Here is a 57,671-nt window from a genome sequence, read left to right on the forward strand (position 1 = left end):
CGTGAGGCACTTCTGTGCAGCGCGGATTGGACGAGCGGTTCGAGGCTCCAGATATCGACATCATCATAACTAATAATCTGGCTGAGATTATAATCATCCGCACCTGACAAAGGCCAACGCGCACTGCTCTGCCGAGTTGGTGACCTCTTCGGAGGCACCCAGTGATGTCGTTGGTGGTGTGGACTCTCAAGCGTGAGGTAAGGGCAATTCGTGGATGCCTTGGCACATACAGGCGATGAAGGACGTGGCACGCTGCGATAAGCGTCGGTGAGCTGTGAGCAAGCTTTGACCCGACGATTTCCGAATGGGGGAAACCCACCTATCCCGATTAATTCTACTTGAGCAGCAATGCTGGGGTAGAGTTAATTAGGTTAGGTATCACTTAGCTGAATACATAGGCTTCGTGAAGCGAACCCGGCGAACTGAAACATCTCAGTAGCTGGAGGAAAAGACATCAACCGAGATTCCGTTAGTAGTGGCGAGCGAACGCGGACCAGGCCAGTGCCTGAATTTCAACTAGTAGAAGTCTCTGGAAAGTGACGCCATAGCGGGTGACAGCCCCGTATACGAAAGTGAGAATTCAGGACTCGAGTAGGGCGGAACACGTGAAATTCTGTCTGAACATGGGGGGACCACCCTCCAAGCCTAAATACTCGTATGTGACCGATAGCGAACTAGTACCGTGAGGGAAAGGTGAAAAGCACCCCGATGAGGGGAGTGAAACAGTACCTGAAACGGATTGCCTACAAGCAGTTGGAGGGCTTTTATGGCCTGACAGCGTACCTCTTGCATAATGGGTCTGTGACTTAATGTATCAAGCAAGCTTAAGCCGATAGGTGTAGGCGCAGCGAAAGCGAGTCTGAATAGGGCGCCAGAGTTTGATGTATTAGACCCGAAACCCGGCGATCTAGGCATGACCAGGATGAAGGTGCAGTAACATGCACTGGAGGTCCGAACCGATTAACGTTGAAAAGTTACCGGATGAGTTGTGTTTAGGGGTGAAAGGCCAATCAAGCCGGGAAATAGCTGGTTCTCCGCGAAAACTATTGAGGTAGTGCCTCGCACGAACACCTTAGGGGGGTAGAGCACTGGATGGGCTAGGGGGGTCGCGAGATCTACCAAACCTAACCAAACTCCGAATACCTAAGAGTGATATGCGGGAGACAGACGGCGGGTGCTAAGGTCCGTCGTCAAAAGGGAAACAGCCCTGACCTACAGCTAAGGCCCCCAAATCGTATCTAAGTGGGAAAGCATGTGGGACTTCCAAAACAACCAGGAGGTTGGCTTAGAAGCAGCCATCCTTTAAAGAAAGCGTAACAGCTCACTGGTCTAAACAAGAGGTCCTGCGGCGAAGATGTAACGGGGCTCAAGATACGTGCCGAAGCTTAGGGTGTGCCACTTATGTGGTACGCGGTAGCGGAGCGTTCCGTAAGCCTGTGAAGCGATCTGGTAATGGGTCGTGGAGGTATCGGAAGTGCGAATGCAGACATGAGTAGCGATAAAGAGGGTGAGATGCCCTCTCGCCGAAAGACCAAGGGTTCCTGCGCAAGGCTAATCCGCGCAGGGTGAGCCGGCCCCTAAGACGAGCCCGAAGGGGGTAGTCGATGGGAACCACGTTAATATTCGTGGGCCTGGTGGTGTGTGACGGATCATGTGTGTTGTCATCCCTTATCGGATTGGGATGGCTTCGAAATGGTTCCAGGAAATAGCCCCACCGTATAGACCGTACCCGAAACCGACACAGGTGGTCAGGTAGAGTATACCAAGGCGCTTGAGAGAAGTGTCCTGAAGGAACTCGGCAAATTGCCTCCGTACCTTCGGAAGAAGGAGGCCCCTCACTATGCGCAAGCACTTTGAGGGGGCACAGGCCAGGGGGTAGCGACTGTTTAGCAAAAACACAGGGCTCTGCTAAGTCGGCTTCAAGACGACGTATAGGGCCTGACGCCTGCCCGGTGCCTGAAGGTTAAGTGGAGGGGTGCAAGCTCTGAAATGAAGCCCAGGTAAACGGCGGCCGTAACTATAACGGTCCTAAGGTAGCGAAATTCCTTGTCGGGTAAGTTCCGACCTGCACGAATGGCGTAACGACTTCCCCACTGTCTCCAGGACATGCTCAGCGAAATTGAATTCTCCGTGAAGATGCGGAGTACCCGCGGTTAGACGGAAAGACCCCGTGCACCTTTACTGCAGCTTCAGAGTGGCATTAGGGAAGAAACTGTGTAGCATAGGTGGGAGGCTTTGAAGCATCGGCGCCAGCTGATGTGGAGCCATAGGTGAAATACCACCCTGTTTGTTTCTGATGTCTAACCTCGTTCCGTAAGCCGGAACAGGGACCCTCTGTGGCGGGTAGTTTGACTGGGGCGGTCGCCTCCTAAAGAGTAACGGAGGCGCGCAATGGTGGGCTCAGGACGGTCGGAAACCGTCTGTTAGAGTGCAATGGCATAAGCCCGCCTGACTGCGAGACTGACAAGTCGAGCAGAGACGAAAGTCGGTCATAGTGATCCGGTGGTCCCTCGTGGAAGGGCCATCGCTCAACGGATAAAAGGTACGCCGGGGATAACAGGCTGATAACCCCCAAGAGCTCATATCGACGGGGTTGTTTGGCACCTCGATGTCGGCTCATCACATCCTGGGGCTGGAGCAGGTCCCAAGGGTTTGGCTGTTCGCCAATTAAAGTGGTACGTGAGCTGGGTTCAGAACGTCGCGAGACAGTTTGGTCCCTATCTGCCGTGGGCGTCGAAATTTGAGAGGAGTTGACCCTAGTACGAGAGGACCGGGTTGAACATACCTCTGGTGTACCAGTCGTTCCGCCAGGAGCGCAGCTGGGTAGCTATGTATGGACGGGATAACCGCTGAAAGCATCTAAGCGGGAAGCCTCCCTCGAGATAAGATTTCATAGAGCCGTCGGAGACCACGACGTTGATAGATCGGATGTAGAAGTGCGGTAACGCATGGAGCTAACCGATACTAATTGCTCTATTCGCGCTTGAGAGTCTCACACCATCAATGACAACACTGGGCAACCAGCTAGCCATTCGATAGTGCGGATGATTAAGACGACGCCAGATTGCCAATCCCCTCGCCGTCGAGGGATTGGTCGAATACCACTACAAACCTTGCACGGTATCGATTTTAAAACCCTCAAGCTTCGCAGCAATGCGAAACTTTGAGGGACCCAGATATGAACGCAAACGCATGTCGCACCGGCTCCATTGCCTGGTGGCTATAGCGTCGGTGTCCCACCCGATCCCATTCCGAACTCGGCCGTGAAACCCGACTGCGCCAATGGTACTATCGCTCAAGCGATGGAAGAGTAGGTCGTCGCCAGGCATTGAAGCCCGTGCAACATGCAAACACACACCATATCCAAAACCCATTCACAATTTCTCATACACTCAGTTCCGCACAACGCGGACACTCGGGCCCCATCGAAGTACCACTTCGATGGGATCTCGGCGCGGGGTGGAGCAGCCCGGTAGCTCGTCAGGCTCATAACCTGAAGGTCACAGGTTCAAATCCTGTCCCCGCAACCAACTTGATTTGCAACACCTCCGAGGTAATGACCGCGGAGGCTTTTTGCGTTTCCACTCCGGCGTAGAGCGACACCATCGAAACAAGCTGCGCGACAACCGGTCCATCGCGTCGGCGTAGACGATGTCGACGCCGCCTGCGACAACGGCAGCCAGGAGTGCCTTCTTACCGGGGCGGGTGCGCGGTAGCCGCCGATGCCGCTGCGTCTATGAAGCAGCGCACCTCCAGCCAGCCTGCGCGCATGACCTCGCGCCGGCACATCATCAGCTGCGTCTCGATCGACTGCACGTCCTGTTTGTCCGCCGAATACCGCGCATATATCTCACACCGCTTCATCTTTCCTCCATTCGTGCTTCCTGCATTCGGAACGAAGGTCATCGTGATGGTCGCCTGCCCGTTTTCGGGGCGACCTGATTCTATTGAGATTTCTACCGCTGCGCCAGGTCGCGTGCCAGCAAACGCTCGAGATCGAGCGCGAGATCGTGGAGCGGGGGGGCTGCGACGGCAGCCAAGTCACTCGGGGCGTGCGGCGTCACCACGACTCCGGCCTTCCCACATGGTTGCCGGGATGCATCGAGACGCGGCCGTTGGCTGATCTGCCGCTGTTCCTATTGGTGGAAGCCGCCCGTCCGCTTTCGGGCACCGAACGGTGGTGAACAGACGTTCATTCAGTTAGATAGGCAGCTCGCTATGCGGTTAGTTCCTAGTGAAAAGCGGTCTGTCTGCATACGGGCGGTGATCGGCACAACAGACGTTCGTTCAGATGGTGGGCAGGGGCAGCAACGGACTCTTTTCTGGTCCAATGCGGACTGGCCAGCTTAAAGCACTGAACTCACCTTAATGGCCGTTCGGTCATCGATCGTGGCCGTCTGATTACTGTTCCTCTCAAGCCGTTCGAGGGTCTGTCGGTGGTTCCGAAAGCTGCTCTCGGTTCAACGTCCTCAGGCCATGACGCGCATCGCTCCGATCGCCGGGTCGGTGCGACCGGCGCGTCCGTCGTCAAGCTTGCCGGCGAAGCGGCGCAGGAAATGCGGATCGCTCTCTGTCGTGATGGTGAGATCGTACCAATGGTCGCTGCGCGCAACGGACCAGTGATCGGCGACGCTCTGGTGCGGCGGCACCACGATGCGGCGATGCCGTGCGCCGGTAGTGGCATAGGGCTCGGCGAGCGTCGTCTCGAACACCAGTGGGGTCGAACCGCGATTGCTCATGGTTAGCGTGACCATCGCGGCATCCGGTCGACCAGCGAGCGTCACCTCGGCCAGCGCGGCGTTCGGCGTCAGTGCGGTCGCATGGCGGTACAGCAGGCCGTTCGGGCCACGTACGCTCAGATCCAGCCGCGCCGGCGCCGCGCCCGCGTCGTGCCACTCCTCGTTGGCGATGCGATCCCCCGGCACCGACCGTGTAGTTCCAGGGCGCCTTCACATCGAGATTGTCATGGACAGTGAACGTCGCGCCCGCCGTGCCGCGATTGATCAGATCGATCCGCAGCTTGCCCGCGTCGGTCAGCCTCCCGCTGACATCCAGCCGATAAGGTAGCGCGCGTTGCGGACGCTGACCGGCCATCTGCTGCGTGGCGGCCTGGATCCGTGGGATCGCGTTCAACCGGCCAGCCGCCGATTGCGCGATGCGGGCGCGGAAGTCGTTCGTCGCCGGAAGCTTCAGCGCGGCGGTATCGGCGTGCCGCCGCGTGAAATCGAACGCCGAGGTGAGGTCGCCGCAGACCGAGCGTCGCCACGCGCTGATGTTCGGCTCGCGCACGCCGAAGCGCTGTTCCATGAAGCGCAGCGTCGACGTGTGGTCGAACAGTTCGGAGCAGACGAAGCCGCCGCGGCTCCACGGCGAGACGATGGTCGTCGGCGTACGGATTCCGAGGCCGATCGGGTGGGCGCCGGGATAGCGCAGATCGTCCTCGGCGGGATGATCGCCATAATCCTTGGTTTCGCCGTCGAGCGGCACCGTGCTGCGGCCGCGATAGCCGGCGACCGGTGGTACCGGCGGCGGCATGTGATCGTAGAAACCTCCGGCTTCGTCGTAATTGACGATGAACACGGTTTTGGCGAACACCTCGGGATGATCGACCAGCGCCTCGATCAGTGCGGCGCAGACATGCTCGCCCTTGGACGGCTCGGCCTGGGGGGTGCTCCGAAACGTCGGCGGCGGTGACGATCCACGAAACCTTCGGTAGCGTGCCGGCGGCAACGTCGCGGCGGAAGGCGGCGACGAGCTGTTCGCCGTCGGACCGGGTGCGATCGGGACCGTCGCGATGCTCGCTCACCCAGGACCTGCCGCGGCGGTAGAGTTGGGAATCCTTGGCGCAGTGGCGGAAGGCCGGGAAGACCGAGAGCAGGTTGTCGCCGAAATTGTCGTATTCCTGATAGACTTTCCAGGTGACGCCCGCCGCCTGGAGCCGCTCGGCATAGGTGGTCCAGTGATAGGCGTCGGCGCGCAGCGGCTTGTCCCGTGTCATGTCGGCGCTGGGCGTTTCGTCCTCGCCGTAGTTGCTCATCTCGGGATCGCCGCCGACCGTCCCGCCACCGTTGCACCCGGTGAAGGCGTGCAATCGATTGGGATAGGTCTGCGTCATCGTCGAGCTGTGATAGGCGTCGCACACGGTGAAGGCATCGGCGAGCGCATAGTAGAACGGCAAGTCGCCCGCGGTATAATGCAGCATCCGCTTGTGCAATTCGCCGGTCAGGCCCCAGCGATCGTAACGGCCGCGATGAAAGATGCCGACATTGTCCTGATGCGACTGGCCCGAGCCGTCGACCTTGAACGAACGGCTGATCTTCGAATCTCCGTGGAAGGGCAGCACATAGCCGTCGGGATGTTCCATCGACGGTTGCGCCCATACCGTGCGGCCGCCCGCGACCGGCAGCGGGCGCGGATCGCCGAAGCCGCGAACCCCGTTCAACATGCCGAAATAGTGATCGAACGATCGGTTTTCCTGCATGAACACGACGATATGCTCGACATCCTCGATCGAGCCGCGGGCGTTGTGCGGCGCGATCGCCAGCGCGCGGTCGATCAGGCCCGGAAACATCGACGCAGTTGCGGCGACGCCGGCCGTGCGCAGGAAATCGCGGCGGTTGGAGGAAGTCATGATCGGTCCTTAAATGCGGCGTCGCTGGCGATACGATCTTGTTGGTCTAGTCCAGTTGCGCTACAAAAACGGTGACAGGGCGAGGCGACGCGGCAGTTTGCGGCGCGCGCGCATGCGGAGTTTGCAATGTCTGACATCGTCGATCGTATCTTCGCCACGTTCGTGCGGCACGGCCAGGAAAGCTATGGCGAGGATGTCACCCAGCTCCAGCATGCGCTGCAGGCCGCCGAGCTGGCGCGGCTGGACAACGCGTCCGATGCGCTGATCGCGGCCGCGCTGTTGCACGATATCGGCCAGTTCGTCGGCGGCGCAGGCGACGCGGCGGAAGACCATGCGCGCGATGGGCAGCATGAGGAGCTCGGTGCGGCGTTGCTGGCAGAGCATTTTAGGCCGGATGTGACCGGAGCCGGTCCGGCTGCATGTCGCGGCCAAGCGCTACCTCGCGACCACGCGGGCCGGGTACATCGACGAACTGAGCGGCGCATCGCGCCTGAGCTTCGCGTTGCAGGGGTGGCGTGATGTCGGCGACCGAACTGGCAGCGTTCGAGCATAACCCGCATTTCGAGGCGGCGGTTCGCCTGCGGCTCTATGACGATGGCGGCAAACGCGTCGACTGGGACGTGCCGTCGCTGGAAAGCTATCGGCCGTTGCTCGTCGCGCTTGGCAGCCAGGTCCAGCGCCTCGCTTGACCGGGGCAGGGGCGCGCTGGCATCGTCGGCACGCAGCGAGAAGGCAGCGGATGGCGACGGCGAGCAAGACTGACGACTTCCTCTTCGCGCCGAGCGAAGAGGCTCCCGGCCCGCAATATCTCGCGTTGCGCAATCGTATCGCCGAGGGGATCGCGCGCGGTCGGCTGGCGCCCGGCGTGCGGCTGCCGTCCGAGCGGCAGCTTCAGCTCAACACCGGCGCGGCGCGCGGCACAATCCGCGAAGCGCTGGCGCAGCTGGAGGCCGAGGGGCTGGTCTATCGGCGCGATCGCAGCGGCTGGTACGTCTCCCCGCCCGCGGTGACCTACGATCCGACGCGCTGGGCCGGGTTCATGAGCTATGTGGCGGAGCAGGGGCGGGCGCCCGCCACCGAGACGCTCGCGAAGGAAACCGCGCCTGCCACGCCCTCTCTCGCCGACATCTTTCGCGTGTCGCCGGGCACGCCGCTTTACGACATCACGCGTCGACGCTCGATCGATGGGCGGACCGTGCTGATCGAGCGGATCATGGTCGATCCGGCGCTGGCGCCCGGGTTGCTGGCGCACCCGCTCGACGGGTCGCTGACGCGGATCCTGGCCGAGCAGTATGACCTGACGGTGGCGCGCAACCGCATCGACATGAAGCCGTGCGCGCTGACCGGTGCGACGGCGGATGCACTGGGCGTGAAGCCGGGTACGCCGGGCCTGCTGGTGGTGCGCAGCAGTTTCGACGCGGCGGGTCGGGTCGTCGAATACGATCAGGAATATTGGCGACACGACGCGATCCGCGTGCATGTCGATCTGGCCGTGCGCGAGCGCGTGGGGGCGAGCGTGGTGGAATAAGGTCGTTCGATGCGGCCTATGCAGCGGCGGCGTCGTCTGTAAGCAGCTGTTGCAAAACGCGTTTTTCGAGCACTAGCAGCGCGGCGGCACCGTTGGTACGTGCGACGAGCCCGTCGGCAAGCGGGGCGGCGCCGGCGTGCACCGCGCTGGCCAGGCGCAGGAACTCCGGTCGTGCGCGGCCGGCGGTGCCATGGAGCGCGCACAGCTGTCGCCAGTCGAACACGAAGCTTTCGAGAAGTCGGTCGAACCGTGTGGCGCGCGCTCTGGCGTCGGCGGTGTCTATGGCAACGGTGACTTCAGCGCGCAGGTCGTCGATCAGCAACTGCACCTCTGCGGCGGGCATCACCGGTGCGCGCTGGTCGCCTTCGGTCAGCAGCCTGGGCTTGCTCTGCGGGTTCCATGCGAGCGTTCGCCACTGTGCCCGGGGCGGAGGCTTTCCGCAGGCAAACTGCCAGAAGGCAGCGGTGCCGGTGGTGTCGGCGACGAGATGGACGCGCGCTTCGCTCGCCTGGTTCTCCACGCGATGCCGCCGCCAATTGTCGAAGATCCACGCTTCGCCGGCGGCCATGTGTACCGTGTCGCCGTCGCAGTGGAAGCGGACTTCCGGTCGCGTGAAGATCGGGACGTGGACGCGGACGCGCGTGTGCCAGTGATGATGTACATCGGCATGTTCGGGTACGCTTGCACCGGGGGCGAGGCGCATCAGCCGCGCGCGGCTCCACACCACGCCGAAACCGGCCAGCACCTGAAGCGCATAGGGCATCGCGTCGAGCCAGCGCGTCGGCAGCATCTGGCCGTGATGACCATCGTTTTCGGTGCCGTCGACCGTGATCAGGCGTGCGGCGCTGTTGCCCGGCACGCCGTCCGGATGAGCCGTCCAGGCCTCGACCGGCAGCGCGGCGACCTCGGCCTGCAGCCGCTCGACATCGAACAGCACGGGAAGCTGAAAAAAGGGTTGCGACAACCGCATGAGGTCAGCTCCTGTAGGTCGTCAGCGCATCGCCCAGCGCATCGCGCAGCGGGGCGAGCCAAGGCGCATAGTGGCGCCATTGCGCAAGACCCTCGCGACCGATCGGCTGGCGGACTTGTTCCGAACTGGGGGTACGAACGCTGCGCCGGGTTTCGTGGAACGTGAGGCAGGCAGGCTCGAAGGGCAGGGCGCAATGTGCGAGAAGACCTCGCACGCTGGCGTCGAGATGATCGACGACGTCTTCATACTGCACCCGCAGTACCCGCCCCGGCAACACCGCATCCCAGTGTCGCATCAGGTCGAGATACACGCGGTAGTGGTGCGCGATGTCGTCGCTGCCATAGCTGAATTCCTGGTTGGTCGTCCCGAACAGCTGTTTGAAATTGCTGAAACAGCACGCCATCGGATCGCGGCGCACGTCGATGATCGTCGCCCGCGGCAGGATCATGTGGATCAGGCCGACATGCCAGAAATTGTTCGGCATCTTGTCGATAAACACCGGCCGGCCAAGACCACGATAGGCCTTGGTCTCGGAGAGGAAGCGTTCGCCGAGCGCGCGTGCATCCGTGGCCGCTAAGTGCTGCAGAGACGCCGGATCGATAGGCAGGTCGCAGTCCGTATCGCTGCCGCATAGCTCGGCGACGTAGCGGCCGATCTCGGTCAGTTCCTGTGTGCCTTCGACGCTGGAGTGCGAGGCGAGAATCTGTTCGGTCAGCGTCGATCCCGATCGCGGCAACCCGACGATGAAGATCGGGGCAGGATCATGTGCTCCCCAATCGGCACGCTCCGCAAAGAATTGTGCGGTGAAGGTCTGCTGCAACCGATGCGCGCAGGCCTGCGCGACCTCGGGGCGATAGCGACCGGAAGCGCGCCGCAGGGAATTGCCGCGCGCGTAACTGTGCCATGATTCGGCGTATTCGGCTCGATCTTCGAGCGCCTTGCCCAGCGCGAAGCTCAGATAGATGCGGTCCATATCCTGCGCGTCCGGCTGCGCCAGGAGCGCGCGCATCTGGCTGATTTCGCCGTCGGTGAAGCGATAGGCCTTGAGGTTGGCGAGTCCGAACCATGCCACGCCATATTCGGGGCGTGCGGCCAATGCTGCGTGATAGTCGGCGATGGATTCCCGTTGCCGTCCTACGACCTTCAGCGCGTTCGCCCGCCACACGCGCAGATCGGCGGCTTCCGCATTCGACTGCGCTTCGTCGGTGAGCAGCCGCGCATAGACGTCGATCACCGGCGCATGGTCGCCAAGGCCGACACAGGCCGCCGCATAAAGTTTGAGATAGTCTCGATGGTTCGGATCGTGCGCTAGCAGGCGTTCGGCCTCCGCACGCGCTGGCAGATGCTTCTGCCGATGCAGGAGTATGGCAGCATGATCGAGCCGAGCGTCGTGATAGTCCGGCGCGCGTTCGAGCACCGATGCTAGCAGGGTCTCGGCTTCGGCCCACGCATCGCTGTCCTTGCAGATCCGCGCGAGCAAACGCAGCGCGCCGACATTGTCGCGATCCTCGCGCAGATAGTCGCGGATCACCGCCCCCGCCCGCGCCAGATCGCCGTCGGCGTACAGGCTGTTCGCCACCACCACCGCGACGGGCAACTGCTTCAGCGTCGCCAGGCTGCGCGCGGCAGCCGTCGCTTGGGCGGTGTCGCCCGCCATGCGGTACAGTTGCTCCAGCATGTCCCAGCTCGACGGCAGCGTCGGGTTGAGGCGCACCGCTTCGCGCAACGCCGCGAGGGCCGCCGGCAGGTCGCGGAGCAGGATCTGGCAATGGCCGCGCTCCTGATACAGGCGGCTGAAACGCGGATGCTCGATTTCGAGCCGTGCGAGCGTCATCAGAGCTTCGGGAACCCGGTTTTGCGCGCGGAACGCCGCCGCTTCTTGCAGCGCGGCCTCGCGGTCGATCGGGAGCGTCACCGCGCCACACCGCGGAGCAGGAATGGCGCCAGCCAGTCGGGGTCGGGTTGGTCGGCGTCGTAATATTCGAAGATCAGATGGACGCGCGCGGATCCGCCGGCATTGCTGACCCAGTGTGCGCCGAGATTGTCGACTTCCACGGCCACACCCTGCGCAAGGCGATGTTCTTCGCCGCCGAAGAAGGACGTCACCGCTTCATTGGTCAGCAGCGGCACATGGATCTTGTGCGGCCATTTCGCTGCCGGATTGGCGTCGATGTGCGGATGGATCACGCCGCCTGCCGGCATTCGCGCCAGCATCACCCGCGGGAACACGCCGCGCGCATAGCCATAGTCGCGTGTCGCCTGCGCCAGCACCGGCTCGATCACGGCACGCCACTGCGGCCAGGCGGCGCGATCGTGCGAACCGCGCCAATCGTGCGGGCTGTCGATGAAGCGGAAGACGATGTGGCGCGTGGCGTCCAGCGCCGCAAACTGGTTGGGCTTGGCGGCATTCTCCGCCTCCCACACCGCCTCGGGAATGGCCAGCACCGCTGCCCGCAACGCGCCGATATCGACCAGGCCCAGCTGGCGCACGCTCGTCGTCTTGCGCGGATTGGCGGCGGGGAGAGCGACGGTCATCGCAAACCCTCGAAAGTATAGCCAAACAGCTCCAGATCCTGCGCGTAGCGAGCGCTGACGCCGTCGATCAGCTGCCGATCGTAATAGCGATGATAGGCGTTGTGCCTGGTGCCGTTGACGCGGTCCAGCGCGCACGAGGCAATGCCGATGTGCGCGCAGATCCCATCGTATGAACCCTGCATGTCCTCGACGCGACCGACATGGTCCGTCAGTAGCGTCGTGCCGTCGTCGCCGACCAGCAGATTGGATTGCGGCTGGAACAGGATATGCCGTTCGGGCGGGTCGCCGAAGAGAAAATGATGCATCGCCTCGCGCGGCCGTTGCTCGAACACGTCGCCGCCGCCGCGCAGCATGAACGCGCAATAGGATACGAAGCGGTCGAACGGATTGCGCACGAAGGCGAACTTGAAATACGCGTCGAAAAGCGCATCGCCGAGATAGGGGCGCAACTCGCGCAGCGCGAAATGGCCGTGCTGGATCGCGGCTAACGCTGGCCACGGAAAGCGCTTGTTCACGAACAGACCGACCTGTTCGAGATCCTCCCTCCCCCATCTGCTCGCGCAGCGCCTGGCGCAGGGCATGCGTACCGGTCTTGGGCACGGCGGCAAAGATGAAGCGATGGCGGTGCGAAACGATCATCGCGCCGCATACGCAAGACAGGCGCCCCCCTCCGCAGAGAGGGGCGCGCGATCCAGCAAGGCGGCATCGTCAGAATTTGAAACCGAACCCGAGCAGGTAGGTCGTGCCGCTCTGCGTCTGATTGTACAGATAGCGGTTCTGGCCCCAGAATTGGGTTTCCTTCTGGTTGGTCAGGTTGATCGCGTTGAACGTGAGCTGCGCCGTGTCCGTGACGTTCAGATAGGCGGCCGCGTCGACATAGGTGGTAGGCTCGAAACCCCGCGTACCCGAGCTCATCACGCTGTCGCTGCGTGTCGAATAATAACGGCTGCGATGGTTCATCGACCCGCGCAGGCCCCAGAGCTTGTTCTCATAATAGAGCGTCGCGTTGTAGCTCGTCTTCGAGATGCCAGTGATCTTCTCGCCGGCATCGACATAGCTGAAATTCCGCTACCGCGCCGAGATGGTCGAACGGTGCCGGCAGGAACGAGAACTGGCTTTGCGCGGCCAGTTCGGCGCCCGTCACGGTATTCGTGCCTGCGACGTTGATCGGCGTCGAGAACTCGTCGATGATCGTGCTCGGGGTCGCGCCCGTGAGCACGCTGGGCGGCACCCCGGCATCGGCGAACGAGATGTTCTCGGCGGTCTGCGACCCGATGAAGTTGGTGATCCACTTCTTGTACACCGATGCCGACAACAGCCCCGCCTTGCCGAAATAATATTCCACGGCGGCGTCGAGCGTATTGTCCTTGTACGGCTTCAGGTTGGGATTGCCGCGCGACGCGGTGATCTTGCCACCGGCCTCGTCCTGCGACGCGGAACCTTGCGCCGCCAGCGAGCCCATGTCCGGGCGATTGAGGTTCTGCGAGGCGGCGAAGCGCAACAGGACCTCGGGGGTCAGCTCGAGCACTGCGTTCATCGCCGGCAGGACGCCGCTATATTGGCCCTTCACATCCGCGGTGCCGAGATAGGCGTAGTTGTCACCCTGGATCCAGCCGATGCTGCGGACGTCGGTGTCGTACCCGCGAACGCCGACATTGCCGCGCGCGGTCATCCCGAACAGCTGACCGTTCCAGTCGAGCTGGGCATACGCCGATTTGGTCTTTTCGGTGGTCGTGAAGACCTGCTCGATGTCCTGGATCATGCCGCCGCGGCCGCCGGGTGTCGCCTCTAGCCGGTGATATTCGTTGTACTTGGCGAAGGCCTTGTCGAAATCGCCGACCAGCCATGATCCCAAGCTGTTCTTGAACACGGTGGTGATGCCGGCGACCGGCGTCCCGCGCGTCACGGCGGTGGTGCCGTTGACGTTGCCGTCATAGAAATAGCTCGCGCCGTCCTGCTTGAAGCCATGATAGGCAACGCCCGCCCGCAGCGTGAAGGCGGGGGTTCAACTTGTAGCGCAGGTTCGCCACGCCCCTCCTTCAGCTCCGAATTATTGTAGAACGAGCGATAGTAGAAATTGTCCATCGCGTAGATCGACGGGTCGGTCAGATCGGTGTTGGGGTAGGAGAAGGCGGCGGACCGACCGTTCGTGCCGTAATCGGCGACCAGATTGCCCTTGGCACGCAGATAGAGCTTGTCGTCATACGGCGTGTCGTAGGTCGATTTTTCATAGCCGGCATGGCCGTCGATGGTGAGTCGGTCCGATGCGTCCCATTTGAACGTCAGCGCGGCCTGATTGAACGTGGATTTGTTCAGCTCGCGGCGATGTTCGCTGCCGAACGTCGCGCCGGTCGTGTCGGTCGAGGTGACGTAGTTGCTGCCGTCCCACGCCAGATTATTGATGGCCGATGCGGTCTGGAAGATCGCCGGATAGGGCTTCGCACCCGCACCGTCGAACGCGACCGAGTCGACGCCGTTGATCGGCCGCGTCGCGAGGTGGTATTCGTCGCGATGCGTGGTCAACTGGCCGCGCAGGCCGTCGAGCGTGAGCAGGAGGTTGTCCGCGGGACGCCACTGCACCGTGGCCGTGATGCCGAGCCGCTCCTGACGGCCGTTATAGGACGAAACGCGGTTGCCGTCCGCGAAATACAGGTCGCCGGAGAGGAACTTGGCTTGCTGGGCGGCGCTCAGACGCGAAATGTCGAGACCCTCGGCAACCATATCCTTCAGGTCGGACGCATCGGGCTGTGAATAGTTGTAGGTGTCGCGGCCCTGCTCGGTGGTGCGGCGCTTCGAATAGGCAGCGGATACCGCGATGCCGAAATTGTCGCCCCAATTCCTGCTGAGCAGGCCAGCTAAGCGCGGCTGCGCATCCTTGGTATATTGGTTGGTGCCGAGCTTGGCGGTTACCGCACCCCTGAGACCCTTGCCGGACTCCAGCGGCTTGGGCGTGAACAGGCCGACCGTCCCGCCCATGCCGCCCTCGGTCTGCGCGGATTCGTAGGTCTTCTCGACCTCGACGCGCTGGAACAGCTCGGAGGCGAAGATGTTGAAATCGAACGAGCGGTCGCGCGAGCGCTGGCCGCGACTGTCCTGCGCGGAATCGACGTTGCCGAGCACCTCCATGCCGTTAAGCTGGACGCGCGCGAAGTCCGAACCGAGCCCGCGTAGCGAAATGCGCCGGCCTTCGCCCGCTTCGCGCGTGATCTGCACGCCGGGCAGGCGCTGCAGCGACTCGGCCAGGTTGAGTTCGGGAAACTTCGCCATGTCCTCGGCGACGATCGCGTCCTTCTGGATGACCGCATCCTTCTTGATGCGGCGCGCGTCGCGCAGCGACCGCTGGTAGCCGGTGACGACGATTTCGTCCGCACTGCCGGCCGGCGTGTCCGCTGCCGTCTGCGCGAAGGCGGCGTGCGAATGCGTGGCGGCGATCACCGTGGCGACGGTGGCCAGCAAAAAGCTCTTCATGCTCAAGCGCCTGGCCCGAACAGGATGTGTATTCGTCATGTGATTGCCCCCACGGCTTATCTGGTCTGTACCAGTTATCAATCGCAGGCTGCGGTGACACGTCCGTGACAGTTCGCGGCCGAAACGAAAAATCCGTCGATGATCAGCCGATAAACGACTGCGGCGGTGACAGCGTGCGGCGGGATTAACGCGCAGCTTTACCGTGCAAAGAGGGGCGGAAGTCGCGCTCCACCTGAGGGCGGCGGAGGAAATCTACTCGACAAAAATACTGCGATATTTTTGTCGATGCCGGTGTGAGAAGGCCGACCTCATGCCTGCCTTTCCGGCAAGCGCCTCGAAACGTGACGGCCTATCACACCGATCGCGTATCAGCGCGATCGCCCGGCATGGGCAGTTCCGGTGTGACCGGATTTACCGAAAATGCGGGTCCGGCTGCCACGTCGTGACCATCGCCATCTTCCACGGCTACGGATTGTTCGCGATCGGTGCGAGAAAACGCCACGTCGGTGTATCTCTAGATCACAACCTGAGCCGCGACCGGTTTTCCGACATGGCGTGCCGCTCATGGCGGCTGTTCGGTTACGTTCGTGGTCCCGGAGTCGTGGAGCGTGCGCCATCGGTAACCTGCTTGGGCAGACGGCTGAACGCGACTAGCGTGCCTCGTTCGCCATCGCCCTCGCGATCGCCAGCGACTGGCGAATGAGCGGCATGCGCTTGCGCTCCGTCCGGACCGCGAGATAGCCCTTCACCTCGATCAGCGACGACCGCGTGTCGAGCGGCAGGACGCGGATCCGGCTGTCGGGCGGGCATTCCTTTTCGAACATCAGGCTCATGCCGATGCCGCGCGCGACGCCTTCGCGGATCATCTCGCGGGTATGGAATTCCATCGTCTGGCCAGGCGCGATCTCGGCATCCGCGAGCAGCCGGTTCATCGCCGCCAGCGTGGGCGATGTCGCCTCGCGGATCAGCACGATCTCCTGCGCCAGCCGCTCGACCGGAAACCACGTTAGGCCGTCGTCGGGCCAGGACGCGGGCACGATCGCCACCAGTCGATCGGCGTAGATCGGCGTGTAGGTATAGTCGGTCTCGATCGGCGGTTCGCAGATGATGCCGATATCGATCTGTGCCTTCAGCAGCAGTTCGTTGGTCTGCATGGCATTGGAGATCGTCACACGAAATCGGGCGGATGGGACCTCGGCCTTGAACGCGGCCATGAACTCGGCGGCATAGGGTGGTGAATCGGTTCCGAGCCGCAACAGCGCGCCGCTGTCGATATCGTCCTCGCCGAGCAGCGCGCCGATCTCGTCGGCGACGCCGAACAGCTGCGCAGCCTTGTCGAACAGCGCCCGGCCGGCGGTGGTCAGGGTGAGGGGAGGGCGGGTGCCCTCGATCAAGGTTACCTTGTAGCGGTCCTCGAGCGCCTTGAGTTGCTTCGACAAGGTTGGTTGCGAGATGTTGAGGCGCCGGGCCGCCTTGCTGACGCTACGCTCGCTGGCGACGGCGTAGAACGAGCGCAGGTGCAGGAAATTGACGCTCAAACAGGCCCCCTCGGGCGCATCGTGCTCCCGTCTATGATCACCATTCCCCGGATGCATTGGCGGTGCAGGGCCGGGCGGCGCTACTCTCCTGTGACGCAGAATTGTTACACGTTGGTCACAGGCGAGCACGAAGGCATGGACAAGGTATTCGACGTTGCGGTGATTGGCCGGGGATAGTCGGCCTTGCGCATGCACTGGCTGCCGCGCGTGCCGGCAAGAGCGTGATCGTGATCGACCGGACTGCGCGGGCGACGGGGGCCAGCATCCGCAATTTCGGGTTCGTCACCGTTACCGGGCAGGAGCGCCACGAGATGTGGCCGCTCGCTCGCCGGGCTCGCGATATCTGGGCCGAGGTTGCGCCGCGCGCGGGGATCGCGATCGAGCAGACCGGGCTGGCGCTGCCAGTACGTCGTCCGGCGGCCGCGGCGGTGCTGGAGGCGTTCCTCGATACCGAGATGGGGGAGGGGGTGCCGGTTGCTGACCGATGCGCAGCTTCGTGCCATCGACCCCGAGACCCCGTTTGCTCGCTGCGAGGCGGCGCTGGTCAGCCCGCACGAATTGCGGGTCGAGGCGCGCGACGCCGTGCCGCAGATTGCAGCGTGGCTGGAGCAGGCGATGGGCGTCACGTTCGCGCCGCCCGCTACCGTCATCGGCTGCGAAAGCGGGCGGGTGATCACCAGCGCTGGCCTTGTGCGCGCCGAGGCAATCTTCGTCTGTCCCGGCGACGATCTCACCGCGCTGTTCCCCGACGTGATGGCGGAGCATCAGGTGACTCGTTGCAAGCTCCAGATGCTGCGGCTGGCCGCGCCCGGTTACCGCATGGCTAGGCCAGTGATGAGCGATCTGGGGGTCGCTCGCTACGAAGGCTATGCAGCACTTCCCGAAGCGGCCGCGCTCGTCGCGCAGTTGCGCTTGGAGCAAGCCGATATGATCGATGCGGGCGTCCACCTGATCGCGGTCCAGTCCGCGGACGGCTCGCTCGTGATCGGTGACAGCCACGACTATGGCGATGCGCCCGATCCCTTTCATCACGACCGCATCGATGCGTTGATACTGGACGAGTTCGCTGCGGTACTGGGCGCTGCGCCGCCGGTGATCGAGCGGTGGGTCGGCGTCTATGCCGCGTCCCCCCGCCAGAACTGGTTCAGCCGCGAAGTGACCACGGATGTCCATGTCACGGCGGTGACATGCGGCGCGGGCATGTCGACCGCCTTCGCGATCGGTGAACGTGTGGTCGGCGCGGCGCTCAATAGCGCGATCAAGGAGATTGCATGATGTCGGATATCGTCGCGGTGCTGTTCGACTGGGCGGGGACGATGATCGATTTCGGATCGCGGGCCCCGGTGATGGCGATGGAGCAGGTGTTCGCCCGCGCGGGCGTGCCTGCCGACGAAGCCACCATCCGTCGCTACATGGGCATGGCCAAGCGCGAGCATGTCGTGTCGATCCTGTCCGAGGATGCGGTGGCGCAAAGGTGGCGGGACGCCAAGGGGGGCGACTGGACCGAGGCCGATGTCGATGGGCTGATGGCCGAGCTGGAACCCGCAATGCAGGCCAGCGCGTCGCTCTGTCGCGATCTGATCCCGGGAGCCGCGACCGCTGCGTCGGCGCTCCGTCACAAGGGTATCAGGATCGGATCGACCACGGGTTATACCCGCACGATGATGGCCGACGTCATCCCGGCCGCCGCCGAGCAGGGCTATGCGCCCGATGCGGTCGTCTGTGCCGGAGAGACCGCACAGGGCCGCCCCGCTCCGCTGATGCTGTGGCGGGCGATGGCGGAACTGTCGGCATGGCCCGCGCGGCACTGTGTCGCTGTCGACGATGCCCCGGTCGGGATCGTCGCCGGCCGCAATGCCGGTCTATGGACCATCGGTCTCGCCGGATCGGGCAATGGCGTCGGGATGACCCATGACGATTTCATGGTGTTTTCGCAGGCGGATCGGATCGCCCGGATGCAACCGGTGATCGCCGAGTTCACCGCAGCCGGTGCCGACTTCGTGATCGAGAGCGTCGCCGACCTGTGCCTGGCGATCGGCGCGATCGAGGATGGGCTGACCAAGGGCCGCCTGCCGGGCGCCGAGCCGACGCGGGCGCTGTTCGGCAAACCCGCATGATCGCGCTGGCGGCGGGGGACCGTGGCATGACGGCCAAGCGTCGGTCGCTGACCGACCTGTTGGCACGGGCGCATCCTGCGCTGTTCTCGCTCTATGGCGGGCTCGCCGCCTTCGCCGCCTATTTCTCGATGTACGCGTTCCGCAAACCCTTCACCGCGGCGACTTTCGCCGACGTGCCCGGCTGGGAGGGGATCGTCGATTTCAAGATCGCGATCGTCATCGCACAGGTCGCCGGGTACGCGGTGTCGAAGTTCATCGGCGTCAAGATCGTGTCGGAAATGGCGGCGACCCGGCGCGGCGTGGCGATCGTCGGCCTGATTGCGCTGTCCTGGATTGCGTTAGTGCTTTTCGCAGTGCTGCCGACCAACTGGAAGGTCGCCGCGCTGTTCCTGAACGGCCTGCCGCTCGGGATGATCTGGGGCCTTGTGTTCGGCTATGTCGAGGGACGCCGGACCAGCGAGGTCGTGGCCGCGGTTCTGTGCGCGAGCTTCATCGTCTCGTCCGGCATGGTGAAATCGGTCGGGCTGTGGCTGATGACCGTGATGCATGTCGGCGAGTTCTGGATGCCCGCGACGACGGGCCTCCTGTTCTTTCCGCTGCTGGTCGTCGCGGTGATCGGCCTCGCCCAATTGCCGCCCCCCGACGGTTGAAGAACAGGACGAGCGGATGGCGCGCCCGCCGATGCCGGCCGCGGCGCGGCGCGCGTTCCTGCGCGATTACGGTCCGGGCGTCGCTTTTCTGGTCATCGCGTATGTCTTGTTCACCGCGATCCGCGACTTTCGTGACAATTTCGCCGCCGAGATCTGGACCGATCTTGGGTATGCAGGCGTCTCGGGCGTGTTCACCGCCAGCGAGGTGCCGATCGCCGCCGTGACGCTCGTGATCCTGGCCAGCCTGGTCTTCATTCGCGACAATGTCCGCGCGTTGATGGTCGTCCATGCGATCATCCTCGCCGGCGCCGTGCTGATCGGGCTGTCGACGCTCGCCTTCCAATATGGCTGGCTGTCGCCGCTGCACTGGATGATCCTGTCGGGACTGGGGCTGTATCTCGGCTATACGCCGTTCAATGCGATGCTGTTCGATCGTCTGGTCGCAGCGACACGGCGCGCGGGGACGGCTGGTTTCCTGATCTATGTCGCCGATGCGTCAGGTTATGCGGGCAGCGTGGTCCTGACGTTGCTCCGCAACCTGCCCGGGGTCACGCTCGACTGGCTGCATTTCTTCATCTGGCTCGTCTATGCCGGCGCGATCATATGCCTCGTGATGGCGACGGCATCCGCGCTCTATTTCCGTAAGCGTCTCGGATCCGGCAAGTTTAATCAGCCGTAATAGCGACGTCCGGCAAGTTCCGGCTCCGCATGCTGACAGTATGCGGGGCCTTTTTTCGTCCTCATCACAGTCTTCCCGGTCTATCGCTGCGATGCACCCAATGAATTGGCCGGACCCGGCATTGGCATGTCATTCGACATTGCATAATCTCGGGGTCCGGAAACGCGGACACCTGCAATCAAGGGGTGACGTGATGACGAAATCGATGCTCAAATCCGCCGTCAGTATTGGTGTATTGATGCTGGCTACCGCGGCGCAGGCTCAGGTCGCACCGGCGCCCGAAGAGGGGACCGCAGAGATCGTCGTCACCGGCACGATCGTCAGCGGCGAGATGAGATCGATCGCGGCACAGCGTAACGCCGACAACATCGTCAACGTGCTGTCGTCGGACGGTATCGGCCGGTTGCCTGACCGCAACGCGGCCGAAGCGGTGCAGCGCCTGCCCGGTGTCGCGATCGAGCGCGACCAGGGCGAGGGGCGGTTCGTCGCGGTCCGTGGCCTTCCGTCGCAGTGGAACTCGACGCTGATCAACGGCAGCCGATTGCCGACCGCCGAAGAGGAGACCACCAGCCGCGCCACCGCGTTCGACTTCTTTCCCTCCGAACTGATCGAACAGGTCGTCGTCGCCAAGGCGATCACCCCGGACATGGAAGGAGACGCGATCGGCGGCTCGGTGAACTTCATTACCAAGACGGCCCCCGACAAGCGCACGCTACAGTTGAGCGCGGGCGGCAATTATTCGGAAAAGGCCGGCAAGGGCGGTTTCCTGCTCAACGGCCTGTACGGCGACCGTCTCGGCGACGGAAAGTTCGGCTTCGTGCTGTCGGGCAGCTACTACAAGCGCAACTGGGCGACCGACAATTACGAGCCGCGTCGGGGCGGTGACGGCATCGGCATCACTCGTCTCGAGCTGCGCGACTATACCGGCGTCCGCGAGACCACGGGCTTCAACGGCGCGATGGAATATGCATTCGACGACGGTGGCAAGCTGTATGCGCGCGGGATCTACGGTTCGCTCAACGACGACGAGACGCACTACAAGCACCGGCTGAACTTCGCCTCCAACCGCGTCGAGGTGCAGCATATCTTCAATACGCTGATTACCGAGCTAGCGGGTGGCGAGGTCGGCGGCGTCCATATGCTGGGCGGCGGTGGCGCGAAGGTCGACTGGAAGGCCGCGCATTACGAAAACCTGTTCCGCTACGGCGATACGCCCAACGGCCGCGACAACAGCTATTTCGTCGTTCGGTTCGACCAGCGCAACGTCGGCTATCAGGGGCTGGAAAACCGGGGTTCGGGCACGCTCGCCTATAATACGATCGAAGGCGGCACCGACCCGGCCGACGCGATCAGCAACCATCTGCCGGGTGGGTTCCAGATGAACCCCGCGCTGACGCGACTGGCCAATGTCGAGCTCTACCGGATCCGCGTGAAGGAAACCGACCGGATCGTGCTGGAGGGCAATCTGACCGCGCCGCTGAGTGACGCGTTGACGGTCAAGGTCGGTGCCAAATACCGCGACAAGCTGCGCGATGCGGCGTTCGAGGACCTGTTCTATACCTGGAACCCGGCCGCGGGGGGCGGTGCCGACGCTCGCGGACTTCCCGCTGATGAACCAGCCGGGTCGCGGCCAGTATCTCGACGAGCTGGGGATCGGGGCGCAGTACCGTAATCAGTTCTCGCAGGTCGTCTCCGAAAAGGACCTCGTGAACTGGTACATCGCCAATCGTGACAACCTCGTACTCGACGCCGCGGGATCGGCGACTGCGGCAAATGGCGGCGCGCTGGGTCGCACGTTTCGCCTCTACGAGAAGCAGACGGCCGGCTATGCGATGGCGACGTGGAAGCCGAGCGAGGCGGTGACCCTGCTCGGTGGCGTGCGTCTCGAACACACGAAGACGACCGTCGCAGGGCAGGTGCTCGTCAACGGCGTGCTGGATAACGAGCGGCGCTCGAACGATTATCTGTCCGTATTGCCGTCGCTGCACCTGACCTATCGGTTCGCCGACAACACCAATCTCCGCGCGGCCGTTTCCCGCAGTTTCGCCCGTCCGGATTTCGGCGACCTGGCGCCGGGCGGCGCGTTCAGCGAGGCCGACCTGGAGTTCGCTGGCGGTAATCCGGATCTCAAGCCCACCTATGCGTGGAACGGCGACCTGATGTTCGAGCATTATTTCGGAAATGCCGGCGTGATCTCGGGCGGGGCGTTCTACAAGCGGATCAGCGACCCGATCTACGACTCGCGCCGTATCGGGACTTATCGCGGGATCGAGGGCGTGGCGTTCCTGACGCCCGCCAACGGCGCGGCGGGCGATCTCTACGGCTTGGAATTCAACGTCCAGCGTCGCCTGACCTTCCTGCCGGGGTTGCTGTCGAACCTGGGCGTCAACGCCAACTACACGCTGATCCGCTCGAACTTCACGTTGCCCGACGGTCGCGGGGTCCGTGTGCCGCGACAGGCCAACCATCTGGCCAATGTCGCGCTCTATTACGATGACGGTCGCTTCTCGACGCGCGCCGCGATGAACTACAAGGGCGCGTTCATCGAGGAGTACGGTGCGACTGCCGACGGCGACAGCTATTACGGTGCGTACACCAGCCTGGACCTGACGGTGAACTGGCAGGCGACCCCGTCGGTGACCGTGTTCGGCGAAGCGACGAACCTGACGAACCAGAAGCTCAACTACTATCTCGGCAGCAAGGAGCGTCCGCTGCAGGTCGAATATTACGGGCCGCGTTTCGTTCTGGGGCTAAAGGCTGCCATCTTTTAGGCGCCCGCTGGGTCCGTATCGCCAAGTGGCGTAAAGGGAGAGGTGAAATCCAACAAGCTACGGCCAGTCCGCGCCGTACGCGGTTACGATGGGGCACTAGGACCCGATGCCCCGGTATGTAAACAAATGGCCGCTATTGGGAATACGGATCGATCTTGAGCGTCCGCCTGTGGGTCAAGAACCTGCGGCGTAAGGTGTACCAGACAGGGCAGCATGTGTACCGCGCACTCCTCGGTCGACTAAGGCCAGGAAAGTACCCTTCGCTGCATCGAGGTCGCCCGTTTCGCCCATTTTAGCATGCGACTGTACGAATGCGGTGCTCCACGCCGATGTAATCAGCGCGGCAGCGAGGGAGGCATCGGCATCATCGCTGGGGCGACCTACAGCTTCCGCAAAAACAACGGCCAGAGCGCGGACGAAGTCGTCCCGCATCTGCCGTGCGCGAGCCTTCAGCGCCTCGCTTGCCTGCGCCGTCTCGACAAAGGCCTGGGTATCCGCAAACAGTGGAAAGGCCGGTTCACGCTGGTCGGCCATGCGATGGGCAAGCTCGCCAAGGGCCCCGATTGGCGACGTGCCCGGTGAGCGGGATCTGATGGCCTCGAAAGCGACATCATGAGCCTCCTGCTCGCGGTCGAAGAACATGTCTTCCTTTCGCGGGAAGTGATTGAAGACCGTCATGCGTCCGACATCGGCCGCCTCCGCGATCTCGTCGATCGTCACCCGATCAAAGCCACGCTCCATGAACAAGCATGTGGCGGCATCCGATATCGCCTGTCGTGTCGCGAGCCTCTTGCGCGTTCGACGGTCTGAGATCGGTCCAGTCATGGCTTGCACATCAATATATACCCAGTATAGTTATGTAGCGTATCCAATTTGAGGACGTTCCTATGCCTTCGTCAACCGTGATGCCAGCTGCGATCAAAGCAGGCCACAAATCGGCGCTCGTCAGTGGCGCTAGCTTTGCCGGCCTCGCTACTGCCTACTGGCTGAACCGGCTCGGGCACAGCGTCACGATCGTCGAAACGGCATCTGAACTGCGGCGGGGCGGCACGCCCGTCGATATCGAAGGAGAGACGATCGAAATCCTGGGTCGAATGGGACTTGCAGATGCGGTGCGCGCCAAGGCGCTGCCCCCGCGTGGCTTCGAGTTCAAGGACGCGGATGACGCCACCTTGGGATCGATCGGTATCGGCAACGAACCAGAGGCGCACGAACGATACGAGGTTCACCGTGATGATCTGCTGGATATCCTTTCTGCCGCGGTGAAGGACGAAGTCGAAATCCTGTTCGGCCAATCGATCGTCGAACTCGATGAGGGCAGAGACGGCGTGTCGGTGAGCTTGAGCAACGGCGACCGGCGCGACTATGCTTTGGTCTTCGGGTGCGACGGCAACCGGTCCAACACGCGCAAGCTCGTTTTTGGCGAGGGCGAGCAATTCGCCTACTTCATGGGCGGCTATTTCTTTCTGAAGGTGGTGCCGCAGATCGGGTTGCTTCCCGCCAACATGTCACAAGTTTTCAGCGTGCCTGGGCGTATGGCGATGCTGAACGGCTATGAGGATCGAACCGACATCGGCTTCGGTTTTCGGACGATCGGCGAGATCGACTATAATTACCGCGATCGCGCCCAACAACGCCGCCTTATCCACGACCAGTTTGACGGTTTGGGATGGAAAGTGCCGGCGATGCTCGACAGCGTGGACGGGGACGACGACTTCTATTTCGACCGGATCAATCAGATCAGGATGCCCTGCTGGTCGCGCGGTCGTGTTACTTTGGTCGGCGACGCGGGCTACTGCGTCTCTCCGCTTGCAGGGTTCGGCGGCTCGATGGCGATCATCGGCGCAGGCCGGCTGACGGACGCGCTCGAGCGGTATCCCGACGATCACGATGCGGCCTTTCGCCGTTACGAAGATGGGCTGCGGCCGTTCGTCGAAGAGGTTCAGGAGCGCGCTGCTACTAACGGCCTGGCGATGATGTTTCCTGCCGACGACACCGAGCTTGCGGAGCGCGATCGCAAGCTCTTGGCAGGTGAGATGGACATGTAGAGGGTGCCGCTCGTTAATCGGCCCCTACAATCCCATGCGTCTCTCTTTCGTGAGGACGACATTGGGCGCCCGCGGATCATCGATAGCCCGCGGCCTGAAGCTCGAACAGTTCGGCATAGCGGCCCCCGGCAGCGAGCAGGTCGTCATGGGTACCTGATGCCTCCACCTTGCCATCGCTGAGTACGAGTATGCGGTCCGCCATACGAACGCTGGAGAAGCGGTGCGAGATCAGCACCGCCGAGCGTCCCGCGCTGAGTTCCCGGAAACGCTGGAACACCTCGTACTCGGCGCGCGCATCCAGCGCGGCCGTGGGTTCGTCGAGGATCAACACTTGGGCATCGCGCATGTAGGCGCGAGCGATCGCCATCTTCTGCCATTCGCCACCGGACAGGTCGACACCGTTCCGGAACCGTTTCCCGATCATCTGGTCGTAGCCATCCGGAAGTTTGGCAACAACGCCGTTGGCCAGCGCGGCGGACGCTGCTGCCTCGATCCGCCGGCGATCACCGCGCGCCTCGATGCGACCGACCGCGATGTTGTCCGCGGCAGGCAGGTTGTACCGCACGAAATCCTGGAAGATTACGCCGATCGCGGCGCGCAGGCCGTCGAGATCGTAGTCGCGCAGGTCGCGTCCATCGAGCAGGACACGGCCCTCTACCGGATCGTACAGTCGGGCCAGCAGCTTCACGAGCGTGGTCTTGCCTGCGCCGTTCTCGCCGACCAGTGCGACCACCTCGCCTGATCCCAACGTGAAGGACAGGTGCCGCACCGCCCATCGCTCGGCGCCCGGATAGCGGAAGCCAACATCCTCGAAGACAAAGCCTTGGCGAACGGGATCGGGGAATGGCAGCGCTCCCTCGGGCGAGCGGATGCCGGGCTCGGTCCGAAAGAAGGAGAACAGGTCGTCGATGTACAATGCCTGGCCGGCGGTCGACGAGAAGCCGGTGAGCAGTCCTTCCAGCAGTCCGCGAAGCCGCAGGAACGAGGCCGCGAGGAAGGTGAGGTCGCCGATCGAGATCGATCCGGTGACCGCGCGCCAAGCAATGTAGGCGTAGGCCGCGTAATAGGCGATCGTACCAAGAGCGGCGAACCCCGAGCCCCAAACCGCCCGGCGCAGCGCCAACCGTCGGCTCGCGCTGTAGGTGTCGCGTGAGATGGTGCGATAGCGGTCGATCAGGAACGGGCTGAGGCCGAAGATCTTGACCTCCTTGGCCGTGTCCGCGCTGGCGGCGACCTGGCGCACGTAATCGAGCTCGCGCCGCTGCGGCGTGCGCATGTAGCTGAGCGCGTAGCTCAGCGCGTTGAAGTGCGCTTCGCCGAGGAACGAGGGCACCAGGGCTACGGCGAGCAGCACGATCAGCCAGGGGGCGTAAACGACCAGGCCCGCGGCGAAGGTCACGACCGTGACGATGTCCTGGGCCTGGCCGAACAGCTGCCCCATCAGCGACATGCGGCCGCTTGCCTGCATACGCGCGCGATCCATGCGGTCCTGGAAGGCTGCGTCCTCGAAGTCGGCGAGATCCAGGGTGGCAGCGTGCTCCATCAGCCTTACGCTCGCGTCGTTGCTGACACGGTCGGAGAGAAGCCCGTCGACGAGCGACACGATCCGGCCAAGGAGGTCGGAAGCGACCGCCAGAGCGAACTCGGCCAGTAGCAGTGCCTCCAGCCGATCGAGCAGGCCGGAGCCCAGCCATCCCGTGAGCCCAGCCGGACGAGCGGTTAAGTGGGTAAGGTGCACGACCTCGTCGATGATGAGCTTGCCAACGAACAGCGTTGCTACGGGCAAAAGCGCTCGGACCAGCCGTACGGCGACCGTCGTGGCGGTAAGAGCCCTGCTGCTACCCCACACCATGGCGAGGAAGGGTGGGAGATTGCGCAATGCGCCCAGTCGTTCACGCCAAGTGGTAGGACGGCCGGGCACGCCGCCGCGCCCTTGTCTCACGCCGTCTGCCATTCAGCTGCTCCGAGGTGACAGGCTGTAGCCCGTTTCGGACCTGAGTGCTGGAGGTGATGAGGTCAGCTGCATGCCCCCGATACACAGTCGGTGGTATCAGGGGTACTCGCGGTTTCGTCTCAACGTCGCCAGCCGGGATATCGGGTTGAGCTCTGGTCGCACCTGGCGGATTATTGGGTGTCTGAAGTTGGGAAACGGGGAAGGGCGCGCGAATGGCCGACTATGGGTCCATACGTAAGGCTATCGTCTGCCATGCTCTCGACCGAGTGTCAGAAATGCAATGACGCCTGCCGTCACGGCCGAAAATGCCGCCAGCAGGGCTGCGGTATGGAACGCCTCGGTCAACTGTACGACCGATGCGGCGACAACGGCACCAGCCAGCGCCGTTGCAATCAAGCCGCCGGTTCGCGCGATCGCGCTGTTGAACCCCGATGCGGTGCCGGTGTGGTGATCGTCTACGGACGAAAGAACTGTGGTCGTAAGCGGAGCGACCGCGCCGGCCATCCCGAGCGCGATCACCACCAGACCTGGCAGCACGTTGCTCCAATAGTAGGCCCTGGGGTCGACGGTCGCCATTAGCGCGAAGCCGACACCGGTAACGATCGGCCCGATCGTCAGCGGCCAGCGCGGGCCGATCCGCTCGCTCAACCGTCCAGCAAAGCGCGACGCGGTGCCGATCACGATCGAGAAGGGGAGCAACGCGAAGCCTGCCTGGGTCGGCGTGTATCCGCCGCCGACGATCAGCAGATACGGCAGCAACACCAGCAATCCGCCCAGCGCGCCGTATAGCAGCAGCGTCAGCAAGGTCAGCCCGACGAAGGGGCGTGACGCGAACAGCGTCAGCGGCATCATCGCGCGGTCGCCTAAACGGTGTTCCTGGCCGACGAACGCGACCAGCAGGACGATGCCGATGCCCAGGCCCCCACCGATTTTCGGCGACAGGACATGACTGCTTGACCACAGCGTCAGCGCCCATGTTAGGATGCCGAGCGCGGCGGTCACCAAGATCGCGCCGAGCCAATCGAGTGGTTGCTCACCGGGATCGCTCTCCTCGACATAGCGCAGGGCGACCACGATCGCAGCAGCCGCGACCGGCAGATTGAGGAAGAAGATCGTCCGCCAGCCCAGCGTGTCGACCAGCCAGCCCCCGAGCGGTGGACCGACGGCGCTGGCGATCGCGCCGGCTGCGGCCCATGTCCCGACCGCTCGCCCCCTTGCTTCGCCTTCGAACGAACTGCCGAGGATTCCCAGGCTGTTGGGCATCAGGATCGCGGCACCGATGCCCTGTATTCCGCGCGCTGCCAGCAGGACCGGGAGCGTCGGTGCCAACGCGCAGCCGATCGACGCAAGTGCGAACAGGACTGTGCCGAACACCAGCATCCGCCGGCGGCCGTAATGATCGCCCGCTGCGCCACCCAGCAGAAGCAGCGCCGAGAGCGGCAGCAGATACGCGTTGATGATCCAGGGGGAGGTCTGACGCACCGCCGCCGAAATCTTTGCCGATCGCGGGAAGCGCGACGTTGGTCACCGAGCCATCGATGAAGGCGAGGCTCGATGCCAGCATCGTCGCGGCTATCGTCCAGCGGGGGGTAGCGAACAGCTGTGGTCCGTGCGGCCCCTGAATGAGGGTGGTCGCCAGACCCCGGCGGTGGCGCATTCATGGTTCGGTTCGACGGAAACAGCACGTCTCATGGTCGTTCACGAGACCGCAGGCCTGCATCCAGGCGTAGACGATGACAGGGCCGACGAACTTGAACCCGCGCTGCTTGAGCGCCGCGGATAAGGCTTCGGAGGCAGGCGAGCGGGTCAGCGCCTTGGCACCATCGCCGATCACCGGCGCACCATCGACGAAACTCCAGACGAAGCCGCTGAAATCCTCGCCGGCGTCGCGCATCGCGAGATAGGCGCGGGCATTGCCGATCGTCGCCGCGATCTTGGCGCGTGAGCGGACGATACCGGCGTTGCCGAGCATCGCCGCGATGTCCGGCTCGCCAAACCGCGCGACGGTGTCCGGATCGAAGCCCGCGAAAGCGGCTCGGAATGCGTCGCGTTTGCGCAGGATCGTGATCCAGGCCAGCCCGGCCTGAAATCCGTCGAGCATCAGCTTTTCCCACAGCGCGCGCGGGTCACGTTCGGGCACGCCCCATTCGTCGTCGTGATACGCCGCAAGCAAAGGGTCGCTCTGCGCCCATCGGCAACGAGATAGCTCGGCGCGGGGCATGCCGGGCATTGCCGGGTCTTTGCTGTCGATTTGCATACTGGCCGGGACGATGCTCGCTCGATGCCGGTGTGTCGATGCCGTTTGCCATCGCCAGCGCGAATCAGGTCTTGATGGCGTTAAGCAGTTCGGCGTTGATCTGGTCGAACCGAACTGATCGCAATCCTCGCTTTCAGGCCCTCTAGGCCGCTGATCGGCCGCCGAGCGTTGCCGCCCAGCCAGATGAACGAATGGGTGAAGTTGGGATGCGGGGAAACGTCAGAACGTCCGCAAGTGGGTCAGTTCGTCTTTCAAGGGCGGGGTTCCGTGGAAATTGACGACCGGCAGCTATCCTGGAGGAGCATCATGTCGGCCCCGCCACCAGATCACTGGAGAATTTTTATCGGTTTAAGTCGTCAGCCCGAGTGACGCTCAGCCATATATCGTCCTGGCGAGGTGCCCAGCGCCTTTCGGAACATCGTCACAAAGCTGGGCACGCTTTCATAGCCCAGGTCGCTCGTCACCTGCTGGATCGATGCTCCGCCGGCCAGCCATTTGACCGCCAGCACGACGCCGAGCTGTTGGCGCCAGCGACCGAAACTCATCCCCGTCTCACGGCTGATCAACCGCAGCAACGTGCGCTCGCTCATGCCGGCGTGCCTTGCCCAGCTTTCCAGCGTTCCCCGGTTTGCCGGCGCGGCCATCAGCGCGTCGACGATGCTGCGCAGCCGCGGATCGGTCGGCATCGGTAAGTGCAGATCCTCGACCTGCGCCGTCGCAAGTTCGTCGAGTAGCACCGCCACCAGCCGCGTGCTCGCACCGCCTTCGTCATAGAAATACGGGAAATGCGCGGCGCGCGTCAGGAGTTCGCGCAGCAAGGGCGTCACCGACACCGCGCAGCAGGTCTTGGGCAGAAGCGTGTCCACCGCGGGATCAACGAACGCGTTATACCCTTCGAGCGCGCCGGTTGCCTTGATCGCGTGCAGCGCACCGCCGGGGATCCATATGGCACTGCGGGGCGGGACGATCCACAAGCCGCCTTCGACTTCACAACTGAGGGCGCCGCGCTGGACGAGCAGTAGCTGGCCCTTCTTGTGACGATGAAGGTCAAGCTCAAACCCGCCAACATCAGACATCTCCGCACCGAAGGCGACGATCGGACGCGGCACGTCGTCCGGGTCGACCCATTCGAATTCCTGCAAGGCATTCAAGATTGGCATCAGACACGTCCATCACAACAGAAACGGTGGCGAGATTGCGTAACATTCTGGCTGCCCTTCGGAATGACGCCAAGGCCGCTTCCCGGTATCCGATCGCCATCACCCCGTCGAGCCACTCCGGCTCCGGGCATCGGCTAAGGACGATCATGAACACGCTCAATAGCACCCGCGTCCTCGGCCTTCTGGAGGCGCTGCACCGCGACGCCGAAGCGGCGGACCGCGAACACGTCGAAGCGATGATGGCGAAGATTGCGGCATCTGGCGCGTCGATCGAGATGCTGGTCGCAGAGCTCCTTGCCGATGAAAGCGCCGACTATCGCACGACATACCGCAACCGCGCCGACAACTTCTTTGCGGTGTCGCCGGATTACGGTCGGTTCCTCTATGCGATGGCGCGCGCGTGCAAAGCCACCCGCATCGTCGAGTTCGGGTCGTCGATGGGGATTTCGACGATCTATCTCGCGGCCGCACTGCGCGACAATGGCGGGGGCCAGCTTGTCGGCAGCGAGTTGGAGGACGGTAAGGTGGCCCGGGCACGCGCCAATCTCGAGGCGGCCGGGCTTGCCGACCTAGTCCAGATACGCCCCGGCGATGCGCTGGAAACGCTCAAGGATGTAGGCGGCGATGTCGACCTGTTGCTGGTCGATGGCGCGTTTTCGCTGTACCTGCCGGTGCTCAAGCTGATCGAGCCGCGGCTGAAGCCCGGTGCCGTGATCCTCGGCGAAAACGCGTTCGAGCCAGGATATCAATCGTATGTCCGCAACCCCGCTAACGGCTATGTCTCGCTGGCATTGCCGGACGAAGGTCGCGGCAACGAACTTTCGGTGAAGCTGTCGTAATGGGTGCGCTTGCTACGCAGCCGGTGGAAGAGCCGGGCCGGTTGAGCCGGGCACTGGCACGCATGTGGATGAAATCCGCGACCGTCACCGCCAATGAACGACTGGCGGATCGCTTCCATCTGATCACGTTGGAGGGCCACGCTCTGGAGGACGTGACTTGGCGGCCCGGGCAAAAAGTACAGATCGCGATGGGATCGGCCTTCGTGGCGCGGACGTACACGCCGATCGAATGGAACGCATCGGCCGGGCGAATGTGCATTCTGGGCTATTCGCACGGCGACGGGCCGGGGAGTGCCTGGGTCCGCACCGCTTCGCCGGGTGACGCATGCAATATCTTTGGTCCGCGCGCATCGCTGGACGTGAGCGGTCGGTCAGAGGCGCTCGTCATCGTTGGCGACGAGACCTCGATCGGCCTTGCTTATGCGGTAGCCCGTCAGAACGCGACGCGCCTCGTAACGTCTTGTTTCGAGGTCGAAGACGCCGCCGCCGCGCAGCAGGTGGCTGAGAGCCTGGATCTCAAGGGCGTCACGCTGGTCGCGAGGCGCGCGGACGGCGCGCACATCGCGGCGCTGGGGGCATCGCTGTCCGACGCGGTGGTGGCGGGATCTGCCTTCGTGCTCACTGGAAAGGCCGCAACGATCCAAACGCTGCGACAGAGCCTGAGGCAGCGGTCGGTCCAAACGACGCGGCTCGTCACCAAGGCCTATTGGACGCCCGGGAAAACCGGCCTGGACTGACCGTGGAGCGCAATGGCAGCTAACCGCTTACCCTGCCTGACGCCTGCCTTGCGCTCGCAGCCAGTCCGGCCGCAAACCGGAACTGAACGAATAGCCGGATTTGGGAGGGCGCAAGAGGTCTAGGAATGGCCGATTCTGGGTCTCGCCGGACGCCTCAGGGTAGGGACGCGTTCGCCCAAATGGGCGCGTAAAGTGCGACGAGTCTAGCATCGCTTGCAATCGCGACTCCTTCGGCGGGCTCAGGACGGGCTTGCACGCAACTCTTTTAGCCCGCCGCAGATGGCGGCCTTTGCGGTCCAGCTGTCACTTTGTCGGCAACCTCGGGCGCTCACGGTCGAAGTCTCAAACCATCGTACCTCGCGTTCGCAACTTCCGGCGCAACGAAAATCTGCAGCCGGACGGCATGTGCGGCCGCCCCTTCGACGCCTTTGCCGCCCTCCTAACGGCGCAAAGATGATAGCGACGTCCACAGTTTAGGCAGTGCAATGCGCAGGTGCCACCGAACTGACCTGAAACCGTAACCCCACCGCCACGAAATCTGAATAAGGGAATGAATTCTGACCTAAATCTCGACGGGGCCGCGTAAAAAAATGAAGAAGTTACGTGTTTTTTTAGTATGTTGTACTTCAATCGTCACAGCGGGGCCGTGGATGTTCTCGGCGCATGCGCAGGAGATCGTAGCCCCATCTTCGGCTGAACCCGAATCCTTAGTCTCGACGGCGCAGACTGAACCAGTAGAAACTCAGGCAGAAACCCAGAACGCTACCGCTGACATCGTCGTGCTCGGGCACGGTGAGACCCGGCAGGTGCAGACGCTGTCGAAGGCCGACATCGACGCCGCGCCGCCGGGGACGAGCCCGATCAAGATTCTCGCGAAGCTGCCCAGCGTTAACTTCCAGAGCGCAGACCCGCTCGGCATAAACGAATACTCGAGCAACATCTCGGTACGCAGCTTCGGCCAGAACCAGTTGGGCTATACGCTGGACGGGATGCCGCTCGGTGACATGTCGTACGGCAACTTTAACGGTCTCCACATCAGTCGTGCGACGATCTCTGAGAACATCGGCGGCGTCGAACTGGCGCAGGGTGCAGGCGCGCTGGACACCGCGGCCAGCTCGAATCTCGGTGGCACCATCAAGTTCTCGACCGTCGACCCCAGCCGCGATGCGGGCGTGCTCGCCGAGGCCGGCTATGGCAGCGAGAACACCTATCGCCTGTTCGCGCGGATCGACACTGGCGACCTCGGTAACGGCGCGCACGCCTATGTCAGTGGCGCACGGCTGGACCAGCCGAAATGGAAGGGCAACGGCAAGACCTCGTCATGGCAGGCGAACGCCAAGGCGATCGTACCGCTGGGCGAGGCCACCACAATCACTGCCTACGTCGCCTATTCCGATCTCGCGACCGACGATTACATGGACGTGTCGAAGTCGATCATCGATCGATACGGCTATAAGTGGGATTACCTGCGCTACGACTGGGCGACTGCGGTCTCACTGGCGCAGGCGTATCAGGCCAATCCGGCCGGCGATTGCGGCACGAACGTCTATCCCAATGGGATCAAGTGCGTCGACGACACCTATTACGACGGCACCACGTTGCGTCGCGACTACCTCGGCTATGTCCGCCTGGAGAGCCGGATCACCGACGCGCTGACGTTGCGGATCCAGCCCTATATGCACCACAACAAGGGTGAGGGCACATGGTGGTATCCCTATTCGGGCACGCCGGGTGGCGCACCGTTGTTCGTCCGCAGCTCGGGCTACCGCATCCAGCGCGAGGGTGTCACCGGATCGCTGACGTACAAGGTCGGGAACCATGAACTCGAAGTCGGCGGATGGTACGAACACAACGAGTTCATGTATCGCCGCTTCAAATACGGGATCGCCAGCGACGGCAGCAACTGGGGCGAGCGCCAGTGGCCCGACAGCAAAGACGTGTTCGATCGCTATTATGACTATCGCTACACAGTGAACACATATCAGGGATTCGCGCAGGACACGTGGCAGGTCAACGACCGGCTGAAGATCAACGCAGGCTTCAAGGCGCTTGACGTCGGCGTCAGCAACGACGTCATCTATTCGACCATCGCCCAAGCAAGCGGCAAGATCAAAGCCAAGGACCTGTTCCTGCCGCAAGCTGGTTTCAACTACATGATAGACCCCAAAATCGAGCTGTTCGCGAGCTATTCCGAAAACATCTCAGCCTTTGGCTCTGGGCCCTTCGGTACCGACCAAGCGACGTTCGACGCCAACAAGGGCAACATCAAGCCGGAAAGCTCGCAGACCGCTGAAGGTGGCTTCCGCTTCCATCTGCCGCATTTCGAGGGGCTGCTGTCCGGTTACCACGTCACCTTCCGCAACCGGCTGGCAAGCTTCAGCCCGTGTTCGGGGATACAGACGTGTGCCAGCATCACGTCGAACGTTGGTAGTGTGAACACCAACGGTGTCGAGCTGGCGGGCACTTACAAGCTCATGCGCCATGTCACGTTGTTCGGGTCTTATTCGTTCACCCACGCGCGCTATGCCGATGATACGCTCAATGGCGCGGGCGAAGTTGTTCTCGCTACCGAAGGTAACACCGTCACGGGTGTACCAGCGCATCTCGCCAATGCCGAACTCGCCTATGACAATGGCGCGGTCTTCGGACGGTTCAATCTCGGCTACCAGAGCAAGCGCGACTATACCTATCTGAACGATAGCTCGGTGCCGGGACGCGTTCTCGCCGACCTGACGCTCGGTTTCCGGCTCGAAGACTCCAGCCCGGTCGGCAAGCTCGAGGTTCAGGCGAACGTGACCAACCTGTTCGACAAGGACTACATCGCCAATGTCGGCGACACGAACAGCGATCTGAAAGGCACCTATCAGGGCATGATGGTCGGCGCGCCCCGGCAGGTGTTCGTCACCGTCAGAAAGCGCTTCTAGGCCTGAGGCCAAGGTTACGCCGGCCGATGCGTATCGCCGATAGCGCGGATGTCACCAAGGGCGGGTAAGCGACGACGCGTTGCTTCCCGCCGTCTCCCAAAACTACGAGGCTCCATGTCGGATACCCGCCGAAACTTTCTCAAACTCATGGCAGCCGCAGGCGCGGTGGGTGGCTTGAACGCACAGATCGCCCGCGCGCTGGCGCTGCCCGCGGCACGTCGGACCGGCACTATCCAGGACGTCGAGCATATCGTCGTCCTGATGCAGGAGAACCGCTCGTTCGATCATTATTACGGATCGATGCGCGGCGTCAGGGGCTTTGGCGATCCCCGCCCGATGCTGCTGCCGGGCGGTCGTTCGGTGTGGGAACAGCCGCTCACGCGCGGTGCGGAGAGCGCGGTGCTTCCGTTCCGGCTCAACGCCGGCGAGCACAACGCCAACGCGATGCAGAGCCTCGACCATAGCTGGAAGGGGTCGCACGCGCTTTGGAAGAACAGCGACGCGTGGATCGAGAAGAAGACCGCGCTGACGATGGGCTATCATACCCGCGACGACATCCCGTTCTACTATGCGCTCGCCGACGCCTTTACGCTGTGCGATGGCTATCACGCCTCGCTCCACGGCCCGACAAACCCCAATCGTCTGTACATGTATGCAGGCACCAGCGGCCTGTCGGTCGGCGACACGGGGCCACAGCTCGTCGCCAACGCCGACGACAACAACTGGACCGGCGACGCCTCCCGCGATGATCCGAAGTTCAAGGGGCTGACCTGGACGACCTATGCCGAACGCCTGCAACAGGCGGGCATATCGTGGCGGGTCTATCAGGAATACGACAATTTCGGCGACAACACACTGAGTTCGTTTGCCAATTTCCGCGGCCTCGATCCGTCGTCGGAGCTCTACAAGCGCGGCCGCTCAATCGTAGCGGGATCGACGCGCGAGAATGCTGCGGCGTCGGAAGGCGAGCATCTGGTCGATGCCATCCGCCGCGACGTGATGAACGATACCCTGCCGCAGGTCTCGTACATCGCTGCGCCGTACAAATTGTGCGAGCATCCCGAGGCGTCCGCGCTCGAATACGGCCAGTTCCTGACCGCCCGCATCCTCGGTGCGCTGACGGCCAATCCGGCGGTGTGGGGCAAGACCGTCTTCCTGATTAATTACGACGAGAATGACGGCTTCTTCGACCATGTCCCGCCGGTACTCCCTGCGCTGAACCGCTCGATGGGCCAGTCGACCGTCGACGTCGCGGGTGAGAGCTTCTACGGTGAACCGGTCGGCCTCGGTCTGCGCGTGCCGCTGACGGTGGTGTCGCCGTGGAGCAAGGGAGGCTGGGTCAATTCGCAGGTGTTCGATCACACCTCGATTATCCGGTTCATCGAACAGCGGTTCGGCGTGATCGACACCAACATCACGCCGTGGCGTCGGGCCGTCACCGGCGATCTAACGAGCGCGTTCGATTTCGCGCATCCCGATCGCGGTCTGCCGACTAACTGGCCCGAGACGGCGAACAGCAAGCGACTTGTCGAGAGCGGTCGCTTGAAGATGCGCCCCGCGCCCCGCTCGCGCAAGACATGCCGCATCAGGAGTCGGGCCGACGCCCAGCGCGTGCGCTACCGTATAATCTGGCGGTGGACGGCGCGCGGAACGCCGCGCAAGGCTTTGACCTGCGCATCACGAACACCGGCAAAGCAGGGGCGGGGTTCAACGTCTACGCGCCGGACGATCACCAGGGGCCGTGGTTCTACACCGTCGAGGCGGGCAAATCGCTGACTGACACGCTGCCGCTGCCCGCGTCGGGCGAGTATTGGTACCGAGTACACGGACCCAACGGATTCCTGCGCGAGTTCAAGGGCAGCACGGGCACCCACATGGCGCAGCCGCGGATCGAAGCGCGTTTCGCACGTCGCGACGACAAGTTCGAGATAAGCGTAATAGCGGCCGCATTCTCCGGGTGCGACGTCACGATCGAACACCTCGATTATCTCAATGAGTCGGTCCGTTTGATCGCACTGCAACCGGGGCAGCGAAAGACGAGCCGCATCGATTTGAAACCAAGCGATCACTGGTACGACATCATCGTCCGGATCGGCGGCAGTCCCACCACAGTACGTCTCGCCGGACATGCCGAGACCGGCCGGTCGAGCGTGAGCGACCCCGCCTACGGCCGGCGCGCAACTTGACCGCGGTTCCTTATTCGCTGCCTTGACTTAGACCGGCGTGTGCGCGGCACGAATGGTGCGATCTGTTCGATCGTGCGGGTTCCCATATCAAACGGCATTTGCGACTAGCAAACGTCGGAAATTGGGAGAGTTACGGGCCGCTACGAACGTCCACATGTGAGTCTAGCGTCACCTAACGAGCCGAAAATTATTCTCAATCTTCGGCCCAGCGTCTGAGCAGGTTGGACTGCGTCTTTGCCAGCAAGTCCAGTTCGGGCGTCTTGCCGAGGCGGTCGAACAACGCGTGCCGTGCGGTTTCCAGGTCGAACAACAGTTCGCGGGCATCGGCATCACGTACTAGGCTGCGTACCCAGGTCACGGCGGCTAGGCGCTCGCCGGAGACGACGGGCGCGACGCGGTGCAGCGCCGTCGTGGGATAGACCACGGCATTGCCTGCCGCCAGTTTCACGTCCTGTTCGCCCGCCGCAGATTCGATCACCAGTTCGCCGCCTTCGTACGTGTCGGGTTCCGACAGGAAGATCGTGACCGAAACGTCGGTGCGCATGCCGCCCATGATCGCGTCGTCGACATGGCTGCCATAGGCCATGCCCGGTTCGTAGCGGCTGAACAGCGGCGGGCGAACCACGTGTGGTCGTGTGGCCATCCGAAACAACGGGTTCGCGAGCAACCGGTCGACCACCAAGTCCTGCATGTCCGCGAGCAGCGGATCGGCGCGGTCGACCTGTTCGTTGCGCTTGACCGGGCGGGCCTCGCGACCGGCGGTCCGGCGCCCGTCGACATAGCGGGTCTTGCCAAGATTATCTCGTAGCGACTGGAGATTGTCGGCGTCCAGAACGTTGGCAATCATGATCAACATCAGGGTTCTCGCAGCATCGACAGGATGTCGGACGGGCGCCCTACCAGTCCCAACCAATGCGGCCAACGCGTTGGCGAGTAAGGAATTAGTATGCGTACGAAATTGTGGATGGGCGTCGGTGCCTTCGTGGTCGCGCAATCCGGCCAGGCGATCCTGACACAGGCGGCAGCCAAACCGCTGGCGCCGTCGGTCGACCAGGTCGGCGAAGGCGGCGAAAACGAGCGCGGCGAGGGTGAGGGCGAAGGTGAGGGGCGCCGTGTCGTGCGCTCGACCAAGTCACGCCACGTCGTCCGCCATCCCCGTCGCGCGCGTGCCGCGCAACAGCATGCCGGTCAGCGCGGCGAAGGGGAATATGAGGGGCGGTGAAAACGAGAGCGGCGAAGGCGAGGGCGAACGCTGATCGCCGGACATAAACGAGGATGAACCGGTCCGGCATCACGCGCAAGCTCGTATGGGCCGTGGTAGCGTTATGCGTCTGCGTCCTGATCTTCGCGATCCTCGCATACCGGCCGGCGATCGCAACCGTGACGCGCCCCGATCCTCGTCTCTTCGATCCGGCGCTCGTTGTGCGCGGTGCTAATCTGGCCCGGCTAGGAAATTGCGTCAGTTGCCACCAATCGGCCAGCGGTCGTCCGTATGCAGGCGGGTACCCGGTCAAGACGCCGTTCGGAACGATCTACGGCAGTAACATCACGCCCGACCCGGCGACGGGAATCGGTGCGTGGTCTCCGACCGCATTTCGACGCGCGATGCGTGAAGGCGTCGGGCGTGACGGCAGCCATCTATATCCCGCCTTCCCCTACACCCATTATGCGAACGTGACGGAGAGCGATTTGGGGGCGCTCTACGCGTTCCTGATGACCCGACCGGCCGTGCGTTCGGTGCCGCCGGCCAACACGATGATCCCGCCGCTCGGGTTTCGACCCTTGCTTGCCGGATGGAAGCTGTTGTTCGTCCGACCACAGCGGATCACGCCCGACGCCAACCAGTCGGCCGCCTGGAACCGGGGACGCGACATCGGCGAGACGCTGGCGCACTGCACCGCCTGTCACAGTCCGCGCGGGCTTTTTCAGCAGGAGAAGCGCGGCGCGCAGGCTTATGACGGCGGTTGGTCGGGTGGTTGGTATGCGCCCCCGATCAATGCGCATTCGCCCGCGGTACAGGCCTGGACGGTAGAGCGGCTCGATGCCTATTTTCGCACCGGTCTGAGCACCGCGCACGCCGCCGCAGCCGGCCCGATGGGGTCGGTAACCTATAACCTGGCCCGTGCGGCGCCGACCGACGTTCGTGCGCTGGCGACCTATTATGCGTGGCAGATGCGCGACGCGCCTGCTGCACGGTTAGAGCCGCCGCTGCCCGATCGCCAAGCCTTGGCGTCGCAGGGTCACCCGGACGGCGCGCAGCTCTACGAGGGGGCCTGCGCAGTATGCCACGAGCCGGGCGCGGCGATGATGGTTGCGGGACGTCCAGCCTTGCCGCTCGGCACGCCGCTGCACGAGGACAACCCGCGTGATACGATCCAGATTGTCCTGAAGGGTCTCCATCCGCCCGTCTCCCCACGCGGGCCCTATATGCCGGCGTTCGCCGATGCTCTCGACGACCGGCAGGTGGCGGAAATCGTCGCGTATCTGCAAATGCGCCACGGTACCGGACCGGCGTGGAAGAACCTCGAGAAAGACGTCGCCAAGGCACGCAAGGAGGGAGAATGATCGACCTGACCGTCAACGGCGCAACGACACGCTTGGATATCGATCCCGCGACACCGCTGCTCTACGTGCTGCGCGACGATCTGGGGCTGCATGCTGCGAAGTTCGGGTGCGGGTTGGGGCAGTGCGGCGCGTGCACCGTGCTGGTCGACGACCAGCCGGTGTTCTCCTGCGTCCTCCCCATCGGTGCGATCGGCACGCGAAAAGTCACGACGGTCGAGGGACTGGGCACGGCCGCCAAACCTGGTGACGTCCAGCGCGCCTTTCTCCACGAACAGGCGGCGCAGTGCGGCTATTGCATCCCCGGCATGATGGCGCGTGCGCAAGGACTGCTGCGCAAGACTGTGACGCCGACCGAGGACGAATTGCGGACGGCGATGGCACCTTCGCTCTGTCGGTGTGGGACACACATGCGGATTTTGCGCGCGGTGCGGCGGGCGGCGGTGATGCGCGGCGGCGGCGTGGTCGATGCCGCGGAACCCGTGACGTGAGCAGCGTGGCGTCACGCCGCGACGTACTGGGCGGCTTGCTCGTCGCATTCTCGCTCGCGCCGTCCACCGCGTTGGCGCAGACCGGCGGCGGCGAGGGTAGTGGCGGACCGCCGACAATCGCGCCTGACCTACCGGGGACACTGGCCAAGTTCCCCAATCTCGACGCCTGGATCCGGATCGCACCGGACGGTCGCGTAACCGTGTTCACGGGCAAGGTCGAACTCGGCACCGGTGTGAAGACCGCGATGGCGCAGCTTGCCGCCGACGAACTCGACGTCGCGATCGACCGGATCGACCTCATCACCGCGGACACGGGCCTGACACCGAACGAGGGCGTGACCGCGGGGAGCCAGACGCTCGAACAGAGTGGCACCGCGATCGCCAATGCCGCCGCCAACGTCCGGCTGCTGCTCGCCGAGGCAGCCGCGACGCGGTGGGGCGTGATGGCGACCACGCTGTTCACGCGCGACGGTTTGGTGCTCGGCGGGCAGGGAAAGCGCGCGACCTATGCGGAGTTGGCCGCATCCACCTCGCTCGCAGTGCGCGCAAGGGCGGACGTACCACGCAAGCGTCGGGAGGCTCGGCAGCTGATCGGGCGGCCGGTACCGCGCGTCGACCTGCCAGCCAAGCTGACCGGTTTGCCAAGCTATGTGCATGACATGCGGCTGCCCGGCATGGTGCACGCCCGGGTCCTGCGCGGACCGTCATCCGGCACGCAATTGACGCCCGAACTTTCTGCGCTGCGCCGGCAACCGGGTGTCGCCAGGGTTGTGCAGGTCGGCCGTTTCGCCGCAATCGTCGGGCCGCGCGAATGGCCGCTCGAGCAGGCGCTTCGCGTGGCCAATCGCGGCCGCTGGGTGCGCGATCCGTCGGTGCCGGCGTTGTTCCCGATGCCGGCCGGGCTGCTGGACATGCGACGGGAAAGCCAGGTGATCAACAACCGCCGCGATGACCCGGGAGCGCGTGGCGTCCAGCAGTTGTCGGCACGCTATGACAGGCCCTATCTGATGCATGGCGCGATCGGGCCATCCTGTGCGGTGGCGCTGTTCGCGGAGGACCGGCTTACGGTGTGGACGCATAGTCAAGGCGTCGAGCCGCTTCGTCAGGCGATCGCCGAATTGCTCGCGATCCCGGCCGACCGTGTCCGTTGCGTCCACCGCGAGGGGGCAGGGTGCTACGGGCATAACGGTGCGGACGATGTGGCCGGGGACGCTGCGCTGATCGCCCGCGCGATGCCCGGCGTCCCCGTGCGGCTGCAATGGAGCCGCGAGCAGGAACATGGCTGGGAACCGCTCGGCCCGGCGATGCTCGCGCAGGTCGACGCGACGCTCGATGCATCGGGACGGATCGTCGACTGGCGCCATCAGGTTTGGAGCAATACGCACAGCACGCGACCGGTCGCGGCGGGCGATCTTCTCGCCGGTGCCGAAGTCGTACCGCCGTTCAAGCCGACCCCGCCGAAACCGATCCCGCAGCCCAATGGCGGCGGCGACCGCAACGCCATTCCACTCTATCGTTTTCCTAACCAGACCATCGTCAGCCATTTCCTGCCCGACATGCCGGTGCGTGTCTCGGCGCTCCGGGGGCTCGGCGCACACCTCAACATCTTCGCGCTCGAAAGCTTCATGGACGAGCTGGCGGCGGCAGCGGGCCGTGATCCGGTCGCGTTCCGGCTGGCGCACTTGGAAGATCCGCGCGCGGCTGCTGTGATCCGGCAGGCCGCAGCACGGTTTGGCTGGGCGCGATACCGATCCGCCCCCAATCGTGGGCGAGGCTTTGCCTTTGCCCGCTACAAGAACCACGGGGCCTATTGCGCCATCGCGCTCGACGTCGAGCGTGTTCCCGACGAAGGGCGGCTGATCGTCCACCGCGCAGTCGCTGCCGTGGACAGCGGCGAGGCCGTCAACCCGGATGGCATCCGCAACCAGGTGGAGGGTGGGATCGTCCAGTCGCTGAGCTGGACCGCCTTTGAAGCGGCCGGGCACGACGGGGCGCGCCGGACCGATTACGACTGGAGCACCTATCCGATACTCCGGTTTGCCGATGCGCCACGCAGCGTAACCGTAGAGGTCATCGATCGGCTGGGCACGCCTTTCCTCGGGACCGGTGAATGTGCCCAGGGACCGACCGCGGCTGCGCTGGCGAATGCTCTGGCTTCAGCGACGGGGAGCGGCTGCGAAGTATGCCTTTGATCGGCCGACTGCCGTCGCAAACGTAACCGTTAGACCCTGCACTTCAGCCAAGACTCCATACCTAACGACTTGGGATCGGGTGCCGCTCGACATCGTTACCTCAGAGTGTCGCGAGCGTTCTCTCGCGAGAATAGCTGAAGGGCCGATACCGATGAACGCTGCCGATGTCTTCACGACGCTGGACGTCGAGTTGAAGCCCGATCCGTCGCGCACGGTGATCCGGCCGTTCAGCTTCGGCTATCCGAAAGCGTTCGAGGCGGACCGCCCGCCACGCAGCCAGGTCGTCGTGGACCGCGTCCAGGCGCTGGACGATACGATGCGCCAAAGGATGCGCGACCTGCTGCTGACCCCCATGCGCGAGCGCCATCGCAACGCCGAGCAGGTCCTGCTGCGTCGTTTCGATGAGGTACGGCAGGACATAGGCGATGGCGACTTCAGCGAGGACGAACGGCTGATCATCGGCGCTTATTTCAGCCAGGAATACGCGTTCGAGTCCGCCGCGCTCTTCAACCCCAGCATCGTTTCACTGACCGATGAAGAGCCGTCCGTGCCGGGCGCGGTGCGCTTCGTCATGTCGCTGCGAGGCATCGGCGAGGGTCATATCTCGTCGATCACGTTCCGTACTGGCGAGTGGGGACCGGGCGATCGGCTGGTGATCGATCCGGCCAGCGCACACGGCGTCCCGCCGCGCATCGAGCGGCAGGATGACGGATGGGTCCGCCTGCTCTGCGAAGACAGCCGGGATGCGTCCGAAACCGTCATCTTCCCGGTCTTGCCGAGCCAGCGACAGGGCATCGAGGATCTGCGGCTGGTCAACTTCACCGATCACGACGGGGTCCGCAGCGTCATCGGCACGTACACCGCGTTCGACGGCAAGGACGCGCGCCAGGAAATCCTGCGCGGGGTCGACCTGCGCCGGGTCGAGATGAGGGGCGCTTGCCGGCGCCATGACCGGCTACAAGGGAATGGCGCTGTTCCCTCGGCGGATCGACAACCAGTTCGTGATGCTGGGCCGCCAGGACAGCGAGAATATCTGGCTGCTGCGATCGGACGATCTCTACACGTGGGAAACCGGAACGCCGATCATGGCGCCGAAATATCCCTGGGAGTTCGTGCAGTTGGGCAATTGCGGATCGCCGATCGAGATCGACGAGGGCTGGCTGGTGTTCACGCACGGCGTCGGCATGGTCCGGGGATATTGCATCGGTGCCTGCCTGCTCGACAAGGACGATCCGACGAAGGTGCTTGCCCGCACGGCATCGCCGTTGCTGTTTCCCAGCGCGGAACAACGCGGGGGCTATGTGCCGAACGTAACCTATAGCTGCGGTGCGCTGATCCGGGATCGCCGCATCTTGCTGCCCTACGCGATCGGCGACGAGTATTCGGCGTTTGCCGTGGGAGACGTGGATGACCTGCTGTCCGTGATGACCGACAATTGATCCGGCGTGGCGCAGGCTGGCGTTTTGGGTAGTGGAACCTGGCAAGCTCACCAGCTACGGTTGGGCGACGGATGTCGCATTTCGAAGTTGGTAAGCTGCCATTCCGGGCCCGTCTCCCTGACAGCCGGTCTGATAGCCGAGTATGGATCCTGCCCGTCCTCGGCGTGCAACGGCAGCATGCGCGGTAGACAGGAACGCAGGAAGGAAAGGAGCCATCCGGCTGACACGATTGACCTCCGCATTGCCGGCAAAACCGCTGACACCGATGTGACAAATGCTGCTGACAAGTGAGCAGGCGGTCTCGACGTAGATCGCCATAGCATCGGGGGCAGAGGAATAGCACGGGTCGCCGCCGCGTCCCGGCATGACGGCCGTCGGAATCGCTATCGCCCTGCGTCGCCCTCGGACAGGACATGCCGGGCAAAGTCTCGCCGGATCGCAACCAGCTTGGGGTCGATATAGCGTTGGCAGAATGGTCGGGTCGGATCGGTACGGTAATAGTTGCGGTAGCGCGCTTCCGATGACCGGAACCCAACGAGCGGCAACACCTTCGTCCGCACAGCGCTGTCAACTTCCTGCCTGAGCAGGGTGATCGCCGTAGCCGCCCGATGCCACTGGTCGGCATCCCCAAAATAGACAGCGCTGCGGTAACGCCCGTTCGGCGAATAGCCGCTGTTCGCCGAATGGGTGCGCAGATGGACCTCAATCAGAATGTCGAGCGAAATTATTTCAGGATCGAGATCGGACCATCACTCCTTCGGCCCAGGCATCGTCGGGTGCGGTCGATTGCAGAAAGCCTTGATTGACCTGGGAGACGCCGCGCAGGATTTGAAACACGCCTTCGGTGCACCAATGACACCCGCCGCCGAAGCTCGCCGTTTCCATGCTTACCTTCTCCAACCGGTCAGGCGAGATGCCCTTCCGCTTTCTGCGTTGAATGGCGGCAACGTGTAGCGCTGGTCGGATCGTGGCCTAGCATCGGCCGGGCCGTCTTCCCGACTGGGCTTGTCCGCCGACGGCGCTGACCGATACCGGCCCGATTACACCGGCTAGACAACACCTGAACGAACCGATGGTTTCGAGATAAACTCAAGTCGCTTTGAACGACCAGTTGTGGGTCTACTAGTAAAGGTTTGCTCTTGGCCCATCACCCAACCTGAACGCTCAAGCCGCTTGGAAAATCAATACGGGCGTCCGCATATCAGGTATTATAATCATTATACATTTGGGGCCGGCTGGCGAGTACCGTTCAAGTGCAAGGACTTCGAACCGTGCGCTATCGTATTTGACTCATTGCGGCGGTCCATAGGGGACCGTCGCAAGTAATCATCGACCTTCGACCAAGCGAACAAGCTTGGCGGGATCCTGCCCCGTCGGTAGCGCGGTCGAAGCGCTAAGCCGTGCGGCGGTGTCGTCCCAGCGTAATGTCGCCGACTTGCCGCCGTCCTTTCTGTAGGCGTTGGTGGTGCCATCGTCGTCGTAGAGCGAGAAACTGGTGCTCCGGCCCGGATAGATGCGGATGGACTCTAACGGCTGGCGCGTCGAGGTGCTCGGCACCTGAACGCCGATCGGTAGAATGGATCCGGCGCGGACGAACAGCGGGATCTGATCGACCGGTGCGGCAACATCGATCGTTTGGCCGCCAGTGTACTTTTTCTCAGTCCAAAAATCATACCAGTCGGCACCAAGGGGGAGATAGACCTTTCGGCTGGTAACGCCTTGGTCGGTGACGGGGGCAACGAGGAAGGCGGGGCCGAACATGTACTCGTCGCCCATGTCGGCGACCTTCGGATCGTTCGGGAAATCCATAAACAGCGCGCGCATGAATGGTGCGCCGGTCTGATATGTCGTGTGCCCGAGCGAGTATATGTACGGGATCAGCGAATAACGGAGCTTTAGAAACTTCGCGAGGACGGGTTCGGCGGCGGCGCCGTAATCCCAGAGTGCCGTGCCGGGACGCTGGCCATGGATACGCAGTGTCGGGGGTGAAGCTGTTATAGGCGAACCAGCGGGTGAAAAGCTCTGGGTAATCGGCATAGCTCGGTGACATTGCGGCCGCGCCGGCAGGGTCGAGGAGCACGGGGTTCAACGCCTTGGGGCCGTTCGGATACTGCCAACCGCCGGTGTCGCTGCTCCAATAGGCCATGCCGGTTGCGGTGAAGCCGAGGCCCGCAGGGACTTGGCGACGCAAGGCTTCCCAAGTCGACTGAATGTCCGACGACCAGAACAACGCGCCGTTGCGCTGCGTACCGAGATAGGCGGCGCGTGACAGGATCAGATTACGGAAATCAGGTCGGTCGCGTGCCGAGCCGTCGGCGACCCCCGTAGTATGCACGAGCGGGTAGAGGTTATGATAGCGGTCACCCGATCCGATCGAGTAGAAATGGCCGTCCGGCACTAGATCCGGCTCGGTCTCGTCGAGCCAGAACCAGTCGAAGCCTTGGCTGGCGATGTTGTCGCGGATCTTACCCCAGAACCATTCGCGCGCGTCCGGGTTGGTCAGAATCGAGCAGGCCGCCGGTACGGTCGGAGCGGATCGGCAGCCCGTCGACCACGCCGCCGTCCTTTTCGTGAAGCATCCAGCCTTTAGTCGCTAGCATGTCGTAATAGCGCGACTCCCGCTCGAACCGCGGCCAGACGCTGATGATCGAGCGCATGCCGAGGCCCTTGAGCGTGTCGTTCATGCCCTTGGGATCGGGGAAATAGCTGCGGTCGATGTCCAGCTGCCCCATCCGCGACCAGTAGAACCAGTCGAGCACCATCACGTCGAGCGGCAGGTTGCGCTTGCGATACCCTTCCGCGACGGCGAGCAGCTCAGCCTGTGTCTCGTAGCGCGCCTTGGACTGGATCAGTCCGAAGGCGGCCTTGGGGGGCAGGGGAGTGGCGCCGGTGAGCTTCGCGTAACCCGCATAGATCTCGTCGGTGGTCGCGCCGCTGATGACGAAGAACGAGACGCGCTCCCCGACGTTAGACTGCCAGTGCGTCGAATTGTGCAGCCCCGGCGACACCGTCGTCGCCGACGGATTATCCCAGACGATGCCATAGCCCTTGTTGGTAACCATAAACGGCACGCAGAGCGTCTCGCCGGCGGGGGCATCGTAATTGTGACGGCAGTCGATCGTGCGCCCCTTTAGATCGAGCTTGCCTTCCTGGTTCTGGCCAAGGCCGTAATAATGCTCGTCGGGATGCACCGCGAAGCTGGCGCCGACGCGGAACGTCTTTTCGCCGTTGATGGTCTGCGGCGCCATTTCCCAGCCGGTCATCTCGGCGAGCGCGCTGCCGTCGGCGCGCTTGAACGTGATCCCGACGCCCGGCAGCGAGGGCGCGAAATAGCGTTCCATCTGGCTGGGTGCCTTAGGCCAAGGCTTGGCATCGACCGTGATCGACAGCGCGGAAGAAGCTAAAACGTCGCCGCTGGCATCGGTGCGGTGGCTCCAACCGGTCGCGTCGGGCTTGGCGTTAGGGCCAGGCCCGGGTGCGGCCGTCACCTCGTCACGGTCGAGCGCGATCGTGACCCGGACGATATTAGGCGCATAGGGTTCGATCGCGACCAAGCTTCCATTGCGGTCGACGGTAGCGAGCGGCTTGGCGAGCGCGGGTGCGGCAAACGCGACCAGCGAGGCGCCGGTGGCGAGCAGCAGCGCGCGACGGATGGACGGACAGCTCATTATCTCTCTCCCGGACGTGGCGCGGTTGTCCGCTTCACAATTTCACTTATGATATCCTTGTTCATCAGCGCAAGTCATGCTTGATCATACAAATAACATCGGGACCAGAGGGTATCCGTCCGGAGAGGAACATCATGCGTATCGCACTTGCAACCTTGGCCCTGCTCGCTTCCGGCACGGCGTTCGCCCAATCGACGCCGATCCCAAAGATCGAGACGCGCGACGGGCGCCACGCGTTGATCGTCGATGGCGCGCCGTTCTTGATGCTCGGCGCACAAGCGAACAATTCAAGCAACTATGTATCGCAGTTGCCCGCGGTGTGGCCAATGCTCGACCGGATGCACGCTAACACGCTGGAGATGCCGGTCGCGTGGCAGCAGATCGAACCGATCGAAGGCAAGTTCGACTTCACATTCGTGCAAACGCTGCTCGACCAGGCGCGTACGCACGATAAGCGCGTCGTCCTGCTCTGGTTCGGCACGTGGAAGAACACGTCGTTCGCCTATACGCCCGACTGGGTAAAGCTCGACAATGTGCGCTTCCCCCGGATGAAGACGCGCGATGGCAAGGATCATGGCGTGCTCTCAGCGATGTTCCCCGCGACGATGGAGGCGGATAAAAGGGCGTTCGTTGCGCTGATGACGTACCTCAAGGCGCATGATCCACAGAACACTGTGATTATGGTCCAGCCCGAGAACGAGACAGGCAGTTATAGTAACCCGCGCGATTATGGCGCGAAGGCGAATGCGCTGTTCAATCAGGCAGTGCCAGCGTCCTTGACAAGGGCGCTTGGCAAAAAGCCCGGCACGTGGGGCGCGGTATTCGGCGCGCAGGCCGATCGGGCGTTCAACACATGGCACGTTGCGCGCTTCGTCGACGCGATCGCCGCGGCGGGCAAGGCGATCAAGCCCCTACCGATGTATGTAAATGCATCGCTTGCCGGACCCTCAAACGTGCCCGATCCCAACGGCGTTGCGAGCGGCGGGCCGCAGCAGGACGTGCTTGACATCTGGAAGGCGGCAGCGCCGTCGATCGATGCTGCAGCGCCCGACATTTACGACCGCAAGGCGAGCAACGTCGTTGCATATCTCGGAGCCTATACGCGGCCGGACAACGCTTTGCTGGTGCCCGAGATCGGCAATGCGACCGACTTCGCACGGTTCTTCTGGCTGGCGCTGGGGCGCGGCGCCGTCGGCTATGCACCGTTCGGCATGGATGACACCGGGTACTCAAACTATCCGCTCGGCGCAAAGATGCTGGACGACGAGACGGTAGGGGCAATCGGCGGCAAATACGCATTGTTCGCACCAATAGCGCGCGAATGGGCGAAAGTAGCGCTCACGTGTCCGACCTGGGGCGTTGCCAAGGGCGACGACGGCGCGGCGCAGTCGACGGTGATGGGCGACTGGTCGATTACGGCGAGCTTCGGCCAGTGGCAGTTTGGGCAGAAGGAATGGACTTGGATCAAGTCGGATAAGCCGGGCTGGGCGGACCAGCCGGTCGGCGGCGCGGTGGTGGCGCAACTGTCACCCAACGAATTTCTGGTCGCAGGCGATTATGTGCGACTGAACTTCGGCATGACGTCGAGCGGGCCGGCCAAGGGAATGATGGTGCGAGTCGAGGAGGGGACGCTGACCGGCGGCCGCTGGACAACGACAGCGGTGTGGAATGGGGACCAAACAGATTATGGCCTCAACATCATCAACCGACCGCTGCTGCTCAAAGTGACGATGGGAGTGTATAAGTAGGCGTCGCCTTGTTGCCCCTGACTTCCCGGCAAGCGCCGCGCTAGCCGGGATGGTGTCTCGGCCAGACCGATATATCGTCAACTGAACCCCCGCCCTCCGCCAGATGGCGTTAAATCATACCAATTCGCGGCCTTCGATGTGCACCGCTCGATTTCGCCGCGCGCTCGGCCGGTGGCAAAGCTCGAGGCGGCGGTGCCAGCGAGGACGCCGCGGCGGTCATACGTCATTTGCCGGTTCCCAGTGTCTTGGCGATCGCAGCCAGCGCGAGGGGGTTTCATGATAGCGTAGCCGGCGGGAGTCGGGTGGACGCCGTCGCTCGATAGACCGGGTTTCATGCCACCCTCGGGCGTGGTCAACGCTGTGTAATAGTCGACATACGTGTAGCCGTGCGTCTTCGCGTAGCCCCGTATCCAGGCGTTAAGTTCGACGATCTGCGGCGAGGGACGCTTCGACGGGTTCCACGGGAAGGCGCTGGCGGGCGGGGTCGAAGCCAAAATTACCTTGATACCGTTTGCGTGAGCGAGTTCGGCCATACTGGCGATGTTACCCTCAACGGTCGCCATCGTCGCGGCGCCCGTATTACCCGCGATGTCGTTGGTGCCAGCCATGATGTGTACCGCCTTGGGGTGAAGCAGGACTACGTCGTTGCGGAAACGGATCAACATCTGCGGCGTGGTCTGGCCGCTGATTCCACGGTCGAGAAGGCCGTTTGCGAACAGCGACGCGTCCGCGCCGATCCAGTTGTCAGTGATCGAATCGCCCAGAAAGACGACGCGCGCAGGTGTCTTCAGCGCGGCGTTCTGCGCGGCGTAGCGGCAGATCTGACCATAATCGCGCGTCAGCATGTGCAGATTATACATCTGGTAGCTGTCGGTTGGCTTAGGATGAGTAGGACACGGGTCGGCTACGATGCCTACGGCGTCATCGGCGTAGGGGTCGCCGGGGATTATAGTCTGTGCAGAGGCAGGCGCTGAGAGTAGGAGGGCGGCAAGTAGAGCTGCGAGACTTTGGTGGGGCATATCAGTTCCTTGCAAGTGCAGAGGCGATCGCGCGGGCGGCGATCGGAGTCATGCGGGCATAGCCGATGTCGAGGGGGTGTACGCCGTCGGTGGTGTAGGCGTGGCCAAGCAGGCCGTTGTCGTCGACCAGTACATCATAGTAGTCGGCATAGGCATAGCCGCGCCTTGCACAGAACGCGCGGAGCCAGGCGTTGAGGACGCGGAGTTCGTCGGGTTTCCGCTCCTTGACGACATCGCGTGCGGCTTCGGTATAGTTGTTTACCGGGAGCAGTGATCCAAACACGACTTTGATGTGATGCACGTCGGCTAGGTCGGCCATGGCTTCCCAGTTGGTTTCGATCTGCTCGGGGGCTTCTTGTTGCAGGAAGCCCTGCACGTCGTTGACGCCAGCGAGGATCACCACTGCCTGTGGGTCGAGCGCGATCACGTCTTCGTGGAAGCGGAGAACCATCTGCGCGGTGACCTGGCTGCCAATTCCACGGTTGATATAGGGTTGGCCAGGGAAGCTGACGGTAAGATTCCAGCGGTCGGTGATGGAGTCGCCGAGAAATACGACGCGGCGCTCGCCGGGTTTGCGGGCCGGAAGGGCGGCATTGGCCTTTTGATAGATGTAGCGTTCGCCGAAATCCTGCATCAAGCTCGGCACCAGTTTTGCGCGGAATGGGCCGAGCCAGCGTCCCCAGTCCTTTTCCACGACCGTCCTGCGCTCGGGTGAGCTTTGATAATTTTGTGCGCTGGCCGCGCCAGAAAGGAGCGCTAGGATGAGGAACGCCGCGTTCATGGAAGTGTGCCGTGATGCGTCGCGAAGGTTGCGAACAGACCGGGTCACGTCAATGTCCAGCGATCGACGGTCCGCGCATGATCGAGGCGCATGCTCTTCATGTTAGCGGCGTCCGCAGGCGCGTACACCATCTCTGTCTGGTGGATTGCGCACACGCTTGCGGCGCCTCTGCGTGGAACAGGATCATGGGATGAGGTCATGCGGATGAAACTTCTTGGCGATCAGCGCCGACGCGATCGTGCACCACGGGAGTGAGCTGTTCGGCTATTGTGGCTGCGGCCTCGCGCAGGACGGTCTTGGAGGCGTCAAGCGTCACGCGAGTAGCGGGACCATCGACGAACGGCATAGTCAAAGCGGCACGCGCGATTCCTGCAGCGAGGATAGGTACCGATAGGTCGGTGATGCCGTTCAGTACCGGGCTAGGACTCGTGCCGCAACCATTGGCGGCGAGTTCGCTGAGCTTTGCCGCAAGCCCGGCTTCTTCGATCTTGACGCCGGTCTGGCGAATGTCGTCCAGCATCGCCCGCCTCGTCTCGATGGTCTGGAAGGCGAGCAGGACACGTCCTGAAGCCGAGTTGTGAAGAGGGCGTCGATATCCCACGCGCACTGCGAACCCGGAGAGGCCTGGTGCCTCCATCCCGGCGATGACGACCATTTCAGCGCCGGATACGACGGCCAGATGGCAACTTTGCCCGGTTTTGCGAGCGACATCGCGCATCAATGGTAGCGCGGTCGAGACGAGATCCCGGACAGGCGGTTGGCCCATGCTGAGCGCGAACAACCGGTCCGTCAGCCGGTAGCCGTCGTCACCGCGCGCGATGTAGCGATACTCCTCGAGCACCTGAAGCATCCGAAAGATTTCGCTCACCGATCGACCGAGTGCGGTCGATATATCTGACATCATTAGCGGAGCGCTGGCCGAGGCGAGCAACTCAAGGATTTCGAGCCCCTTGACCAGCGCGGGCGCCTGGTAACGCGATTTGCTCTCCATACCTCTCCTTCACGGACTGTCGCGTGCCGCTTCTACGGCAGCGCCGTTTCCACCGCAAAGTACGAGGAAATAATTACGCATGAAACCCACTTTTATATATCATACTTATTCGCTTGAAGATAAAGACTGGGGCTAGGGTCCCGTTAGAGGCCGCCAAGTCAGGAGAGTGAGACGATGACCTCAGCTAAGACCCCGCGCGCTAGTCGCAACCAGCTGCACGCCGGCACCTCGGCGCTTGCGCTTCTCATGATCTGGGCGAGCCCCGTCGCGGCGCAATCCACGGTCAATCCGCAGGACGCAGCAGCGCAGAGTGGGACTGTCTCGCCGAGCGGCGATCAAGGCGTTGCCGATCCGCAGTCGACCGGCAGTGGTCCCGCCGACGGGGACATCGTCGTCACCGGCGTTCGCGCCAGCCTGTCGAGCGCGCAGGCGATCAAACGCAACGCCGACCAGATTGTGGATTCGATCGTCGCGGAAGACATTGGCAAGCTGCCCGACCGAAACGTTGCCGAAGCACTGCAGCGCATTACCGGCGTGCAGATCCAGCGTAGCTTCGGCGAGGGAAGCCAGGTCGCCATCCGTGGGCTTAGCCAGGTCCGTACTGAGATAAACGGCCGCGACGTGTTCACTGCCAATGGCGGTCGCAACCTGAGCCTAGAGGACGTGCCGTCCGAACTGCTGGCCGGCGTCGACGTCTACAAGAACCCGTCGGCCGAACAGATCGAAGGCGGTCTGGGCGGCCTGATCAACTTGCGCACGCGCAAACCGTTCGACTTCGACGGCTTCAAGGCATCGATCAGTGGCAGCTCGAACTATTACGACCTGTACAGCACGACCAAGCCCCAAGCTAACCTGTTGCTGTCCGATCGTTGGAGTACAGGCATAGGCGAGATAGGCGTCCTCGTTGACCTCGCGTATCAGCAAACCGCGTTCCGCCAGGACCAGATTTCCAGCCAGCCCTTCTACCTCCTCAACGAGGCGCGCAACGCGAACGGCACGTTCGTCAATCCGCTCGACGCTGCGACTGCTGCTGGCCTCGGGCGCACCGGTACACCGACCTATCTGTCGCACGGTGTCGGCATTGGCGAGTATCTGGGTGACCGACGACGCCTCGGTACTGACATCGCGGTGCAATGGAAGCCAACCGACCGCCTGTTGCTCACCGGCGAGTACATCCGTTCGGACTTCAAGTTTCGTTACGGCGACTACAGTTATTTCGCGTATACGGGCGACAATCCGATCACCCCGGACTTTACCAAGCCGTTCACCTTCGACAAGGACGGCAACTTTACTAGTGGCACCTTTGCCGACGTGCCGACCAACGCCAACACCAGTCTCGAGACGCGCCATTCAGTCACCAGCGACTACTCGCTGAACGCCAAGTGGAACCCGACCGACCGACTGACGGTCAACGCCGATGCGCAATACGTCCGCGGCGTCACAGATGGCACGCGATCGATCGTGATCCTGAGTTCGACCGCCGAGCGGCTATACGAGGCCACCGGCAAGGGCGTAGTGCCGACCTTCCAGATCTCGCCGGACGGCAACGCCGCCAACGGCAACGGGTCGACCGTCGATCCGTCCAACTACGCTTCGGGCGGCGGCTACCTCGACCATATCGAGCATTCAATCGGCACCGAGAAGGCGGGTCGCCTCGATGCAACCTACAAGTTCGATGGCTTCCTCAAGTCGATCAGCGGCGGTCTGCGCTACACGGATCGTTCGGCTGTTACCGACAGCAGCGGTTATGCGTATTACGGGCTCAACCGTCCGCTCGCACCAGATCTGTACGAAGTGCGACCGTTCGCGGGTAGCCTGTATCGCGGCTATCAAGGCGTGCCGGCGGGCGCAGTGTTCTTCAGCCGCAACACCGTGCTTGATTATGATGCGACACGGGCGGCGCTCGCCCCCTATGTCGACCCATCGCAGACGGCCGCGCTACTCCAGGGCGTCGGTTATCTGCCGAGTGATCGCAACACGCAGAGCGAGAAGACCTATACCGCTTACGGCGTCGCCAAATTCGGTGTTTCAGCCTTCGCGGTTCCGATCGACGGCAATATCGGCCTGCGGGTAGTCAAGACTAAAGTCGGTACTTCGGGTTTTGAAAGCCGCTCGGCGCAGGTGCAGACCGGCACTGACGCGACTACCGGCCAGCCGATCTTCGGCAACGGGCCCGTCGCGTTCGTGCCGATCAGCGTGAATTCGAATTATACCAAGTTCCTGCCCAGCGTGAACCTGACATTCCATTTCACCGACAGGCTCCAGTTGCGTCTCGCGGCATCGAAGGGGCTGACGCGTCCCGACTTCTCGCAACTCAACCCGAACATCGCGATCAATGAATTCGTTGCGACCGGCGGTCAGCGGACCGGAAGCTCGGGCAATGCGAACCTGCGCCCGCTTACTGCCTACCAAGCCGACGCTTCGCTCGAATTTTATGTGTCGAAGAGCACGTCGATCTACGCGGCAGGGTTCTACAAAAAGGTCGACGGCTTTATCGCCAACGTCACTGCGCCAGAGACGTACACCTTTGGCGCCAACACCTACATCTATCAGATTACGCGTCCGCTGAACGGCGACAACGGTACGATCAAGGGCTTCGAGGTCGGTGGCAACACCTTCTTCGATTTCCTGCCGGGTTGGCTTTCGGGTTTCGGCACGCAGGCAAACTTCACGTTCGTCGACAGCAAGGCGCCCAGCCCTGGCGCGCGAGACACGTCGGGCAACCAGTTGCTGGTGCCGCTCGAGAAGCTGTCCAAGTACAGCTACAACCTGATTGGATTTTACGACCAGGGTGCTCTGTCAGCACGTGTCGCGTACAACTGGCGGAGCAAATTTGTGGACACAACGGCGGGTAATGGCACCGGCAATTTGCCCATCTTCAACGCTGCGCGCGGGCAACTTGATGCTTCTGTGACATATACAGTCGCACCGCACTTCGCGCTGACCGTCGACGGCACCAACCTGACCGATACTGAGAACCGTACCTATTACGGCTTGCCCAGCCGCCCGCAGTCGTCAGTTCTCAACGATCGCCGCATCAGCGTTACGGCGCGACTGACCTACTGATCAGCTGCGTTTGCGCGTAGAATGCTCCCATCGGTGAACTGGGTTCGTACGAGATAGACGAACCCAGTGACACCGATAAAGAGGAACGAACATTGCGGCCCACAAGACGGACGATCCTGGGTGCGGGCCTTGCCGGAACGGCTGCACCGTTGTTGACCAAAGTTTCGCATGCCGCATCGCTTACCCCAGCATTGCGGTCTGTAAAGGTAACACCGCCGCAAAGCTTCGCTGGCAACTGGGCATCGCTAACGGCAGGATACAGCGCGCCTGACTGGTTCCGCGATGCGAAATTTGGTATCTGGGCGCACTGGGGCGCTGCTTCGGTGCCGGCCGCGGGCGACGACTGGTATGCACGGGATATGTACCTTCAAGGTCATCCCTCGTACGAACATCACCTGAAGAATTACGGACACCCCGCAGACACCGGGTTCATGGAAATCCAGAACCGTTGGCGGGCAGAGCGTTGGGACCCTGCCGAACTTCTGGACCTCTACAAGCGAGCCGGCGCCCGGTATTTCATGGCAATCGCCAATCATCACGACAATTTGGACTGCTATGCCTCGTCTCACCACCCTTGGAACTCGACCCGGGTCGGACCGCACAAGGATATAGTGGGTACGTGGGAAAAGCTTGCGCGAGAGCGTGGGCTGCGCTTTGCCGTGTCCAACCATTCAGGGCATGCTTGGCACTGGAATCAGGTTGCTTACGGCTACGATGTCGAGGGAGCGCGGCGGGGCCAGCACTACGATGCCGCTAGACTTACAAAGACTGCTGGCCGAGGCACTTGGTGGGAAGGGCTCGATCCGCAGCAGCTTTACACCCAGACGAGCATGGCAATGCCCGATGGCATCACCTCTGTTGCCGAGGCCAACGCGTGGCATGCCGCGACTGATGGATTATGGGATGAGGGTGTGCCTCCGGATCCCGAGTTCGTCCGCCAGTGGGTGCTGCGATGCCAGGAACTGATCGACAAGTATCGGCCTGACATGCTCTATTTCGACAACCACGACCTGCCGTTGCAACAAGCCGGGCTCGACATGGCAGCATATTTCTACAACCGAAACATGCAATGGAACGGTGGCCGGCTCGAAGGTGTGGTAACGGCGAAGGAAACGCCCCCGCAGCGGCGGATGGGGTTGGTCGATGTCGTGGAGCGTGGCCAGAAGAGCTACATCGACACGTTCCCATGGCAGACGGAAACGTGTCTTGGAAACTGGTTCTACGGCGAGCAATATTATCGCGAGAACCGATACAAGACCCCAGCAAAGGTCCTTCATACCTTGTGTGATGTGGTGTCGAAAAACGGCAACCTGATGTTGAGCGTCCCGATCAAAGGCGATGGCACCATCGACGAAAAGGAGCGGCAGATCGTTGAGGAAATCGCGACTTGGATGGGCCGGTATGGAAAAGCTATCTATGGCACCCGCCCCTGGCGCTTGCACGGTGAAGGCTCGACAACTGATGGTGGCGGCGCTTTCTCGGAGGGAGGCCAGACCTCCACTTACACTGCAAAAGACGTACGTTACGTGACCCGCAACGGCGCAGTTCACGCTCTGGTTCTAGGGTGGCCTGTGGACGGTAAGGTGCGCCTCACATTGCTGGGAAGCGGCAACCCCGTTGGTAGAGGCGAAGTACGACGCGTAACGCTGCCCGGTAGCGAGGCACCTTTACCATTCACCCGTTCGGCCGCCGCGCTTGAAGTTCGTGTCCCCAATACCGAACGAAATTCTATCGGGCTCGCTCTTGTCATCAACGGCGTCGGACTGACGACCTAAAGCGGAGCGCTGACAATCGGCAGCGACTGCTGACACGTCAACTCACCAGCGCATGTCATCAGGCCTTCTTAGCTTTTCCGAGAGATGAACGGCAATCGATCGAGTAGGCCACGGCGTTATTGGAATTGACGTGACCCCCGGTTTTTCCCTCCAGTTGGAGCTAGAGTCCGACCCCGGAAAGGGACGGACAGATGAAGCGGAAGCAGTTTTCGGAAGAGCAGATCATCGGCATCCTTAAGGAAGCCGAGGCAGGTGCGGTGGTGACGGATCTGTGTCGTCGACACGGGATGTCTAGCGCGACCTATTACGCGAGGAAGGCCAAGTTCGGTGGTCTGGAGGTGTCCGACGCGAAGCGGCTGCGGGTGCTCGAGGAGGAGAACGGCCGGCTGAAGCGACTGCTGGCGGATACGATGCTCGACAACGCAGGTCTGAAGGACCTGCTTTCAAAAAAATGGTGACGCCTGCCGCGAAGCGGGAAGCGGTCGCGCGGCTCCAGACGGCGCTGGGGATGAGCGAGCGGCGGGCGTGTGCTGTCGTCGGGGCGGATCGCACGAGCATGCGGTATCGTTCAAGCCGGGCAGATGATGGCGACCTTCGGTCGCGTCTGCGTGAGCTGACGCAGCAGCGCCGACGGTTCGGCTATCGGCGGTTGCACATCCTGCTGCGGCGGGAGGGCATCACGATCAACCGCAAGATGACACAGCGGCTTTACCGCGAGGAAGGTCTGACAGTCCGTCGCCGGAAGGGACGAAAGCGCGCCGTTGGCGCGCGGGCACCTGCGCCGGTGCTGGCGCTAGCGCTACCCAACCAGCGCTGGAGCCTGGACTTTGTTCATGATCAGATGGCCACGGGGCGGCGGTTCCGTATCCTCAACATCGTTGACGACGTGACGCTGGAGTGTTTGCGGGCGGTGCTCGACACCTCAATCTCGGGCAAGCGGGTGGTGC

General features: G+C 62.9%; 41 protein-coding genes, 1 tRNA gene, 2 rRNA genes and 7 pseudogenes (1 of these 51 cut by a window edge). 27 read left to right on the forward strand and 24 right to left on the reverse strand.

Annotated features, from left to right (window positions below):
• Positions 1-187 precede the first annotated feature (187 nt).
• From NHF48_RS01615 to NHF48_RS01625, 3 genes are all read left to right on the forward strand, one after another.
• Positions 188-2,988, forward strand: a 23S ribosomal RNA gene (locus tag NHF48_RS01615).
• 224 nt (positions 2,989-3,212) lie between these two features.
• Positions 3,213-3,327: ribosomal RNA gene (gene rrf / locus NHF48_RS01620) — 5S ribosomal RNA — on the forward strand.
• Between the two features lie 126 nt (positions 3,328-3,453).
• Positions 3,454-3,530: transfer RNA gene (locus NHF48_RS01625), tRNA-Met, on the forward strand.
• A gap of 163 nt (positions 3,531-3,693) precedes the next feature.
• Here NHF48_RS01625 and NHF48_RS01630 read toward each other — a convergent pair.
• From NHF48_RS01630 to NHF48_RS01645, 4 genes and pseudogenes are all read right to left on the reverse strand, one after another.
• Positions 3,694-3,864 carry a recombinase family protein gene (locus NHF48_RS01630; protein ID WP_253069965.1) on the reverse strand — a complete coding sequence of 57 codons (171 nt, stop codon included), beginning with the start codon at positions 3,862-3,864 and terminating at the stop codon, positions 3,694-3,696.
• Positions 3,865-4,469: 605 nt separating this feature from the next.
• Positions 4,470-4,925 carry a phospholipase domain-containing protein gene (locus NHF48_RS24505; protein ID WP_253069966.1) on the reverse strand — a complete coding sequence of 152 codons (456 nt, stop codon included), beginning with the start codon at positions 4,923-4,925 and terminating at the stop codon, positions 4,470-4,472.
• Between the two features lie 37 nt (positions 4,926-4,962).
• A pseudogene (locus tag NHF48_RS01640) lies at positions 4,963-5,595 on the reverse strand (alkaline phosphatase family protein); the annotation flags it as partial.
• A gap of 97 nt (positions 5,596-5,692) precedes the next feature.
• Positions 5,693-6,631, reverse strand: a pseudogene (locus NHF48_RS01645) (alkaline phosphatase family protein); the annotation flags it as partial.
• A gap of 126 nt (positions 6,632-6,757) precedes the next feature.
• On the opposite strand from NHF48_RS01645, the gene NHF48_RS01650 reads away from it, so the two are divergent.
• From NHF48_RS01650 to NHF48_RS01660, 3 genes are read left to right on the forward strand one after another with little or no spacing between them, the layout of a single operon-like run.
• A complete protein-coding gene (locus NHF48_RS01650) occupies positions 6,758-7,150 on the forward strand; it encodes an HD domain-containing protein (protein WP_253069967.1) in 393 nt (130 codons plus the stop codon).
• The gene (locus tag NHF48_RS01655) at positions 7,150-7,320 is read left to right on the forward strand and encodes a hypothetical protein (protein WP_253069968.1); all 171 of its coding nucleotides are present in this window, start codon (positions 7,150-7,152) and stop codon (positions 7,318-7,320) included. The genes NHF48_RS01650 and NHF48_RS01655 overlap by 1 nt, the downstream gene beginning before the upstream one ends.
• A 50-nt stretch (positions 7,321-7,370) precedes the next feature.
• A complete protein-coding gene (locus NHF48_RS01660; protein ID WP_253069969.1) occupies positions 7,371-8,159 on the forward strand; it encodes a UTRA domain-containing protein in 789 nt (262 codons plus the stop codon).
• Between the two features lie 16 nt (positions 8,160-8,175).
• Here the strand turns inward: NHF48_RS01660 and NHF48_RS01665 are convergent, their stop codons facing one another.
• The 8 genes from NHF48_RS01665 to NHF48_RS01700 form a co-directional block, all read right to left on the reverse strand.
• A complete protein-coding gene (locus NHF48_RS01665; protein WP_253069970.1) occupies positions 8,176-9,129 on the reverse strand; it encodes an aspartyl/asparaginyl beta-hydroxylase domain-containing protein in 954 nt (317 codons plus the stop codon).
• A gap of 4 nt (positions 9,130-9,133) precedes the next feature.
• The gene (locus NHF48_RS01670; protein ID WP_253069971.1) at positions 9,134-11,044 is read right to left on the reverse strand and encodes a sulfotransferase; all 1,911 of its coding nucleotides are present in this window, start codon (positions 11,042-11,044) and stop codon (positions 9,134-9,136) included.
• Positions 11,041-11,664, reverse strand: coding sequence for an aspartyl/asparaginyl beta-hydroxylase domain-containing protein (locus NHF48_RS01675; RefSeq protein WP_253069972.1), 624 nt, complete (start codon positions 11,662-11,664; stop codon positions 11,041-11,043). Before NHF48_RS01675 ends, NHF48_RS01670 begins: the two co-directional genes overlap by 4 nt.
• Entirely contained in the window at positions 11,661-12,179 is a 519-nt protein-coding gene (locus NHF48_RS01680; RefSeq protein ID WP_253069973.1) for a sulfotransferase family 2 domain-containing protein, read from the reverse strand. The genes NHF48_RS01675 and NHF48_RS01680 overlap by 4 nt, the downstream gene beginning before the upstream one ends.
• A gap of 193 nt (positions 12,180-12,372) precedes the next feature.
• On the reverse strand, positions 12,373-12,624 hold the full coding sequence (locus tag NHF48_RS01685; protein ID WP_342454544.1) for a hypothetical protein: 252 nt from the start codon (positions 12,622-12,624) through the stop codon (positions 12,373-12,375).
• Between the two features lie 28 nt (positions 12,625-12,652).
• Positions 12,653-13,654 (reverse strand): TonB-dependent receptor domain-containing protein, encoded by a 1,002-nt coding sequence (locus tag NHF48_RS01690; RefSeq protein ID WP_253072311.1) that lies wholly within the window; start codon positions 13,652-13,654, stop codon positions 12,653-12,655.
• The gene (locus tag NHF48_RS01695) at positions 13,567-15,132 is read right to left on the reverse strand and encodes a TonB-dependent receptor plug domain-containing protein (protein WP_253069974.1); all 1,566 of its coding nucleotides are present in this window, start codon (positions 15,130-15,132) and stop codon (positions 13,567-13,569) included. The genes NHF48_RS01690 and NHF48_RS01695 overlap by 88 nt, the downstream gene beginning before the upstream one ends.
• A gap of 650 nt (positions 15,133-15,782) precedes the next feature.
• The gene (locus tag NHF48_RS01700) at positions 15,783-16,670 is read right to left on the reverse strand and encodes a LysR family transcriptional regulator (RefSeq protein WP_253069975.1); all 888 of its coding nucleotides are present in this window, start codon (positions 16,668-16,670) and stop codon (positions 15,783-15,785) included.
• 227 nt (positions 16,671-16,897) lie between these two features.
• On the opposite strand from NHF48_RS01700, the pseudogene NHF48_RS01710 reads away from it, so the two are divergent.
• The 6 genes and pseudogenes from NHF48_RS01710 to NHF48_RS01735 all read left to right on the forward strand — a co-directional run bounded on the left by NHF48_RS01710 (position 16,898) and on the right by NHF48_RS01735 (position 22,887).
• A pseudogene (locus tag NHF48_RS01710) lies at positions 16,898-17,945 on the forward strand (TIGR03364 family FAD-dependent oxidoreductase).
• Positions 17,945-18,787: a phosphonoacetaldehyde hydrolase gene (phnX, locus tag NHF48_RS01715; protein ID WP_253069978.1), complete on the forward strand. Its 843-nt coding sequence runs from the start codon at positions 17,945-17,947 to the stop codon at positions 18,785-18,787. Before NHF48_RS01710 ends, phnX begins: the two are co-directional and overlap by 1 nt.
• A gap of 26 nt (positions 18,788-18,813) precedes the next feature.
• Complete coding sequence (locus NHF48_RS01720; RefSeq protein ID WP_253069979.1) at positions 18,814-19,437, forward strand: DUF5690 family protein; 624 nt, start codon at positions 18,814-18,816, stop codon at positions 19,435-19,437.
• A gap of 16 nt (positions 19,438-19,453) precedes the next feature.
• Positions 19,454-20,116, forward strand: coding sequence for a DUF5690 family protein (locus NHF48_RS01725; RefSeq protein ID WP_253069980.1), 663 nt, complete (start codon positions 19,454-19,456; stop codon positions 20,114-20,116).
• A gap of 193 nt (positions 20,117-20,309) precedes the next feature.
• Positions 20,310-21,788: a TonB-dependent receptor plug domain-containing protein gene (locus NHF48_RS01730; protein ID WP_253069981.1), complete on the forward strand. Its 1,479-nt coding sequence runs from the start codon at positions 20,310-20,312 to the stop codon at positions 21,786-21,788.
• Positions 21,700-22,887: a TonB-dependent receptor domain-containing protein gene (locus NHF48_RS01735; RefSeq protein ID WP_263816618.1), complete on the forward strand. Its 1,188-nt coding sequence runs from the start codon at positions 21,700-21,702 to the stop codon at positions 22,885-22,887. The genes NHF48_RS01730 and NHF48_RS01735 overlap by 89 nt, the downstream gene beginning before the upstream one ends.
• A gap of 174 nt (positions 22,888-23,061) precedes the next feature.
• Here NHF48_RS01735 and NHF48_RS01740 read toward each other — a convergent pair whose 3' ends face one another.
• Positions 23,062-23,712 (reverse strand): TetR/AcrR family transcriptional regulator, encoded by a 651-nt coding sequence (locus NHF48_RS01740; RefSeq protein ID WP_263816620.1) that lies wholly within the window; start codon positions 23,710-23,712, stop codon positions 23,062-23,064.
• A 62-nt stretch (positions 23,713-23,774) separates the two neighbouring features.
• Between NHF48_RS01740 and NHF48_RS01745 the strand changes: the two genes are divergently transcribed.
• Positions 23,775-24,935 (forward strand): FAD-dependent monooxygenase, encoded by a 1,161-nt coding sequence (locus tag NHF48_RS01745; protein WP_253069984.1) that lies wholly within the window; start codon positions 23,775-23,777, stop codon positions 24,933-24,935.
• Positions 24,936-25,011: 76 nt separating this feature from the next.
• On the opposite strand, the gene NHF48_RS01750 is transcribed toward NHF48_RS01745, so the two are convergent.
• From NHF48_RS01750 to NHF48_RS01765, 4 genes are all read right to left on the reverse strand, one after another.
• Positions 25,012-26,889 carry an ABC transporter ATP-binding protein gene (locus NHF48_RS01750; protein ID WP_253069985.1) on the reverse strand — a complete coding sequence of 626 codons (1,878 nt, stop codon included), beginning with the start codon at positions 26,887-26,889 and terminating at the stop codon, positions 25,012-25,014.
• A 240-nt stretch (positions 26,890-27,129) separates the two neighbouring features.
• Positions 27,130-28,371, reverse strand: a complete 1,242-nt coding sequence (locus NHF48_RS01755; protein WP_253069986.1) for an MFS transporter — start codon at positions 28,369-28,371, stop codon at positions 27,130-27,132.
• 175 nt (positions 28,372-28,546) lie between these two features.
• Complete coding sequence (locus NHF48_RS01760; protein WP_253069987.1) at positions 28,547-29,119, reverse strand: DNA-3-methyladenine glycosylase I; 573 nt, start codon at positions 29,117-29,119, stop codon at positions 28,547-28,549.
• A 383-nt stretch (positions 29,120-29,502) separates the two neighbouring features.
• Positions 29,503-30,306: an AraC family transcriptional regulator gene (locus tag NHF48_RS01765; protein ID WP_253069988.1), complete on the reverse strand. Its 804-nt coding sequence runs from the start codon at positions 30,304-30,306 to the stop codon at positions 29,503-29,505.
• Positions 30,307-30,452: 146 nt separating this feature from the next.
• On the opposite strand from NHF48_RS01765, the gene NHF48_RS01770 reads away from it, so the two are divergent.
• The 5 genes and pseudogenes from NHF48_RS01770 to NHF48_RS01790 all read left to right on the forward strand — a co-directional run bounded on the left by NHF48_RS01770 (position 30,453) and on the right by NHF48_RS01790 (position 36,992).
• On the forward strand, positions 30,453-31,145 hold the full coding sequence (locus NHF48_RS01770) for an O-methyltransferase (protein WP_253069989.1): 693 nt from the start codon (positions 30,453-30,455) through the stop codon (positions 31,143-31,145).
• Positions 31,145-31,882, forward strand: coding sequence for a siderophore-interacting protein (locus tag NHF48_RS01775; RefSeq protein ID WP_253069990.1), 738 nt, complete (start codon positions 31,145-31,147; stop codon positions 31,880-31,882). Before NHF48_RS01770 ends, NHF48_RS01775 begins: the two co-directional genes overlap by 1 nt.
• 779 nt (positions 31,883-32,661) lie before the next feature.
• On the forward strand, positions 32,662-34,806 hold the full coding sequence (locus NHF48_RS01780; RefSeq protein ID WP_253069991.1) for a TonB-dependent receptor: 2,145 nt from the start codon (positions 32,662-32,664) through the stop codon (positions 34,804-34,806).
• Between the two features lie 114 nt (positions 34,807-34,920).
• Positions 34,921-36,363, forward strand: a pseudogene (locus NHF48_RS01785) (phosphocholine-specific phospholipase C); the annotation flags it as partial.
• Between the two features lie 77 nt (positions 36,364-36,440).
• On the forward strand, positions 36,441-36,992 hold the full coding sequence (locus NHF48_RS01790; RefSeq protein WP_253069992.1) for a phospholipase domain-containing protein: 552 nt from the start codon (positions 36,441-36,443) through the stop codon (positions 36,990-36,992).
• 193 nt (positions 36,993-37,185) lie between these two features.
• Here NHF48_RS01790 and NHF48_RS01795 read toward each other — a convergent pair whose 3' ends face one another.
• Entirely contained in the window at positions 37,186-37,848 is a 663-nt protein-coding gene (locus NHF48_RS01795) for a Fe2+-dependent dioxygenase (protein ID WP_253069993.1), read from the reverse strand.
• A gap of 90 nt (positions 37,849-37,938) precedes the next feature.
• Between NHF48_RS01795 and NHF48_RS01800 the strand changes: the two genes are divergently transcribed.
• The 5 genes and pseudogenes from NHF48_RS01800 (at position 37,939) to NHF48_RS01820 (ending at position 43,676) form a co-directional block, all read left to right on the forward strand.
• On the forward strand, positions 37,939-38,214 hold the full coding sequence (locus NHF48_RS01800; RefSeq protein ID WP_253069994.1) for a hypothetical protein: 276 nt from the start codon (positions 37,939-37,941) through the stop codon (positions 38,212-38,214).
• A gap of 53 nt (positions 38,215-38,267) precedes the next feature.
• Positions 38,268-39,557, forward strand: coding sequence for a cytochrome c (locus tag NHF48_RS01805; protein ID WP_253069995.1), 1,290 nt, complete (start codon positions 38,268-38,270; stop codon positions 39,555-39,557).
• The gene (locus NHF48_RS01810) at positions 39,554-40,045 is read left to right on the forward strand and encodes a (2Fe-2S)-binding protein (RefSeq protein WP_253069996.1); all 492 of its coding nucleotides are present in this window, start codon (positions 39,554-39,556) and stop codon (positions 40,043-40,045) included. Before NHF48_RS01805 ends, NHF48_RS01810 begins: the two co-directional genes overlap by 4 nt.
• Positions 40,042-42,237 carry a molybdopterin cofactor-binding domain-containing protein gene (locus NHF48_RS01815; protein ID WP_263816624.1) on the forward strand — a complete coding sequence of 732 codons (2,196 nt, stop codon included), beginning with the start codon at positions 40,042-40,044 and terminating at the stop codon, positions 42,235-42,237. Before NHF48_RS01810 ends, NHF48_RS01815 begins: the two co-directional genes overlap by 4 nt.
• A gap of 151 nt (positions 42,238-42,388) precedes the next feature.
• A pseudogene (locus tag NHF48_RS01820) lies at positions 42,389-43,676 on the forward strand (glycoside hydrolase family 130 protein).
• A 383-nt stretch (positions 43,677-44,059) separates the two neighbouring features.
• On the opposite strand, the gene NHF48_RS01825 reads toward NHF48_RS01820, so the two are convergent.
• The 3 genes and pseudogenes from NHF48_RS01825 to NHF48_RS01835 all read right to left on the reverse strand — a co-directional run bounded on the left by NHF48_RS01825 (position 44,060) and on the right by NHF48_RS01835 (position 47,344).
• Entirely contained in the window at positions 44,060-44,404 is a 345-nt protein-coding gene (locus NHF48_RS01825) for a peptide-methionine (S)-S-oxide reductase (protein WP_342454712.1), read from the reverse strand.
• 1 nt (position 44,405) lies between these two features.
• Entirely contained in the window at positions 44,406-44,561 is a 156-nt protein-coding gene (locus NHF48_RS01830) for a peptide-methionine (S)-S-oxide reductase (RefSeq protein WP_253069998.1), read from the reverse strand.
• A gap of 441 nt (positions 44,562-45,002) precedes the next feature.
• A pseudogene (locus NHF48_RS01835) lies at positions 45,003-47,344 on the reverse strand (glycoside hydrolase family 31 protein).
• Positions 47,345-47,478: 134 nt separating this feature from the next.
• Between NHF48_RS01835 and NHF48_RS01840 the strand changes: the two are divergent.
• Positions 47,479-49,092: a DUF5597 domain-containing protein gene (locus tag NHF48_RS01840; protein WP_253069999.1), complete on the forward strand. Its 1,614-nt coding sequence runs from the start codon at positions 47,479-47,481 to the stop codon at positions 49,090-49,092.
• A gap of 77 nt (positions 49,093-49,169) precedes the next feature.
• Here the strand turns inward: NHF48_RS01840 and NHF48_RS01845 are convergent, their stop codons facing one another.
• From NHF48_RS01845 to NHF48_RS01855, 3 genes are all read right to left on the reverse strand, one after another.
• Complete coding sequence (locus NHF48_RS01845) at positions 49,170-49,952, reverse strand: SGNH/GDSL hydrolase family protein (protein WP_253070000.1); 783 nt, start codon at positions 49,950-49,952, stop codon at positions 49,170-49,172.
• A gap of 160 nt (positions 49,953-50,112) precedes the next feature.
• Positions 50,113-50,892: a GDSL-type esterase/lipase family protein gene (locus NHF48_RS01850; RefSeq protein WP_253070001.1), complete on the reverse strand. Its 780-nt coding sequence runs from the start codon at positions 50,890-50,892 to the stop codon at positions 50,113-50,115.
• A 196-nt stretch (positions 50,893-51,088) separates the two neighbouring features.
• Positions 51,089-51,883: an IclR family transcriptional regulator gene (locus tag NHF48_RS01855; RefSeq protein ID WP_253070002.1), complete on the reverse strand. Its 795-nt coding sequence runs from the start codon at positions 51,881-51,883 to the stop codon at positions 51,089-51,091.
• Between the two features lie 174 nt (positions 51,884-52,057).
• Between NHF48_RS01855 and NHF48_RS01860 the strand changes: the two genes are divergently transcribed.
• The 3 genes and pseudogenes from NHF48_RS01860 to NHF48_RS01870 all read left to right on the forward strand — a co-directional run.
• Positions 52,058-54,949 (forward strand): TonB-dependent receptor, encoded by a 2,892-nt coding sequence (locus NHF48_RS01860; RefSeq protein ID WP_253070003.1) that lies wholly within the window; start codon positions 52,058-52,060, stop codon positions 54,947-54,949.
• A 149-nt stretch (positions 54,950-55,098) separates the two neighbouring features.
• Positions 55,099-56,724, forward strand: a complete 1,626-nt coding sequence (locus NHF48_RS01865) for an alpha-L-fucosidase (protein ID WP_263816625.1) — start codon at positions 55,099-55,101, stop codon at positions 56,722-56,724.
• 191 nt (positions 56,725-56,915) lie between these two features.
• Positions 56,916-57,671: pseudogene (locus tag NHF48_RS01870) on the forward strand (IS3 family transposase) (its annotated part continues 335 nt past the right edge of the window); the annotation flags it as partial.

Origin of the sequence: Sphingomonas sp. H160509 (assembly GCF_024124765.2) — a bacterium.
Classification (GTDB): domain Bacteria; phylum Pseudomonadota; class Alphaproteobacteria; order Sphingomonadales; family Sphingomonadaceae; genus Sphingomonas.

Coding starts and splice junctions, on each gene's coding strand:
- NHF48_RS01630 (WP_253069965.1), bottom strand. CDS start 3,864: ATGAAGCGGTGTGAGATATATGCGCGGTATTCGGCGGACAAACAGGAC.
- NHF48_RS01650 (WP_253069967.1), top strand. CDS start 6,758: ATGTCTGACATCGTCGATCGTATCTTCGCCACGTTCGTGCGGCACGGC.
- NHF48_RS01655 (WP_253069968.1), top strand. CDS start 7,150: ATGTCGGCGACCGAACTGGCAGCGTTCGAGCATAACCCGCATTTCGAG.
- NHF48_RS01660 (WP_253069969.1), top strand. CDS start 7,371: ATGGCGACGGCGAGCAAGACTGACGACTTCCTCTTCGCGCCGAGCGAA.
- NHF48_RS01665 (WP_253069970.1), bottom strand. CDS start 9,129: ATGCGGTTGTCGCAACCCTTTTTTCAGCTTCCCGTGCTGTTCGATGTC.
- NHF48_RS01675 (WP_253069972.1), bottom strand. CDS start 11,664: ATGACCGTCGCTCTCCCCGCCGCCAATCCGCGCAAGACGACGAGCGTG.
- NHF48_RS01685 (WP_342454544.1), bottom strand. CDS start 12,624: ATGAACCATCGCAGCCGTTATTATTCGACACGCAGCGACAGCGTGATG.
- NHF48_RS01695 (WP_253069974.1), bottom strand. CDS start 15,132: ATGAAGAGCTTTTTGCTGGCCACCGTCGCCACGGTGATCGCCGCCACG.
- phnX (WP_253069978.1), top strand. CDS start 17,945: ATGTCGGATATCGTCGCGGTGCTGTTCGACTGGGCGGGGACGATGATC.
- NHF48_RS01720 (WP_253069979.1), top strand. CDS start 18,814: ATGACGGCCAAGCGTCGGTCGCTGACCGACCTGTTGGCACGGGCGCAT.
- NHF48_RS01725 (WP_253069980.1), top strand. CDS start 19,454: ATGGCGCGCCCGCCGATGCCGGCCGCGGCGCGGCGCGCGTTCCTGCGC.
- NHF48_RS01730 (WP_253069981.1), top strand. CDS start 20,310: ATGACGAAATCGATGCTCAAATCCGCCGTCAGTATTGGTGTATTGATG.
- NHF48_RS01740 (WP_263816620.1), bottom strand. CDS start 23,712: ATGACTGGACCGATCTCAGACCGTCGAACGCGCAAGAGGCTCGCGACA.
- NHF48_RS01745 (WP_253069984.1), top strand. CDS start 23,775: ATGCCTTCGTCAACCGTGATGCCAGCTGCGATCAAAGCAGGCCACAAA.
- NHF48_RS01750 (WP_253069985.1), bottom strand. CDS start 26,889: ATGGCAGACGGCGTGAGACAAGGGCGCGGCGGCGTGCCCGGCCGTCCT.
- NHF48_RS01760 (WP_253069987.1), bottom strand. CDS start 29,119: ATGCCCGGCATGCCCCGCGCCGAGCTATCTCGTTGCCGATGGGCGCAG.
- NHF48_RS01765 (WP_253069988.1), bottom strand. CDS start 30,306: ATGCCAATCTTGAATGCCTTGCAGGAATTCGAATGGGTCGACCCGGAC.
- NHF48_RS01770 (WP_253069989.1), top strand. CDS start 30,453: ATGAACACGCTCAATAGCACCCGCGTCCTCGGCCTTCTGGAGGCGCTG.
- NHF48_RS01775 (WP_253069990.1), top strand. CDS start 31,145: ATGGGTGCGCTTGCTACGCAGCCGGTGGAAGAGCCGGGCCGGTTGAGC.
- NHF48_RS01795 (WP_253069993.1), bottom strand. CDS start 37,848: ATGTTGATCATGATTGCCAACGTTCTGGACGCCGACAATCTCCAGTCG.
- NHF48_RS01800 (WP_253069994.1), top strand. CDS start 37,939: ATGCGTACGAAATTGTGGATGGGCGTCGGTGCCTTCGTGGTCGCGCAA.
- NHF48_RS01805 (WP_253069995.1), top strand. CDS start 38,268: ATGAACCGGTCCGGCATCACGCGCAAGCTCGTATGGGCCGTGGTAGCG.
- NHF48_RS01810 (WP_253069996.1), top strand. CDS start 39,554: ATGATCGACCTGACCGTCAACGGCGCAACGACACGCTTGGATATCGAT.
- NHF48_RS01830 (WP_253069998.1), bottom strand. CDS start 44,561: ATGGAAACGGCGAGCTTCGGCGGCGGGTGTCATTGGTGCACCGAAGGC.
- NHF48_RS01840 (WP_253069999.1), top strand. CDS start 47,479: ATGCGTATCGCACTTGCAACCTTGGCCCTGCTCGCTTCCGGCACGGCG.
- NHF48_RS01845 (WP_253070000.1), bottom strand. CDS start 49,952: ATGTATAATCTGCACATGCTGACGCGCGATTATGGTCAGATCTGCCGC.
- NHF48_RS01850 (WP_253070001.1), bottom strand. CDS start 50,892: ATGAACGCGGCGTTCCTCATCCTAGCGCTCCTTTCTGGCGCGGCCAGC.
- NHF48_RS01855 (WP_253070002.1), bottom strand. CDS start 51,883: ATGGAGAGCAAATCGCGTTACCAGGCGCCCGCGCTGGTCAAGGGGCTC.
- NHF48_RS01860 (WP_253070003.1), top strand. CDS start 52,058: ATGACCTCAGCTAAGACCCCGCGCGCTAGTCGCAACCAGCTGCACGCC.